This window comes from Bradyrhizobium sp. USDA 4541 (genome assembly GCF_024171085.1).
Lineage (GTDB): Bacteria > Pseudomonadota > Alphaproteobacteria > Rhizobiales > Xanthobacteraceae > Bradyrhizobium > Bradyrhizobium australafricanum.
In genome coordinates this window covers 2,772,322-2,826,755 of sequence record NZ_JALJZF010000001.1, presented here as the reverse complement: position 1 = coordinate 2,826,755, position 54,434 = coordinate 2,772,322, and the positions used below count along the sequence as shown (strand labels likewise).

Genomic DNA, 54,434 nt, shown 5'->3' with positions numbered 1-54,434 from the left:
GGCTCCGCCTGCTCGTTGTTCCTTTATTTAGACCAAACGTTCGGTCTAAGAAAGAGAAAAATTTGCCGCGCCGGATTTTCCCGAGAACGCACGGCAACCAGGGATGAAGACATAGGAGGAACCCGGATGCTCCACCCAGACATCGAAAGTCTCGACTATCCAGCCATCTGCCGCCTCCAGAAGGAGCGGCTGGCGAAGCTCGGCCAGCGCCTCAGCGAGCGGCCCGATTGGGTTGCCCATTTTGCCGCCGCCGGAATGAAGCTGTCGGACCTCGCAGCAGAGGACGGGCTCGCGCACGCGCCATTCCTCGACAAGTCTGCGCTGCACAGCCGCTATCCGTTTCCGTTCCTCGCCGCACCGATGCAATCGGTCAGGCGCTTCATGGCAACGTCCGGAACCACCGGCCTGCCGGTCTTGTTCGGCATGACGGAGCACGACTACGGCGAACTCCTGCCCTATCAGATGGCGAGAATCCTCACCGCAGCGGGGGTGCAGCGAGGTCAGCGCGCCTACCAGGGCTATGGTTATGGCCTTTGGATCGGGGGGCCTGCGCTCGACGTCGGCTTCGCAGCGCTCGACTGCGCGACCTTCCCGATCGGCCCCGGTCGCGGCGAGTTGGTCGTGAAGTGGCTGCGCGACCACAGCTACGACGTTGCCTCCATGTCGCCACTATGGCTGATGTCGCTCGTCACCATCGCCAGGCAGATGGGCATCGATCCCAAGACGGAATGGACGATCAGGCTGGCCATTCTCGGTGGTCAATCGGTGTCCGCCGAGTTTCGCAAGCAGTTGGAGGCGGAGATGCCGGACGGTTTCGTGAGCCAGAACATTTACGGGACCACCGAGGCCGGCGGACCGGTGCTCGCGATTTCCACGCCATACACTCATGACGATGACGAGCTGCAACTCGTCAACGAGGACACGATCATCACCGAAATCCTTGACCCGGTGACGCTGAAGCCCGTTTCTCCCGGCGAAGTCGGCGAGATCGTCATCACGACGCTGTGCCGCGAAGCCTCGCCGGTCGTCCGCTGGCGCACGCGCGACCTGGTGCGACTGTCGCCTTCGCCCTTCGACTGCCGCTCGGGACGCAGGGGCATGCGCAAGATCGGACGCATCATCGGCCGTAGCGACGACATGCTCAAGGTCAAGGGCGTCATCGTGTTTCCCTCTCAGATCGAGGACATCATCGCTGCGACGAAAGGAACGGTGAAAGAGGCCTGGCAGATCTACGTCGACAAGGAGCGCACCACGATCGGCACCATGTGCGTCGCGGTCGAGGCCGAACGCAGCTCGGATCGTCCCACTGAGCAGATCGTCTCGGATGTCAAGCGCGAGATGCGGGCACGTCTTGGCATGAGCGTCGAGGTCGAGTGTCTCCAGGAAGGGACGCTGCCGCGCTATGAGGCCAAGGCGACGCGGGTGCTCATCGTCCCGAGCGCACCTGAAATGAAGGCCCGGTCCTTCAAATATATTCTGAATGTCGAAGACATGCGCCTGGAAGCACCTCGGCGGTTGCCACGGGCGATTTTCGACTTTGTCGACGGTGCCGCGGAGGATGAGGTCTCTCGCCGCCGCAACCGCGCCCAATTCGACGAATGGGGCTTCGTTCAGCGGGTGCTCAACGACGTCGGCGCGATCGACCTCTCCATCAGCCTTTTCGGCAGGCGCTATGCGGCCCCGTTCGGAATCGGGCCGACCGGCCTTGCCGGCCTCGCCTGGCCCAAAGCCGAGAGCCTGCTCGCCAGGGCGGCCGCGGCGGCTGGCATTCCTTTCTGCCTCAGCACCGTCTCGAGCGTGCGTCTCGAGGAGGTTGCTGAAACATCTGGCGCGGGCAACTGGTTCCAGCTCTATATCTTCCGCAACCGCGATCTGTCGCGGAGCCTCCTCGAACGTGCCCGTGCGGCCGGTTATGCGGTGCTCGTAATCACCGTTGACTGCGCCACAGGCGGCAACCGCGAGCGCGACCCGCGCAACGACTTCACACTGCCGCTGCGGCTCACGCGCCGAAATCTCGCAGATACCGCCTTGCATCCCGGATGGCTGATGCGCATGGCCAGGACTGGCGCACCAAAGCCCGCGAACATGGTCGAGGCCGTAGCCGGGTCCGCGACGAGCGCGCAAGGCCTCGTCGCCTTCATGAATGCGCAGCTCGATCCGTCGGTGACCTGGAGAGATGTGCAAGAGTTCATCGCGCTCTGGAACGGCCCGGTGATCGTCAAGGGCGTGCTCAGCGTCCGCGATGCGGTGCATGCCGCTGAACTCGGAGCGGCGGGCGTCGTCTTGTCAAACCACGGCGGGCGGCAGCTCGACGGCGCCGTGTCACCGCTCACCGTCCTCCCCGAGATTCGACACGCGGTTGGCAACAAGGTGACAATCCTATGCGACAGCGGCTTCCGGCGAGGCACCGATATCATCAAGGCACGTGCGCTCGGAGCGGACGCGGTTCTGATGGGACGCAATACACTTTACGGCGCAGGCGCCGCCGGTGCACCCGGCATTGCCCATGTGATTTCGATCCTGAGGACCGAGCTTGAACGTGCCATGACCTTGCTTGGCACCGCTCGCATTGTCGATATCTCGCGCGAGCATGTACGCTATGTTGGCCCAGTGCCGCACGAATCAGCCAGGAATTCGTGCCGCGCCCAGTCGACCACCGACATGGGGGTGATCGACACACCCCGACCGTAATTGAAAAGCCGATCCCTGGCCTCTATAGTTCGACCGTTCGAACGATTTTTCCAGGATAGCTTGTGACAAGACCTCGTTCCCCGGACTACGACAACATCCAGGCATCGATCATCAAGCAGGCCGCCTCGCTGTTTGCGAGCCGCGGCTACGCGGCGACCTCGATCGGTGACATTGCGGCCGCGTGCGACTGCTCGAAATCACGCCTCTACCACTACTTCGAATCGAAAGAGGCGATCCTTGTGTTCATGTTGACTGAGCATGTCGACAAGCTCCTGGCGGGTTGCGACGACATCCTTTCGGGGCGCGAGGAGGAGATTGCCCGCTTCCGCAAGCTGATCAGGTTCTTCCTGCAAGTCTATTCCGTCTCGCGCGACAAACATGTCGTGATGCTCACCTGCATGGAGTTCCTGCCCAACAACGTAAGACGGGACGTCGTCAAGAAGCAGCGCCAGTTGATTTCAGTCGTCACCGACATGCTGGCGAAGATCCGGCCCGACCGCGCCAAGGATGAGGGCAGCGCGCATGTCGACGCAATGCTGTTCTTCGGCATGATCAACTGGACGTACACTTGGTTCCGCCCCGACGGACGGATCGTGCCGACGGATCTCGCGGACCGCTGCGTCAGCATCTTCCTGGATGGTTACAAGCACTCGAAGGTGTTCTGATCGGCTGAGGGCCTGAGGAGGCGCGCTCACATGAGCAAGCTGCGCGGGTCGAACGGGCGGTCCGCAAGCATTGACGGATCGACGTTGAGGCCTTGCGCCAACAGCTTCTTCGCGGTCATGAAGGTGCGGGCGTCGTTGACGGAATCAACAGCGACAAGGCGGCCCTCCCGGTAATACCAGTTCGACACGCCACGATCCGTGTCTCGCGCGACGACCATGGTATAGCCGCGGTTCCAACCGGCGATCTGCAACTTGGCGTCATACTGGTCGGACCAGAACCAGGGCACTGGGGCATAAGGCGCGGCCGCGCCTAGCATGTCATCGGCGACCGCCTCCGCCTGATCGATCGCGTTTTGCACGCTCTCGAGACGGGTCAGTTCACCATGGAGGGGAAAGCGCGCGCAATCGCCCGCCGCCCACACATCCGCAGCCGAGGTACGACCATGCTCGTCCACCAGGATGCCGTCCTTGGTTTCGATCCCTGCGCGCTCGGCTAACTCCGTGTTGGGGAGCACACCGATGCCGACCAGCACCAGATCGGTTTCCAGGCGCTCGCCTGTGGTCAACTCCGCTTCGCACACGGCGCGATCACCTTGGACTCCGACAACCCCACATCCCTCGACGATGCGGACGCCGTGGGTTTTATGAAGCCGGCGAAAATATCCCGACGTCGCCGGGCAGACGGCACGCTCCAGGATCCGAGCGGCACTTTCGATCACGGTGACGCGAAGCCCCGCCTCCGCGGCGACCGCGGCTGTTTCCAACCCGACGAATCCACCACCGATCACCAGCAATTTGCTGCTGGTCCGGAAGTGGCGCCGCATGTGCTCGGCATCACGCAGCGACCGGAGCTCACAGACATTTCCGAAGTTCTGGAGCCATGATGGCAAGCGCCGCGGCGACGCGCCGGTGGTCAATGCGAGCTTCGTCCAGCCGATGGTCTCATCACCCCACGCAAGTGTCTTTCGCGCAAGGTCCAGCGACGACACCGGACGGCCGGCGCAGATGTCGACCCGATTGTTGTCCCAATAGGAGGCCGGGCGGAGCAGCAGCCGCTCCTTCTCCCACTCGCCGCTGAGATACTTTTTCGATAGGGGCGGGCGCTGATAGGGAGCCCAGGGCTCCTCGCCATAAATCGTAATCCTGCCGCGAAACCCCTGCGTGCGAAGCCGGATGGCCAGGGCCGCGCCGGCTTGCCCTGCGCCCACCACCGCGACATGCTCCTCCATCGTCCACGCCCGTATTTATTGATCGAACGTTCAGACTATGTATTAATTCAATGCGTTTTGCAAGCCGATGGGTCGCATGGACAACACGCAGGATGATCTGGGCGTAGTGCGACGTCGTATCGCCGCCGCCATTGAATCGTGGAGCCGGGCGAGCTCGCTGGCCGAAATCCGAAAAAGCTTCGAGGCGCTCTTTGCTGACGGCCACGACACCCGGATTGAGACGTTTAAGATCGGACCGATGACGGCTGCATGGATCGCACCGCGCGAAAGCTCAATGCACCGTGTCGTGCTGTTCTGCCATGGCGGCGGCTTCCAGGTGGGATCGATCCGCTCCCACTTTAGCCTGATGTTGCGTATTGCGCGCGCGAGCGCCGCGCGCGTCCTGGGCTTCAATTACCGTCTCGCACCGGAGCACAGATGTCCGGCGGCGGCCGACGACGCTCTCACGGCCTATCTTTGGCTGCTCAACCAGGGCATGCCGTCGTCACGCATCGTCGTGGCTGGCGATTCCGCCGGCGCCGCGCTCGCCATGGCCGTCGCGCTCGGCGCCCGTGATTGCGGCCTGCCGCTTCCGTCTGGTCTCGCCCTAATCTCGCCATGGCTTGATCTCTCGATGCGCGGCAACAGCTACGCGAGCCGTGCTGCGCTCGACATCTTTTCGAAGCCGGCGCAACTCGCCGCCATGGCCCGCACCTATCTCGGCCGCAACGGCAACGCATCGGACCCGTCGGCCTCGCCCATCGAGGCCGATCTTGCTGGCCTGCCTCCGATCCTGGTCCATGCCAGCGACTACGACATCACGCTCGACGATGCCTTTCTGCTGGCGGCACGGGCACGGCAGAGCGGCGTCGACGTGCAGGTTCGCGTGTGGGACGGCATGTTCCATCACTTCCAGATGTTCGCCGAGCTGCCACAGAGCCGCGAATCGCTGGCTGAACTTGGCCATTTCATCGCCGAACGCACCGGCGGCGGGGGCTGACGCTCAGCCGGCGACGGCGGCTCGCTCGCGACACTTGGCCCGCCAGGAGGCGCCACACCCCATGCCGCCCGAGACGCCCAGCACCTCTCCGGTCACGAACGACGCCGATGGCGAGGCAAAGAAGGACACCGCCGCCGCCACCTCCTCCGGCTCGCCGAGGCGCTTCACCAGGGTCAGGCCTTCCATGTCGCTTCGCAGCTTATCGCCGAACTGCGCGATCGCCTTCTCGACCAATGGGGTACGGATCGGCCCCGGCAGCACCGCGTTCACTGTGATGCCGTATCTCGCATTCTCCCTTGCGATCGATCGGGTAAAACCGATCACGCCAGCCTTGGCGGCCGCATACACCGCGCCCCCCTTTGACCCAAGGCGCCCTGCTTCCGATGCGACGTTGACGACGCGGCCATATCCTGTCCGCTGCATCGCAGGCAGTACGCCAAGCGTGAATGCGAACGTCGTCTCCAGATTGACCGCGAGCAGGCCACGCCAACTCTTGGTCTCCATCCGGGTGAAAAAGGCGTGCTGATCGACGCCAACATTGTTGACCAGCACCTCGAACGGGCCGCTGCTCGCGACGAAGCCCGCAACGGCGATGCTATCCGTCGCGTCGATAACCTCGAAAGCAGCACCGATTTCGGCGGCAAGCGCCTCAGCGTTTTCCGCATCAAGATCGCACAACGTCACCTCGAAGCCGTCGGCGGCGAGGCGACGGCAGATGGCGGCGCCGATTCCGTTCGCACCGCCGGTCACCAGCGCCCGCTGCAACGTTCCCGGCGCCATCTTCGGTCAGTCTCCGGTGAAGACAGGCGCCCGCTTCTCGAGCACGGCCGCCAGCCCCTCGCGCGCATCCGCGGTCGCGGACAGCTCCGCTACCGTGCGCGCTTCCTCAGGCAGGCAGGACTCGACGCTGAGTCCAATCCCGCTCCAGAGCAAGCGCTTCGCAGCCGCCGTCGCCCTGGGCGCGTTACTGGCAAGTTTCAGCGCGAGGTGCCGCGCGTCCCTTACGAGGTCCTCGTCTGGAACGACGCTGTTGATCAGGCCGATCGCAAGCGCCTCCTCTGCCCCAACCACGCGGTTGGTCAGGACGATCTCCGCGGCGCGGCGAAAGCCGACGAGGCGCGGTAGAATGACCGACGCGCCACCATCGGGCGCCATTCCAACCCGGGTGGCGCCTGCCATGAACCTGGCCGACTTCGTCGCCACCACGATATCTGACGCGCAGATGAGGCCGAGGCCGCCGCCACCAGCCGCATAGCCTTGAACTTCGCTGACGACCACGGCGTTCAGGCGGATCAGCGCGCCCACGGCTATCTGCAGATAGGCCGTCACCGTGCGAAGGAAGTCGCCCAGCGCCTCCCCCTTGGACGCGAATTCACGGACATCGCCACCGGAGCAGAAGTTCGGCCCGGCGCCGCGCAGATGCACGACGCGCACGCGCGGATCACCATGGCAGCGCATCACGGCCTCATGAATCGCGCGCATCATGGCGATGTTCATTCCGTTCGACGACTCCGGCCGGTTCAACGTCAGGGTCGCGATATGATCCGCGTAGTCCAGAAGGACCGTCCCGTCCGCGATCCAGCTTTCGTGATCCAAAGCTCTGTTAGGCTGAGATGTCATGTTTACCTCCCCTTGCTGGTCACGGCGCTCAGATGAGGAAGGACAGGGTGAAGATCGGCTTGTGATTGTTCACGAGGCCGACCTTCTTGCGGACCAGCTTGAAGCCGCCGTCGACGATCCGTAGGCGGTATTCGTTGCGTGCCGCCCAAAGGGTTTCGCCGCGCAGATTGTCTTCGAAAATGAAGGCGTTCGCCCGCACATTGATCTCGTCGTCAACCTGGTCGACGAGTTCCACATTCGAGATGATCCGGGCAAGCTCCGATCTCGGCGTCTGGGTGTGGCGCCGTCCCGTCTTCAACTGATCGATGCGCACGCCGATGCGCGAGCGGTTATCGTAGATGATCGACATCTGCCGCTCCGGATCGGTGTCGGATCCGTTGGCCGGCACCCAGTATGTCGCATCGTCAGCCCATAGCGCTTCCCACTCGTCATAGGCATGGGTGTCCTGAAGACGGGCTTCGAGGAACAGGAACTGCTCGACGCGCCGCAGGAGGTCGGCTCGCTCCGCTTCCGGGCGCAATGTCGTCTGGGATGCAAATCGCTCCATTTCAGCCTCGCGAGGTCATCAGTTCGGCGTAGTGACGCCAGATTCCACGCTGCGGCACCTCGTCGGTCGAATGGCCGACCAGATAGCCGTTGTTGTCCCGATGCTCGCGGTGAAGCCCGCGTGTCAGCGTGACCCATTCCGGGTCATTGATCACCGCGCCGCGGTGGTTGCGCTCGTACATCTCGGTGTCGTCGGCCAGCAACAATCCAGCCGGGCCGACCGATCCCATGGTCTGCTGGCGCAGTCGCCGGTTGAGCTCGGGTGCTCCCTTGAACTGCAGTGCCGTGACGTGCTGGATCGTCTCGTCGACGGCGATCGGCTGGAGCACGAACAGCTGGATCTCGGCGATGAAGAGGTTGGGAAAGATCATCAGGTGCGGCGTCCCGTCGATCATGATCTTGCGCGCCCGTTCGGCGCCGTACGCCTGCTCCATCGCATGCACATAGTCGGGAAAGCGCGCCTCATTGGTGCCGAACCATTCGAGAGGCTTGCCGATCCGGCGCCACTCCGGCCGCAGGTCGAATTCGGTATGACCGTTGCCGAAATCACGCGTCAATGCGGTGGATTGCGGGCCGTAGAGCTTGCCGATGCCGCTGTCGGTCACCTGAAATACCGACCCGTGAACGAAAGCCGGATGGTAGCCATCCGTTTCGTTTTCAAGCATGAACTTCCAGTTCGCCTTGGTGCGATGCTGAAGGAAGCCCGCCGTCAACTCGAGCTCACCCTCGGGCGAGTTCTCGAGCAGCTGATCAATCGAGGCCTTCGCTCCGCCAAGATGTTTTTCGAGCGACGGCCCCTCGCTTGCGAAAGATCCGAACACGAAACCCCTGTAGATGCCAACACGGGGCACTTTGCCTAGCGAGAACTTGCTCTTGTCGGCATTCTCATAACCGTCGGCATAAGCGTAACCGATGAGATCGCCAGTGTTGGAGAATGTCCAGGAATGATAGGGGCATGTGAACGTGCCGCGGTTGCCCTCCCGATAAGCACAGAGCTGGTTTCCGCGATGCGGACACTTGTTCAGGAGCAGGCTGATCTTGCCATCACGATCATGGACCATCAGCACCGGCGTCGGACCGATGGATTTGGTCACATAGTCGTTCTTGTTCGGGACTTCGCTCGCGTGGCCGACATATACCCAGGACTTGTGCCAGATCCGCTCCAGCTCCTGCTCGAAGATCCGGGGGTCATGGTACACCACGCTGCGGACCCGGGTCGGCTCAATCAACGTTCGGTAGTCCGGATCACGTGGCTGATCAGTCATGCATTCTACCTTGAGGATGTCAGAATCTTACTTAGAACGATCGTTCGGACTATTAATAACATCGAACAAGGTGCGGCTGTCAAGCGCCAAGATCTGCCGCCGATCGACAAGTCCGTCATGGATGAGATAGCCGTTCCAGATCGGGTGGCAGCAATCCAAAATGTCCCGCGGTTGCTGGCGGAGCGGTGCGGCTCCAGCCCTGATCAGATTCTCAACTTGCGAACGCGGACAGCCCCGTTCTATGCGGCAGCTCTAGCGAGAAACGATATGGCCGATCCGGAATTCGTCACATTTATCATTCGCATTCAGGACGAGTTTCTAAGCGCGCTGCGACGACGCGATCCCGTCGCTGCGGCGGAAACTCGCAAAGTGGATCTCTATACGTTCCAACGCTATATCTACCGACTGCTGTCGCTCACCGAATAGCAGCAATAACCTACGATTCGCTCACGGCGTTTGCAGCTCATGCATCTGATGGCGCAGCATGTTCTTGACGGGGTCGCGCGCAGAACAAGACTCACTGCACCAGATTTCATCTTCCGAGAGTGTGTCCGTTTTATTCCCTATCATATCCAATTCCACGATCGGCGCATAAGCGCCCTGCTTTCTCTCACCAGTGCGCAGCATCTTGTCGGGATGAAGCGCGCAAGGACGATAGAAATTCATAGTCGTGGACCAAGGTTCGCAGCCTCCGCGCAAATCGATCCTGCTCTAATCAAGTTTGCTGAAGCCCTTGCAATTGCCGACGCAAGACGCGATCATCTCTTCGAGAGCGAGCGTCTGATGAAGAATCATCTCGATGCCGCTGGCGACAAGCGCATCAGCAGTGGTATTCGAGATGAAACCCGCAGCGATCTATGCTCGGTTCTCGACCGAGCTTCAAAACGAAAAATCGACTGACGATCAGATTGCCCTGTGTCGTGCTTATGCGGCTCGTCATCAACTCGATGTCGTTGCGACTTTTGAAGACAAGGCACGTTCTGGAGCCTCGGTATTCGGCCGCGACGGCTTGATGCAGCTTATGGACGCTGCGCGTCAGCATCGTTTCAAAGTTGTGATCGTAGAGGCATTGGACCGACTCTCACGCGACATGGAAGATCTGGCCGGCATCCACAAAAGGTTGTCTTTCCAGGGGATCGAGATCCAGGCCGTCCACGATGGCACTGCCGACTCAATCTTGATTGGGATCCGCGGCCTCGTCGGACAGATGCAGCGCGAGGACGGCGCGAAGAAGGTCCGCCGCGGCATGGCCGGCGTGATACGCGATGGCCGACATGCGGGAGGGCGTGCCTACGGATATCGAACGGTACCCGGCAAACCCGGCGAGCTCGAAATCGTCGAAGGTGAAGCTACGATCGTTCGGCGGATTTTTACAGCATACGCAGCGGGACGGGCACCCCGAGAGATCGCGCAGGATCTCAATCGGGAAAATATCCATCCACCGCGAGGTCGGCGATGGAATGCGTCGACGATCAACGGCAATGCCAAGCGCGGGACGGGGCTCATCTTCAATGAGCTCTATGCTGGCCGTATTGTCTGGAACAAGGTCCGGATGGTGAAGGATCCCGATACTGGAAAACGATTGTCTCGCCCAAACCCTCGCGAGGAGTGGCAGAGTATTGATGTGCCCCAACTGCGGATTGTCGAACAATCCGTTTGGGAGCAGGCGCACGCTTTGAAAACTGAGAAGGGTCATTTGGCCAGCCACATGAAGCGACGGGCGCCGCATCTCTTGTCTGGTCTTCTTCGGTGCGGTTGTTGCGGATCTGGCATGTCAGTTCACGACCGCGACAAGACCGGAAAGACCAGGATTCGTTGCTCAGCTGTGCGCGAGAGTGGCAGTTGTTCGAATCGCAGGATCATCTACCTGCGCGATGTCGAAAGACTTGTGCTCAGCGGGATGGTCGAGGAGTTGAAGGACCCACGGCTGATCGAGACTTATGTCCGCAACTACAACAGTGAGCGAGAGCGGCTTGCGGGGAACGCGTCTGCGGAGCGCCTGCGGCTAGAGGCCAAACGTGATCGGATCGAAGGCGAGCGTCAGCGCAACATTGATCTCGTAATCAAGTACGTGATTTCCGAGGAAGATGCCAAGCAACGGATCGCCGAGCTGAAGCAAGAGCGGTTGCGCGTCGAGGCGGAACTGGCTGCCCTCGAGGAGGCCCCTACCCCCATCTCACTGCATCCGGCAACGCTGGACCGCTACATCGAAACCGTCAATGCGCTCGCCGACACGATAGCAAGCCACGCAAGCGCGGAGGACGACCGCGGCCCGTTGGTCTCCGACTTCAGGGCGCTTGTGCACAGCGTCATTGTCCACCCGAAAGGCCCTTGGGAAGGCTTCGAGATCGAGGTCAAGGGAAAGCTGGCGGCATTGGTCGGCGGACGGGTCTTTCCGGAGGCCCACCACAATAGTGGGGGATACATGGTAGCGGGGGAGGGACTCGAACCCCCGACCCCAGGATTATGATTCCCGTGCTCTAACCAGCTGAGCTACCCCGCCATGGGCTCGCCATCGGCGGCTGGTGAGCCGCGGGTGCGAACGCGCGGCATATAAAGAGTGGCATGCGCGCCTGTCAAGCAAACCCGGACGGGGCAGCAACTTATTGCAGGCAGAGGCTATTTCGGCCTCACCGATGGGTCGCCACCGGGGCTGCCGGGCGGCGGAATCACCGGCGTGTTGCCGCCTTGCGGGGTCGGCGCACGCATTTCGGGATCGACCCCGGCCGGCGGGCACAACACCCCGTCGGATTTGGCGAGCTTGTCGCCCAGCGGCTGGCTGCTCTGCCCGGTGGTGGTTCCCTCGGGAGCCGGCGCGCCGGGATGCGACGGCTGCTGCTGCGGCGCGCAATTCGCGGCGGCGCGCTGCGGCGCCGGCGGCGCGGTCTGTGCCGGCGGCGTGGCTGATGTCGGCGGCGCCTGCGCCGCGGCAACAGCGGGTGCCAGCATCAGCACACAGGATAAAGCGAGTGTTCGACTGATCCTCATGACGAGAAAACCGTGACGACGCGCCGATGTTCCCTCGCAAAATCGCCGCAACCTCACGATTTGCGGAAGCGGATCAGCGAGAAATGCCCCATCGGCGGCATCGGCCGGCGCTCCGCAAGGCTGACCCCGCCATGCTTCGCCGCCCAATTGGTCAGCCGTTCCCACGGAAACTCCGGACGCCAGCCGAGCCGCCGCGCCAGCGGCGCGAAGGCGAACTCGAAGACGCGGCGGGGGCCACTCTCGGCGCCGATGTGATTGACCAGGATCAGCTCGCCGCCGGGCTTCAGCACGCGGATGAAATCGTCGAGCGTCGCCTCGGGATCCGGCACCGCGGTGATGACATATTGCGCGACCACCGCGTCGAAGAACGCATCCGGAAATGCGAGATTCTTGGCGTCCATCACCGCCAGCGCCTCGACATTGGTCAGGCCCTGCGTGCGCACGCGCTTGAGCGCCCGCCGCAGCATCGGCTCGGAAATATCGACGCCGCATAGTTTTGTGGTGCGCTTGTATTCCGACAGCGAGAGCCCGGTGCCGACGCCGACGTCGAGCACGCGGCCGCCGATCCGGTCGGCTTCCGCGATCGTCGACTGACGGCCCTGATCGAACACCTTGCCGAACACCAGATCGTAGATCGGTGCCCAGCGGCCATACGCCTTTTCGACCCCTTCGCGGTCGATGTCCCCAGCCATTCCCCTGCCCCGACGTTTCTTCTGTCTATCCGCGAACCGCTTCCGCAAGCGGCGCCAACGCGTCCTGCGTCGCGGCCCGTATTGCGCGGCTTGCGCTTGCACTCCTGATGAAGCCGCCGCCGAGCACACGCGCCTGCCCGGAGGCCGCGTCGTAGAACACGCAGGCCTGGCCGGGCGACACGCCCTCCTCGCCGGCGACGAGCTCGACCTCATAGCCGCCATCGACGGCGCGCAACCACGCCGGCTGCGGCGCGCGCGTCGAACGCACGCGGACATAGATCTCGATGCCCTCGCCGATCACCCGATCCAGCGCGCCGTCGCCGATCCAGTTGACGTCGCGCAGCGCGATGCGATCCATCCGCAGTGCCTCGCGCGGCCCGACCACGACACGGCGCGTCGCCGCATCGAGCTTGACCACATAGAGCGGGCTGCCGGAGGCAATGCCGAGCCCCTTGCGCTGGCCGACGGTGAAATGAACGATGCCCTGGTGCTGGCCGATCACATGACCGTCGAGATCGACGATGTCGCCCGGCGCGATCGCATTCGGCTTCAGCCGTCCGATGATGTCGGTGTAGCGGCCGGTCGGCACAAAGCAGATGTCCTGGCTGTCCTGCTTGTCGGCGACCTCGAGATCGAAGCGCCGCGCCAACTCGCGGGTCTGCGGCTTGGTCATGTCACCGAGCGGGAAGCGCAGGAAGTCGAGCTGCTCGCGCGTGGTCGCGAACAGGAAATAGCTCTGGTCGCGATCGGCATCCGCGGCACAGACCAGCGAGCGCGATCCGTCGGCAAGCCGCCGCGAGGCGACATAGTGGCCGGTGGCGAGCGCCTGCGCCCCGAGCTCGCGCGCGGTCGCGAGCAGGTCGCGAAACTTGACCGAACGGTTGCACTCGATGCACGGCACCGGCGTCTCGCCGAGCGCGTAGCTGTCGGCGAAATTGTCGATCACCGATTGCTTGAAGCGGCTTTCGTAGTCGAGCACGTAATGCGGGATGCCGATCCGCTCGGCGACATTGCGCGCGTCGTGGATGTCGCGGCCGGCGCAGCAGGCGCCCTTGCGATGGGTCGCGGCGCCGTGGTCGTACAGCTGCAGCGTGATCCCGACCACGTCGTAACCCTGCGACTTCAACAGCGCAGCCGTCACTGACGAGTCGACGCCGCCGGACATGGCAACGACGATCCGTGTGTCTTCAGGGCGGCCTTCGAGATCCAGACTGTTGAGCATCTTTGAGCGGTCATTGGTCACTGTCGCGGCGAGCTTATGCGCTCCGCGACGATATTGGAAAAAGCCTTTTGTCCAGAGAGCCTTAGAACACATCCAAGGCCGCTTCGGTCGGTTCGGACGCGTTGGAGGCCACCTTTAATATAGGCCGTATTCCGGTGAGGCAATCCGCGGAAGCCGTGCCGTGCCGCGCCTGGACGGCAAATCTTGCCGCCGGGCAAAAAGGAGACCTGCCGGGAACCCGCTCCAGCCGACCAAGGCAGCCCGTAACCTTCTGAAATAACTCATTATTTATTGCCGCCCCCTTGTTGGCCCACTCCTTGCTGACAAAACGCCGGAAGTCTCATTTGCGAGGGTTGGCAGTGGTCAGCGTCACGTCGGAAGCATTGGCAGGCCGGTCTTTTCAGGGCGCGACGCAGCGGTCGGCGCGGCCCGATCCCGCTTCGCAGGCGGGGAACGACGGCTTTGCCGCGCTGGTCGACAGCAACACTGCGTCCGCAAACGACAGCAGCCGCTACGACTCCCAGCCGGCGCCCTCGCGGCGGTCCGACGATCCGCCCTCGACGACCGACGCACGCCCCCGCGACACCAGCACGGGCCCCGACCGGACGTCGCGGGATTCCGGCAGTTCTCGGGACGACAACAAGGTCGACAGCGACAGCGACGCGCCGTCCAAGACCAAGTCGAAATCGAAATCGGAAGACTCGACATCGAGCTCCGATGCGAAATCGACCAGTGACAAGCCGGACGCGACGCAGGCTACTGCGCAGCAGGATCCCGGTGCGGCAACCGTGAATGCCGTGATTGCTCCTGTTGCCGCGACCCCGGCGACCGCCCCGACACCGGCGGCCACCGCGCCGTCCGACCAGCCGGCCGCACCACTCGCGATCGCGGCAGCGGCCATCGCGGCAAGCTCGGCCATCGCCGGCACCGGTGCGGCGGCCGGCAGCGGCGCGCCTGCCGGCGCCGACACCGCAGCGGCGGCGGTCACCACAGCGAACGCCGACAAGGTCGCGAAGGCAGCCGGCGTCAAGACCGACGCGCAGATCATCACCACCGCCGATGCGACGACGGTTCCGGGCGCCGCGACGGCGACCGGCGATGCGGCACTCGCCGCCACGGTTGCCGCCGGAACGCCCGCCGCGAAGACGACGACGCAGGCCAAGGCGCAGGTCGCCACGACGGACGCGGCCGCGACGGCGCCTGCCGATCAGGACGGCGCAGCCCAGGGCAACGCCAACACCGCGCAGGCCGCTCCGACCAACATCGTCCCCGCGGTCGCGCAATCGGCCGCCGCCGCCGGCAAGGCGAAGGCCGCCGCGGACGGTGCAGCCGATGCCATCAAGTCCGATGCGAAGGGCGACGGCAACGCCGCGCCGACGGTCGGCGGCCAGGCGGCTGTGCAATCCCCGCTCGCGACGCCCGATTCCAGCGCTCAGGCGCCCAATACGTTCCAGACCCAATTGGCGACCACCCAGACGACGCCGTCTGCGACCGCACAATTGACCGTGACCAACGCCGCGCAGAGCGCCGCCGTGCCGCTCAGCGGGCTTGCGGTGCAGATCGCCGCCTCCGCCAAGAGCGGCAAGAGTCGCTTCGAGATCCGGCTCGACCCCGCCGAGCTCGGCCGCATCGATGTCCGCATCGATGTCGATCGCAACGGCCAGGTCACCTCGCATCTCACCGTCGAACGCCCGGAAACGCTGTCGATGCTGCGCCAGGACGCCAACCAGCTGCAGCGCGCGCTCGACAATGCCGGCCTCTCGACCGGCAATGGCGGATTGCAGTTGAGCCTGCGCGACCAGTCGCAGTCGGGCCAGAACAACAATGGCCAGTCCAATCCGAACGCCCATCGTTTGATCGTCACCGAGGAGGACAGCGTTCCCGCCGCAGCGGCGGGCCGCTCCTACGGCCGTGCAACCGGCGCCCTCGGCGGCGTCGATATCAGAGTGTAAGGAGTTCACCATGGCAGTCGATGCAACCATGCCGACGCCCGTCGTCTCAGCACCGGGCACCAGCAACGGAACGAACTCTGGAAGCAGCAGCGGCAGCGGCCTGACGACCTCCTCGCAGGGCATCGCCGACAATTTCCAGACCTTCCTGACGCTGCTGACCACGCAATTGCAGAACCAGAACCCGCTCGACCCGCTCGACACCAACCAGTTCACCCAGCAGCTGGTGCAGTTCGCGGGCGTCGAGCAGCAACTGAAATCCAACGATCAGCTGAAGTCGCTGATCGAGATCGAGAAGAGCGCGCAGTCGACCCAGGCGCTGGTCTATGTCGGCAACACGGTCGCGGTCGACGGCAGCAAGACCCAGTTCGACAAATCCGCGACCTGGAATCTGGTGTCCCCGCAAGCCACCAGCGCCACCATCACGATCACCAGCGCGACCGGCCAGACCGCCTATTCCGGCAATTTCAGCCTGAAGCAGGGCAACGCCAGCTTCGTCTGGGACGGCAAGGGCAATGACGGCACGCAATGGCCGGCCGGCACCTACACGCTGACCGCCACCGGCAAGGATTCCAAGGGCAACCCGATCGCCATCTCGACCGAGGTGCAGGGCGTTGTCGACTCCGTCGACCTGACCGCCTCCCCGCCGCTGCTCTCGATCGGCGGGCAGACCTACACCACCGACAAGATCAAGCGCGTGGTGCGCGGGGCGACTGGCTCGAGCTGAGCACATTGCCACGATCCGTAGCTGCGCGTTGAGCGGCGACCGCGCTCACCACACTGTATCGTCGTCCTGACGAAAGCCGGGAGGATCACCACCGCATTTGATTGTGAACGAGGTCGTGGCCCCAGCGTCGCGCAACAAGTCTCATTTGGGGTAATGGGTCCTGGCTTTCGCCAGGACGACACTGAGTGTGTGGCACGGTTTTTGTGGGTCACACGATCGCATTCTCGCGACATGATTTGCCCGAGCTTTTGCTTCTCGTCTCGCCTCTGTTGTAGAGGGCGCAGGGAAAGCCGGGTGCCGATCGCGACGGTTCCATGCTATAGCCACGTCACTTGGCTGCTTGCTGTGGGGCTCGACAATGCCGATCAATCGCTTGCTGAAGACGGGCGAATACACGCCGGAGCAAATCGAGCTCTTCAACAGGGCGTTCAGCCTAGCGCTGCATTCGATGGGTCTGGTCGATCGCAACGATCCGCTTTGCGAGATCGTGGCCCGCAAGGTCATCGAGATCGGCAAGACCGGCGCCCTCGACGCGAAGGGCGTCGCGGAAGCGGCTGTGGCCAGCATCGGTCTCTGACGACCGACGCGGTCGATGGCCGCTGACGGAACGGCGCTTAAGCGCGGGCCGCCGCCGTTGCAGGCGGCCCGCCATCAGAGCGGCCTCACTCGACTTCCTGCACGACCGTACGGGTGTCGGGATCGACCAGCATCACGCGCTGGCCGGTATAGACATAGCGATATCTGGTGAGCGACGGGCCCCAATCGGCAGGCACCGCTTCAAGCTCGACCTCGCGCGGCACAGGCGAGCCGACGACGATCCTCTCCCGCGTCTCGACGGGACGGATCTTGTGTTCGGTCACATAGCTGTGGATTCGCGTGCGATATTGCGGCTCGATCTGCACGGTGGCGGCATGTCCGGCACCGGTCGTGCCGACAATCGTGCTCTGGGCGAAAGCGCCCGTCGACGCCAATACGGCGGCAACAGAAATCAGAACCAGCTTCTTCATAACGTCCTCCTCACCGCTCCATGCGGCGTTTCGAGAACCGCGACAGAATGGCAATGTTCCTAACGGAGGATCCCGATCAATCGCGTTGCCGGCGCGCTCCTCGCGCCAAGGCGTTCATCCGGGAATGGACGTCTTGTTCGGCTGGTCCAGTGTTGGCGCGTCCGGACTTTCGCTCTCCGCATTCAGCTCGACCTCGGCCGCGTGCCGGAATTCCTCGTCCCTGCCGTCGGGCTTTCTGGCCTTCTCCCAGAGCTGCCGCGCGTAGTCCCGGATCTGCTGTTCGGTGGCCATGTCATTCCTCGGGAATTCCGAGCTCCTTGCGAACCGTCACGGCCGAGTCACCGACCTTCTCGACGGCTTTACGCAGCTGTTCGCGCGACACGCCGAGGGCATGTGTCCAGCATCTCACCTGAAGCAGATCGTGCATGTTGATCTTCGATCGATCGAACTGCTCTTTCCTGGTCAGGCGCTTCGTCACTGAACTTCTCGCGTCAACCGCTCGGCGTGAGCCTCGGCCGTTGCTGGCGATCCAATCTTCCGGACAGTCATTTGTTCCTTTCTTGGATGGCTGGGTCCTCACCCCTCGGAGGAACATTCTCCACGAGCGATACTTCAGTCGTGAGAGGCCGCGGGCGGCAGCACGAACAAAGGTAAGCCATGACAGGCATTGCAGACAGGATCGGCGGACGGGTCAAGCAGCTCAACGCCGAGATCATCAACGATGGCAGGCTAGCCGAGGAAGGCGCGCAGCAGATCAAGAACGCCGAGAACGCGCCGCCCGCGAAGCCGTTCGGCAATTTGGACAAGCTGACCTAGATGCCCAGATACTTCTTCCATCTCGCGGGCGACATCCCCGCACACGACGTCGTCGGTCACGACTGTGCCGACGACAAGGACGCCCAGGATCACGGCAGCTTCATCGCTCACCGGATCGGCACTGAAAAGCCGGAGATGGTTCGCGACGGCAATTTCATTTCGGTTCGCGATGCGGGCGATAGCGAACTCTTCCGCATCCCCCTGGCTTCGACGAGCGTCTGACGGGGAATGATCGTTCTCATCTCGGCTCGGCTGGCTTCCTGCAGATCGACGCTGCCGGCCGATGTCCGGCATTCCTTGGCCGGCCCGCCGCATGGTGCTCTCAAGGACGCGACCAGGACAGGCCACGCCCCGCCGTTCAATAGGAACAAACGACGACGAGCGCGGTTCGGACCTACATCAGGGTTGAAACACAAATTGCACACATGAAACGCCGTAATCGCTTCAAGCAAACCACGACGCTCGCATACCGCCTCATTCAGCTGGAGGAAGCGGCCCGCGCGAGGGCTTCGCATCTGCCTCCCGGCACCGAGCGGGAACGACTTCTCAAGAAGGCCCGCGAGGCCGAGCGCGCCGTCCAGATCGACCAATGGCTCGCCACTCCGGGAGCAGAGCCGCCACCATAGCGCTTCGATTCACATAAGTTGTGTCGATTCACATAAGCTAATGCGCGCACAGCCGCGAGAGGCGTTCGAGGCTCGGGCCCGCCCCCAACCAGACTTGCAGCCGGCCTCAAACCCACCTCGCCCTTCGCTCCGGAGCGCCCCCAGGCAGCATCTCGCGCACATGCCGGTCAGGGGCGGCGGCTCAGTGAGAGCCCTTTCGTGCGAGCCGCATACCGCGTGGCGAATCGCCGAAGCGGGCTCGGAACAGACGGTTGAAATGCGAAACATCCGAGAAACCGACCTCGAGCGCGATATCGGAAATTCGCCGACGGCCGGCATCTGGCTCGGTGAGCAATTTGAGCGCCCGCTGGAGCCGCAATTCATTCAAGCGCTCGGTGAACGACGGGCCTGATGACGCCATCAGGCGCTGCAGATAGCGCGGCGAGATGCCCTGGCCACGCGCAACCGTTTGAACGTTGAGCCCGGGCTCCTCAAAGTGTGCGGCGATGTAGTCGAGCATAGCACGATGCCGCGCAGCGACGACGGCGCTCGCGCTGCTCTCGCCCAACGCAGCACACTCGCCGATCGCGAGCGCGATGAGATCGTGGATATGGGTCACGACTGTATCGCGAAGCTTCGGCGCGCTCAGCGCTTTCGTCTTAAGCACCGATTTCAGATATGAGATGAACAGTCGGAATGCTTCTGTCCGGTGGCAAATCGGCCGCATGACCAGACCTTCGACGTCGGTCACGCGCTGCGCAAGCGCCTCGCGCGGCACGGCCAGGCCGAATTGCAACCCGTCGATATAGGTGACGCTGGCGGGCTCGGAATGCAGAATTGCAATTGCGTCGCCGGCGCGAAAATCGGCGTCCCGGCCGCGCTGCGATAGCTGACATCTGCCCGGAGAGCAGAAGATGACCCCGATGGAGTCATCGCCATCGGCAAGGTTCGCCTGCAAACGCTTGAACCGCATCGACGTGCCCTTCAGCGCCAGCATGCGCAAACCCTGAACCGCTCGCAGCGACGCATCGGCCTGGAATGAAACGTTCGATAGAGGCTCGATATCGGCGTGCACGATGCATCGGCCAAAGTGCTCGCGCCAGAGCGGGATACGAATGCGTTCCGGAAGCTCGCACGTCGAAAATCGATACGATGCGAAATTGGCTGCGTCCATCGGCATGGGGACCTCCAGCCTTCACAAAACGTCGGAATGAAATGTTGCGGCACTCCACAATCGGTATCTGCATTTTGCGATTCACGCACCGGTCTTCGCCCGATCCGTGCGCATGAGTCCAAGAAGCCACGCTACCGGTCTGCTAGTCTTGCTCGCCTGTGATTGATGCTGATGTGAACTGGTTCACTTGGTGATTAGAATATTACGTATATAATGACATCATGAAAATCGCGGCAAATTTCCCTCTTAAGAAGAAGCAGTCGCGATCGCTCTATTTATAATTGCTGCCATCGGATCCGTTTCAAACATTCCGGGCAGCGTGCAAGCGCAAATCAGTGTCGTGCCCTGTACGCGGTTTCCTGGCTAAGACGCCACGCGCAGGTCATTCAGTAGAACGACTGATATCGATTTTGGTTGCGTCGGACTGCCTGCGGCACTGTCGGTTATCGCCGCCGGTTGAAATGGTCGAAATCTGTCACGTGGGAAAGTCAACCTGGTGATCAAGAAGGCATTCGATCATGTCCATCATATTCGACATGCTTTATCGTGAATACTGTCGCGCCCGCCTCGCCGAAATGCGAAAGCAGCATTTGTTGCCGGCCATCGGCGACGTCGCGCAGGCGGCGCCGTCGGAGGATAGCGATCCACCCGGCCCCCGTGATTGCGGATGGCCGGCGGAAGCGCCGCCAACCCTCGGGTAGCCGCAACGCATAATCATACAGGTTGACCGGAGGCTAGTCCGGCACGCGCACGCCTCGGAGCACCCGAGCGTCTCATGGACCTAGGTCCGATGAGGCCGCGCGCGCCCGCCAGACAGATCGACAGATGCACGATCGAACCCGCAGCTCGAAGCGATTGCTCGGCGAGACCCCGCCGGAGTTCAGATCGACCGGCCGCGACCCGCGCATCGATGTCTGTCGCGGAATCGCGTTGTGGTGGATCTTTCTCGATCACATTCCAGACAACGTCGGAAGCTGGCTGACCCTGCGCAACTACGGCTTCTGCGATGCCGCCGAAATCTTCATGTTCATCTCGGGCGTCACCTGCGCCCTGGCCTACGGCAGAGCGCGTCAGCGCGACGGCTGGCGCGGCATGATCGGCCGTTCGCTGCGGCGAGGATGGGATATTTATGCCGCCTTTCTGCTGCTGACGCTCGCCTGCGCGATCGTCGTCTACCTCGCGGGCAGCGATCGCCTCGCCGACGACAGCAATACGCGGGTTCTGTTCGAACGTCCGGGCGCAGCGCTTGCGCACGCCGCGGTGCTGCAATTCCACCCTGTCAATACCGACGTGCTGCCGGTCTTTGTGATCTGTCACGTGTTGTTCGCACCGCTGCTGTGGCTGCTGCTGCGAGCGCCGAACCTGGCGCTTGGTCTTTCGCTGTCGCTTTACGCGCTGGTGCACGTATTCGGCTGGAGCATTCCTGCCTGGCCCGACGGCGTCTGGTTCTTCAACCCGCTGGCCTGGCAGCTTCCGGTCGTGCTGGGCGCATGGTACGTCATCGAGGGAAGGACCATCCAGGGATGGCTGAAGTCGCGCCCTGCGCTTGTTCTGTCTGCGCTCTATCTTGTGTTCGGCCTCGTCGTTGCGCTGGGCCACGGCATCAAGCCGCCGCTGCTACCGCAGGCCCTGACGGATCTGCTGTTTCCGATGGACAAGTCGAATTTGAGCCCGTTGCGGCTGCTGCATTTTCTGGCACTTGCCATCGTGGTGTCATGGCTCGTTCCAGCGGGCTGGCAGGGACTGACGACGCCGATGCTGCGCAGCGCGAGGCGTTGTGGCGAGAACTCGCTGCCGATCTATTGTCTCGGCGTCCTGCTGGCGCTCGCCAGCCAATGCGACCTGTTCGACATCTCGAACCGGCTCTCGATGCAGATCGGACTCAGTCTTGCCGGTGTCCTTGTGATGGTCGCGGTCGCGGCGCTGCTGAACACGCTCGGCACCAAGCGCGCCCGGCCGCCGGATGTCGATGCCGCCGGACATGATCTTGTGCCGCGCGCCGGCGATCGCGGCATCTTCGACGGTCATGGCGCGCATATCCTTTAAATCGCGTGATCGTGCGCGGGAGAAGCGGATGCTCTCCCACGCACGGCTGGCGCCGACGCTCAGCTCGACTGTCGCGCGGCGTCGAGGATCAGCCGCGCGATCGCGTCGGGCTGCGAGATCAGCGCGAGATGGCTGGCCTTCACCTCGATCGTGGTGGCGCCCATCCGCTTGGCCATGAAGCGCTCGAGATCCGGATTGATGGTGCGGTCTTCGGTCGAGACGGCGTAGTAGCTCGGCTTGCTGCGCCAGGCCGCATGGCTGGTCTTGCCGGCCAGCAGTTGCTTTTGGAACGGCTGCTGCACGGCATAGAGCACCTTCGCCTTCGCCTCCGGCAGGTCGCCGGCGAAATCGCGCAGGAACGCTTCTTCGCCGAGCCGACCCTCGTCGCCGTCGAACACGATGCCGGCGCTCGCTGGCGGCGTCGGATAGGTCTTGGCCAGCGCGGTGTAATCCTCGTCCGCATCGGGTGCGCGCGCCGCAACATAGACCAGCGCCGAGACATTCGGATGCACGCCGGCCTCGGTGACGATCATGCCGGAGAAGGAATGACCGACCAGCACGGTCGGACCATCCTGGCGATCGAGCACCCGCTGCGCGGAGGCAACCGCTTCAGGCAGCGTGGTCAACGGATTCTGCACCGACGTGACGTTGAGCCCGGCGGCCTGCAGCCGCGGAATGACCTCGGACCAGCAGGAGCCATCGGCGAACAGGCCGTGCACCAGCACGACGTTGCGCGCCTTGACCGGCGGCGCGGTGGCGGCCATGCCGCGCGTGGACACCAGTGAAGCCGCGGCTCCAGCGAGCAAGGCGGTCGAGAAGGCGCGTCTGTTCATCATCATGTTACTGCTCCGTTGTTGTATGCTGAGTTGAAAATCAGAGAAGCGCGTCCACCTGCGGTGAACGGACAATCTCTCCTACGCGCGCAAAGGCCTCATGGTTACGCTCGATGCTGTCGTGATCGTAAAGATAGTTGACCATGATGCCGAAGTATTCCGCCATCGCGCGGTCGGCCGTGTTGCCGAGCCAATTGATCCGCTCCAGCCGGGCACCGTTGCCGAGATGGAAGCGCGCCACCGGATCGATGCGATTTCCTGACGCCGGCGAGCGCGTGAGATATTGCGCGCACAGCTTCATCAGGACCGGACGCCAGGTCTCGCAGGTCGCCGCGTCGTGCCACCAGCCCTCGCGCTCCAGCTCGCGCAGCATCGCGACCTCGTTGCCGCCGGATTGCGGCTGCTGGCTGAGCCAGCGCCGGAAGCCCGGGATCGGCGACAGCGTGGAGAAGCGCTTCAGCTGCGGGAATTCCGTTTGCAGCTCCTCGACCACCTGCTTGATCAGGAAATTGCCGAACGACACGCCGCGCAGTCCGTCCTGGCAGTTGGAGATCGAATAGAAGATCGCGGTGTCGGCATGCGCGGCCCTGAGGCCTGCGCTGTCTTGATCCGCATCCTGCACCAGCAGCGGTGGCACGGCGGTGGCCAATCCCTGCACCAGCGCGACCTCGACGAAGATCAGCGGCTCGCCGGGCAGCGCGGGGTGGAAGAAGGCAAAGCAGCGGCGGTCGGGCGCAAGGCGGCGGCGCAGATCGTCCCAGCCCTTGATCTCGTGCACCGCCTCATAGGCGATCAGCTTCTCGAGCACGGCGGCCGGCGACTGCCAGTCGATGCGGCGAAGCTCGAGGAAGCCGCGATTGAACCATGAGACGAACAGATGCTTGAGATCGGCATCGAGCAGCTTCAGCTCCGGTTCGGAGCCGAAACGGCCGGCGATCTCGCTGCGCATCGCGATCAGGCTCGCCGTGCCGCCGGGCGCCATGTTCATCCGCCGCAACACCTCCTGGCGCGGCGGATCCGCGGCGTCGGCCACATCGGCCGCGGCCGCCGCGGTGCCGTCGGCAAGATAACGCTTCGCCGCATCCTGCAGCGCCGCCGCGTCGGGCTGAAACGCGCTCGCCAGATAACGTTGAAAGCCGTGCCGGCCGGTGGCATCGAGCGCGCGCATGGTCTGCTGCAATTGGCGCGCGATCAGGGCGCCCGACGCTTCGCCGCGCTCGGACAACAATGCCGCGGCGAGTTGCCTCGCTTTGTCGAGTGAGGCCGGTGGACTGCCTGGGATGTGCTCGGCGTGGGTCATGGGAGCCTCCTTCTAGCGGCGGAATTTGGCAGGCGGCACGTAGAGGCCGCCCGATGCAGTGACGAGGTCGTCGATCGATTTCGCGGCGAGCCAGTCGCGCGTCGCCGTCTCGACGTCGAGGCCGAGATCGGACGGCAGCATCACGATGCCGCGGCGGCGCAGGCCGTCGGTCGTCCCGGCGTCCTGCCGCCGGCCGAACTCGGTGTCGCCGGCGACCGCGCGCAGGGCGGCCTCGCGCTCCTGCGGCGAGCGGCAACGCAACAGGTTGCAAACGCCGCGTTCGGTGATCACGTGGCTGACGTCGTCGCCATGGATCATGACCGGCGGCAGCGCAAAGCCGGCCGAGGCCGCGAGGTCGAACGCGTCGAGGCGCTCGACGAAGCTCGGCGCGCCGTTCGGCTGCCAGGTCTGGACCATCTGCACCACGAGCTTGCGGCCGCGCAGACGCTCGCCTGCTTCCTCGCCGGCACGCAACCAGGCAACGCTGTCGTGGCGTCGGCCGCGCGGATCGGCACCCATGTTCGGCGCGCCGCCGAAGCCCGTGATGCGGTCCTTGGTGGCGGTCGAGCTGTTGCCCTCGGGATCGATCTGCAAGGTGCCGCCGACGAACAGGTCGCAGGCATATTGTCCGGCGACCTGCGCCAGCGCGCGGTTGGAGCGCAGATTGCCGTCGGCGCCGACCGGAAACACTTCGGGACGGCTGGCGACAAATCGCTCCATGCCGAGCTCCGAGCCGAAGCAATAGACGTTGTCGACGAAGCCGGCTTCGATGGCGGGGATCAGCGTCGGATGCGGGTTGAGCACGAAATTCCGCGCGACCTTGCCCTTCAGCCCGCGCTTGGCGGCAAAGGTCGGCAGGATCAGCTCGATCGCCGCGGTGGCATAGCCGATGCCGTGATTGAGCCGTGTCACCTGATAAGGTTCGTACACCGCCGATATCGCCATCATCGCCATCAGGACATTCTCGTCCCTGACCTTGGCGGGATCGCGCGTGAACAGCGGATCGATCGCATACGGCTTCGGACCGGGCACCACGACATCGACCCAGTCGCCGGGGATGTCGACGCGCGGCAGACGATCGACGATCTCGTTGACCTGCGCCACGACGACGCCGCCGCGGAACGCCGCGGCCTCGGCGATGGTCGGCGTATCCTCGGTGTTCGGACCGGTGTACAGATTGCCGTCGCGATCGGCCTTGTCGGCCACGATGAGCGCAACCTGCGGCGTCAGGTCCACCAGCATCCGCGCGTAAAGCTCGAGATAGGTATGGATCGCACCGATCCGCAGCGCCTTGGCGGCAACGAGCTCGGCAAGGCGGCGGCTCTGCGGGCCGGCAAAGGCGAAGTCCAGGCGGTTGGCGATGCCGCGCTCGAACACCGCGAGATGATCGGGAAGCGCCAGCACCGACTGCACCATGTGCAGATCATGCACCCGCGACGGGTCCACCCCGGCGAGGCACGCGGCCAGGAAGTCGGCCTGCTTCTGGTTGTCGCCCTCGAGCGCCACCCGGTCGCCGGATGCGATGACCGCCTCGAGCAGCTCGATCGCGCGGTCGGGCGGGCAGACCTTTCCGTTTGTGCCGCAGACAGTTCGCGCGCGCACGAGGCGCGCCGTGCGATCGGTTCGTGGTGTCGTCTCCGACATGATGGCCTCTCCTTGCTTGATCATCTGAAGGTAGGCGGGCGGAATTGATAATAGAAACGATATTCTATAATATGATTGATTACAGATATGGATTAATCGATGCTCGACCTCGAACTTTTGCGGGCCTTCGTCGCGGTCGCCGATTGCGGCGGCTTCCACCGCGCCGCCGAGCAATTGCATCTGACCCAGTCGACCATCAGCCAGCAGATCAAGCGGCTCGAGCTCGAGACCCGGCGGCCGCTGTTCCGGCGCACGACGCGCAGCGTCGCGCTGACCGACGAAGGCGAGATGCTGCTCGGCGATGCGCGGCGTTTGCTGCAGCTCGAGGAAGCGGCGCGGCAGCGGCTGGTGGCGCCGCGGCTGTCCGGCTCGGTTCGTCTCGGCGTGGTCGAGGAAGTCGCCGGCGGCTCATTGCCGTCGGCGCTGGGCCGCTTCGCCGCGCTGCATCGCGGGGTCAAGCTCGAGGTGCAGATCGGTGTCAGCGCCGAACTGATCGAGCAGCTCGATGCGGGCCGGCTCGATCTGGTGTTCGCCAAGCGGCCGCTCGGAACGTCGAAAGGCCGTCTGGTGTGGCGCGAACCGCTGGTGTGGACCGCGGCGGAAACGTTCGATCTCGTTCCCGGCGTGCCGCTGCCGCTGGCGCTGTACCGCGAACGATCGGTGTCGCGCGACGCCGCGCTCTCCGCGCTGCGCGACGGCGAGCTCGGCTGGGAGATCGTCTATACCAGCCCGAGCCTGACCGGCGTCCGCGCCGCCGCCGTCGCGGGACTTGCCATTACCCCGCTGCCGCTCAGCGCGGTCACCACGGGCCTGCGCGTTCTCGGAATTGGCGACGGCCTGCCGCCGCTTCCCGATCTGGAATTCGCCATCTACGAGAAAAGACGGCCGAACAAGGCCGCGGAGGCGCTCGCCGATGCCTTGCTGACGCTGGCGCGCGGTCCCCTGCGCCCCTCGATTTGAGCGCACCGCACCGCGAATTGCGCCGCGCGCCGGTCTGCCTGCCGGCGGGTAGACCCGAATGTTCCCGGCCGTTCCAACGAGATTCGTATTGAACGCTTGGGCTTAGGCAAATTTTAAACCGGGAGGCGTAGCTTACCCCTTGCGAGTTCAGTGGTTGAGAGTTTGTGAGTACGCCATGACAGAACCCCATCGCCCGAGGGTGAAATACGTCATCGGGCCTGACGGCAGCCCGTTAACGATTGCGGATTTGCCGGCCCCCGGTACCAAACGGTGGGTCATCCGCCGCAAGGCCGAAGTCGTCGCTGCGGTCCGCGGCGGCCTGCTCTCCCTCGAGGAGGCCTGCAGCCGCTACACATTGACCGTCGATGAATTCCTTTCCTGGCAGTTCTCGATCGACCAGCACGGTCTGGCCGGGCTGCGCACCACCCGCATCCAGCAATATCGGCAGTAATTCGGCGCCGATCCTGTGGCATTTGACGAAAACCGGCCTCGCCTTGCGAAGCCGGTTTTTTTCATGTCCGCGATTTTGCCGCGGTCCTTAACCTTCGTTAACCATATGGAAACCATACCCTAGGCAATATTTGCCCAGTCGGACCCGCGCGGGCCGAATCCCTGGGGGCCGTTGGTGCAAAGTCTGGTTGCTTTCCTGAGAGGTCTTGGTGCGGCCCGCCTCGCGGCCATGGTTGCGGTCACCGCGGCTCTGATCGGCTTCTTCGCCTTCGTCATCATGCGCGTCACGACGCCACAGATGACCACCCTCTTCACCGACCTGTCGACCGAGGATTCTTCTGGAATCATCAAGGAGCTGGAGCGCCAGGCGATCCCGTTCGAGCTGCGCAATGACGGCGCTGCGATCATGGTGCCGAAGGACAAGGTGACGCGGCTCAGGATGAAGCTCGCCGAGGGCGGCATGCCCAAGGGCGGCGGCGTCGGCTACGAGATCTTCGACAAGTCGGATGCCCTGGGCACCACGAGCTTCGTCCAGAACATCAATCATCTGCGGGCGCTGGAGGGCGAGCTCGCCCGCACCATCCGCGCCATCGACCGCGTCCAGGCCGCGCGCGTCCATCTGGTACTGCCGGAGAAGCCGCTGTTCTCGCGCGAGACGCCCGAACCATCAGCTTCGATCGTGCTCAGGGTGCGCGGCGCGCTGGAGCCGCAGCAGATCCGGGCGATCCGCCACGTCGTCGCCTCCGCGGTCAATGGGCTGAAGCCGCAGCGGGTCTCGATCGTCGACGAGGCCGGCCAGCTGCTCGCCGACGGCGCCCAGTCCGATGCCGACGCCGCGGTCGGCGACGAGCGCCGCGCCGCCTTCGAGAAGCGGATGCGCAAGCAGGTCGAGGACATCGTCTCCTCGGTGGTCGGCGCTGGCCGCGCCCGCGTCCAGCTCTCCGCCGACTTCGACTACAACAAGATCACCCAGACCTCGGACAAGTTCGACCCCGAAGGACGGGTGCTGCGCTCGACCCAGACCCGCGAGGAAAGTAGCCTCACCGCCGACAATTCCGGCCAGGTCACCGTCGCCAACGAGCTGCCGGGCAGCCAGAACCAGGACAACGCCGCCCGCGCCCGCGACCAGAGCAAGAAGAGCGAAGAGACCAACAATTACGAGATTTCCCGCACCACCAAGACCGAGGTGACCGAGGCCGGCCGCGTCAACCGCATCTCGGTCGCGGTGCTGGTCGACGGCAGCTACTCCAAGAACGAAAAAGGCGAGCTGGTCTATCAGGACCGCACCAAGGAGCAGCTCGACCGCATCGCCGCTTTGGTCCGCTCCGCGATCGGCTTCGACCAGAAGCGCGGCGACCAGGTCGAGGTCGTCAACCTGCGCTTCGCCGAGCCGCCCGCCGCGCAGCCGATCGCCGAGCCGACCGGCCTGCTCGGCATGCTGCAGTTCACCAAGGATGACGTGATGTACGTCATCGAGCTCGGCGTCATGATGATGCTCGGCCTCGTCGTACTGTTCATGGTGGTCCGCCCGCTGGTCAAGCGCATCGTGGCGGCCGACGTCATTCCGGCGCTGACCGGCGCGGGCATGCCCGCGCTGCCGGAAGCCCATGCCGAGAGCGCCGCAACGCCGGGTCAGGCGCTGATCCCGAGCGGCAGCGGCGCAGCGCAATTGATCGACGTCGCCCAGATCCAGGGCCAGGTCCACGCCCAGGCCGTGCACCGGGTCGGCGAGCTCGCCGAACGCAATCCGAACGAAACCGTCTCCATTGTCCGTCAATGGCTGAGCGAGCCGGTAGAGAACTGACATGGCCGCCGTACCCCAGACCACCAACGCCAACGACATCGCCACCGTCCTCTCGACGCTGGCAAACCGGCAAAGCGCCCGGCCCAAGGGCAAGCCGCTGCCTGGCCCCAAGCGCGCGGCAATCCTGATGCTCGCACTCGGCGAGCAGTATGGCGGCAAGATCTGGTCGATGCTCGACGACGAGGAAGTCCGCGAGCTGTCGGTCCACATGTCGACCCTCGGCACCGTCGAGGCCGACGTGGTCGAGGACTTGATGCTGGAATTCGTCTCGCGGATGTCGGCCTCCGGCGCGCTGATGGGCAATTTCGACGCCACCGAACGGCTGCTTCAGCAATACCTACCGGCCGAGCGCGTCTCCGGCATCATGGACGAGATCCGCGGCCCGGCCGGCCGCAACATGTGGGAGAAGCTCTCCAACGTGCAGGAAGAGGTGCTCGCCAACTACCTCAAGAACGAATACCCGCAGACCATCGCCGTGGTGCTGTCGAAGCTGAAGCCGGAGCACGCCGCGCGCGTGCTCGCGATCCTGCCCGAGGACATCGCCCTCGACGTGGTCGGCCGCATGCTGCGGATGGAAGCCGTGCAGAAGGAAGTCATCGAGCGCGTCGAGCAGACGCTGCGCACCGAGTTCATGTCGAACCTGTCGCAGACCCGCCGCCGCGACGCCCATGAGGTGATGGCCGAGATCTTCAACAATTTCGACCGCCAGACCGAGACCCGCTTCATCACCTCGCTGGAAGAGGAAAACCGCGAATCTGCCGAGCGCATCAAGGCGCTGATGTTCACCTTCGACGATTTGATCAAGCTCGATACCGCCTCGGCCCAGACGCTGATGCGCAACATCGACAAGGACAAGCTCGGCGTCGCGCTGAAGAGCGCCAACGAGGAGGTACGCAGCTTCTTCCTCGGCAACATGTCCTCGCGCGCCGGCAAGATGCTGATGGACGACATGGCCGCGATGGGCCCGGTGCGGCTGCGCGACGTCGACGAGGCCCAGGCCCTTCTGGTCAACCTCGCCAAGGATCTCGCCGCCCGCGGCGAGATCACGCTGACCAAGAACCGCGCCGACGACGAGCTGGTGTATTGATGGCCGCGCCCGCAAAATTCCTGTTCGACACGGATTTCTCGGCGCCGGACCGCGCACGCGAACGCGCGCCGACGCCGGCCGAGGTCGCGCAGAAGGTCGCCGACGCCGAGGCGCGGGCCTATCGCGCCGGCTACGAGGCCGCGCTGCGCGAGGCCAAGGTCGAGAGCGACCGCCGCGCCGCGCAGGCGTTGGAGGAGATCGGCACCGCGATCAAGGGCATCGCGGCGCGCTTCGCCGGCATCGAGACGCGGATGGAGACCGAGGCGGTGGACGTCGCGGTGGCGGTCGCCCGCAAGCTTTGTTCCGAGCTGATCGCGCGCGAGCCGCTCGGCGAGATCACCGCGCTGGTCTCCGACTGCTTCTCGCATCTGGTGGCGACGCCGCATCTCGTGGTCCGCATCAACGACGCGCTCTACGAGGCGGCGCATGACAATATCGAGCGGATGGCGGCGCATTCCGGCTTTCAGGGCCGGCTGGTGATCCTGGCCGAGCCGACGATTGCGACCGGCGACTGCCGGATCGAATGGGCCGATGGCGGCGTCGTGCTGGAACGCGCCGCGATCGAAGGCAAGATCAACGAACTCGTCGGGCGCTATCTCGCGTCCCGCGGCCAGGCCGGCTGAAGGCGATTGAGGGCTGAACCATGACCGACACCGACACCCAAGTCCCGCTTCCCGATCTCAACTCCGCCGACGCGCCCACCATCGACGACATCGGCTACAACGAGGACGAACATGCCGCGCGCATCGCGGCCGATCTCGAGGCCGTGTTCGACGTGCCGGTGCAGGTCTCGGCGGTGCTTGGCCGCTCCAAGATGGACGTCGGCGACCTCTTGAAGCTCGGACCGGGCACCGTGCTCGAGCTCGACCGCCGCGTCGGCGAGGCGATCGACATCTACGTCAACAACCGCCTGGTGGCGCGTGGCGAAGTGGTGCTGGTGGAAGACAAGCTCGGCGTGACCATGACCGAAATCATCAAGGCAGAACGCTCTTAACAACTCAGGCGGTCACGCGCGGGACCTGCGCGACCAGACGAACAGGAGATCATCATGCGGCTTCTCATCGTTGGCACCCTGAAGGGCCAGCTCACGACCGCGACCAAGATCGCGATGGACAACGGCGCCTCGGTGACCCACGCCGAGGCCGCCGAACAGGCGATGAACGTGCTGCGCGGCGGCAAGGGCGCCGACCTCCTGCTGGTCGATGTCGGCCTCGACATCCGCGACCTCGTGATGCGGCTCGAAGCCGAGCACATCCACGTGCCGATCGTCGCCTGCGGCATCTCCAACGACGCCCGCGCCGCGGTCGCCGCGATCCATGCCGGCGCCAAGGAATACATCCCGCTGCCGCCGGACCCCGAGTTGATCGCAGCGGTGCTGGCCGCGGTCGCCAATGACGCGCGCGATTTGATCTACCGCGACGAGGCGATGGGCCGGGTAATCAAGCTGGCGCAGCAGATCGCGGGCTCGGATGCCTCCGTCATGATCACCGGCGAGTCCGGCACCGGCAAGGAAGTGCTGGCGCGCTACGTCCATTCCCGCTCGGCCCGCGCCAAGCGGCCGTTCATCTCGATCAACTGCGCCGCGATCCCCGAGCACCTCCTTGAATCCGAGCTGTTCGGCCATGAGAAGGGCGCCTTCACCGGCGCGGTCGCCCGCCGCATCGGCAAGTTCGAGGAAGCGACCGGCGGCACGCTGCTGCTCGACGAAATCTCCGAGATGGACGTGCGGCTGCAGTCCAAGCTGCTGCGCGCGATCCAGGAGCGCGTGATCGACCGCGTCGGCGGCACCAAGCCGGTCCCGGTCGACATCCGCATCATCGCGACCTCGAACCGCAACCTCTCGGAGGCGGTGCGCGAAGGCACCTTCCGCGAGGACCTGCTTTTCCGCCTCAACGTCGTCAACCTGAAGATTCCGCCGCTGCGCGACCGCCCGGCCGACATCCTCGAGCTGGCGCAGCATTTCGCCAGGAAATATGCCGAGGCCAACGGCATGCCGGTCCGTCCGATCTCGACTGATGCGCGCCGCGTCCTGACCGCGAACCGCTGGCAGGGCAACGTCCGCGAGCTCGAGAACACCATCCATCGCGCGGTCCTGATGGCGCAGGGCGACGAGATCGGCGCTGAGGCGATCCTGACCCCCGACGGCGACCGCCTCGACCTCGCCAAGACCGCGCCCGCGGTCGCGCACGCCACGCTGGCCGCCGAGCAGGTCACCCGCGCGCTGGTCGGCCGCACCGTCGCCGATGTCGAGCGCGACCTGATCCTGGAGACGTTGAAGCACTGCCTCGGCAACCGCACCCATGCCGCCAACATCCTCGGCATCTCGATTCGCACGCTGCGCAACAAGCTGAACGAATATGCCGACGGCGGCATCCCGATCACCCCGGCCGGCAATGGCGCGCCCGACTATCAGCGCATGGCGAACGCCGGCTGAGAAACCCTGGTGGCGGCAAGTCCCGCCGCTTGCCTCGCCTCACGAATAGCTGGGCGCGTCGGGCTTGCGGAAGATCCGGATCGGATCGCCGGGCGTGATGTCGCGGCCCGTGAACGTCACATAGGCATAGAGCGCAAGATAGGCGACGGCGATCGCACCGACGATGTAGAACAGCCAGGTTCCCACGCGCTTCATCGAACCGTCACCTCTCCGAAACATCCGCGCCATTTAATGCGCCGATTGGGAAAGCGCCACGGCCGACAAGCCGCGCCGGCCTCGGTGCCGTTCATCCCTTGAATCTTGCGGCAGGTTGCCTTATTCCATCTCCTATTGCATTTACATTCTTAGACAACTGGAGAGTGATATGGCCCTTTATGCGCAGACCAGCGGCACCCTGTCCACAACCTCCGCGACTTTAACGCCGATGCAAGGCCTCAGCCTGACGATTCCGGAGGGCGTCGGCACCACCGCGATCATCACCCTTAACGTTCCGAATCCCTACGCCACGGGCAATGATATTCCGGGCGGCGTGTTCGGAGTCACCGTCAATGGCACGGTCTCGCCGGTCGTCGCAAGCTTCACCTATAACGAGACCCCGTCGAGCTTTGGCCGTATCCCGACCACACTCGTCGTTGGCATTCCGCTGGCCAATGCAGCTCAGACCGTCCAGGCTGTATGGGCTGGCGTCCGCGGCAGCAATGTGATCATCGACAGCCCGGCATCGCTGAGCGCAGTTTTCTAAAGTCCGATCCGGATAAGCACGGCGCGCTAACGCGGCCCTCGCACATGAACATGACGCGACGGCAGGCTGACCTCAGCCAGCCGTGCGGCGTCTTCCTCATGGTCGAGCGCGACATACTCGCCGTGCCAATACGCCAGCGCGGCGGTACGCTCGGACGCGATCACGTCGAGCACGCGGCCGATGACGATCACGTGCGAATGCCGTTCGATGGTCTCCTCGACCTCGCAATCAACCGCGGCAAGCGCGCCGACCAGCAGCGGGACGCCTGACGCCCGCGTCGTCCATTCGGCCCCGGTGAAGCGGTCCGCGCCCTTCAGGCCGCCCTTGCCGGTGAAGCGCTCGGCGATGTCGCGCTGGTCCGCGGCCAGGATATTGACGCCGAATACGCCATGGCGTGCGATCAGCGGCCATGACGAGGCCGCGCGGTTGATGCTGACGATCAAGGACGGCGGCTCGACCGAGAGCGACGACACCGAGGTCACCGTCATTCCCGAGATATCCTTGCCCCGACCGGCCGTGATCACGCTGACGCCGCCGGTGAGGTGACGCATCGCGCCGCGGAATTCGGCGGCCGCAACCGCGGGCTCGATCGAAACATTGCGGACGATGGAATTCATGGCGACCTCACAGACTGTCTTCGCTGCCTTCGAGCAAATGCTTCAGGATCTCGCCCTCCAGCGCGGCGAGTTCGGCCGACCCGCGCCGGCGCGGCCGCGGCAGGTCGATCGCGACATCCTCGGCGATGCGGCCGTCCTCGATGACCAGCACGCGGTCGGCGAGCGCGACCGCCTCGGCGACGTCGTGCGTCACCAGGATCGCGGTAAAGCCCTGATCGCGCCAAACCCGTTCCAGCAATTGCTGCATCGAGATCCGGGTCAGCGCGTCGAGTGCGCCGAGCGGTTCGTCGAATGCCAGCACGCGGGGCTGGCTGACCAGCGCCCGCGCCAGGGCGACGCGCTGCTTCTGCCCGCCCGAGAGCACCGACGGCCACTGCGTGCGCTTGTCGCCGAGTCCGACCTCGACCAGCGCGCGCTCGGCGCGCGCCTGTGCGTCGGCGGAGGTACGCTCGCGCCCCAGCCCGACCTCGACATTGGACAGCACGCGCGCCCAGGGCAGCAGCCGCGGTTCCTGGAACATGACGCGGACATCCTGCGCTCGCGGCTGTTCGCCGAAGGCGATGGTTCCCGCCGTCGGCGCGTCGAGGCCGGCGATCAGACGCAGCAGCGTGCTCTTGCCGCAGCCGCTGCGGCCGACGATCGCGACGAACTGGCCGGCCGGGATGTGCAGGTCAATGCCGCGCAGCACCTCATTGTCGCCGAACGCCTTGCGCAGGCCGCGGATGGTCAGCGACAGGCCGCGGGCCGCGCCTTCCGGCACGCGCCGCAACTGCCGCGCCTTCGCGACGAATTCGGTGCGGTCGACCGGCTCGGCTTCAGCGGTTTCGAAACGAAGCGCTTCTTGCATTCTCATTCTCACTTCTTCTGGAAGGCGGGATGCCACGACAGGGTCAGCCGCTCCAGCGCCCGCGAGGCGCTGTCGGCGAGCTTGCCGAGCAAGGCGTAGATCAGGATCGAGAGCACGACGACGTCGATCAACATGAACTCGCGCGCCTGCATCGCCATGTAGCCGAGGCCCGACGAGGCCGCGATGGTCTCGGCGACGATCAACGTCAGCCACATGATGCCGAGCGCGAAGCGCAGCCCGACGAAGATCGAGGGCAGCGCGCCCGGGAAGATCACCCGGCGGAACAGCTCACCGTCGGTCATACCGTAGATGCGGCCCATCTCGATCAGCTGCGGATCGACGGTGCGGATGCCGTGCAGCGTGTTGAGATAGATCGGGAAGAACACGCCGAGCGCAACCAGGAACAGCTTTGCCGACTCGTCGATGCCGAACCACAGGATGACGAGCGGGATCAGCGCCAAATGCGGAATGTTGCGCACCATCTGCAAGGTGGTGTCGGTGAGTTTTGCCGACAGCTGCGACAGCCCGTTGGCGAGGCCGAACGCAAAGCCGATGCCGCAGCCGATCAAGAAGCCGATCGAGGCGCGCCAGAAGCTGACCCAGATGTTGCGAACCAGTTCGCCGGACAGCAGCAGCTTCCATCCCGCCACCGCGACGTCAGTCGGCGCCGGCAACACCCGCGAGGGCACGTAGCCGGTGACGCAGGCAAGCTGCCACACCAGCACGATCGCCAGCGGCACGATCCAGGGGATCAAGCCGTCGACCTTCGGGAGTTTCGGCGCGCTGGAGCTGTTTCCGTTCCGATGGGATCGGAACGGAGCTCCAGATTTTTGTTTTGACGCGTTTTCTTCACGCGAACCGGCATCCACTTCGCTCGAAAACGCTTTGCGGCGCGGGAGACTGTCGATGAGACTCATGATTGCGATGCCTGCTTCTGCGGACGGTAGTCGTTGCCGATAGTCTCGCCGAACGGCCCGGTGTTGACGCGGATCGGCGTCACGTTGCCGCCCTGCGCCAGCGACAGCAGTGGGAACACCAATTCGGCGAAGCGATAGGCTTCCTCGAGATGCGGGTAGCCCGACATGATGAAGGTATCGACGCCGATCTCCTGATACTCCTTGATCCGCGCGGCGACGGTCTCGGGATCGCCGACCAGCGCGGTGCCGGCCCCGCCGCGCACCAGGCCGACCCCGGCCCACAGGTTCGGGCTGATCTCGAGCTTGTCGCGGCGGCCGCCATGCAGCTGCGCCATGCGTTGCTGGCCGACCGAATCCATCCGCGCAAAGATCTTTTGCGCGGCGGCCACCGTGTCGTCGGTGACGTACTGGATCAGCTCGTCGGCGGCCTTCCAGGCTTCCGCATTGGTCTCGCGCACGATCACATGCAGGCGGATGCCGAACGAGAGCTTGCGGCCGCGCTGCGCCGCCACTGCCTTCACCTTGGCGATCTTCTCGGCGACCTGCGCCGGCGGCTCGCCCCAGGTCAGATATTTGTCAACGGTGTCGACCGCGACGTCGATGCCGGCATCCGAGGAGCCGCCGAAATACAGCGGCGGCCGCGGCGACTGCACCGGATTGAACAGCAGGCGGCCGTCTTCGATCCTTATGTGCTTGCCTTCGACATTGACGGTCTTGCCCGCCAGGAGATCGCTGTAGACGTTGAGGAACTCGCGGGTCACCGCGTAGCGCTCGTCATGATCGAGGAAAATGCCGTCGCCCTTGTTCTCGATCGGATCGCCGCCGGTGACGACGTTGATCAGAAGGCGGCCGTTCGACAGCCGGTCCAGCGTCGCGGTCATCCGTGCGGCGACGCTCGGCGACTGCAGGCCGGGCCTCACCGCCACGAGATAGCGCAGGCGTTCGGTCCAGGGCGCGACGGCCGAGGCCACCACCCAGGAATCCTCGCAGCTCCGCCCGGTCGGCAGCAGCACGCCGTAATAGCCGAGCTGATCCGCGGCCTGCGCGATCTGGCGCAGATAATTGAAGTTCACCTCGCGGCCGCCGATCGACGTGCCGAGATAGCGGCTGTCGCCGTGGGTCGGCAGGAACCAGAGGATGTTGGCGTTGGTTGGGTTGCTCATGTGCCCGGTCTCCATGCGACGTCGGAAATCTTGATTTGTTTCGGGATCAGGCCGAGCGCGAAGAACGTGTCGGCGACCTGCTGCTGATCCGCGACCACTGCATCGGTGACCGGCTTGATGCCGTAGGCCTGCCGCTTCAACGCGACCTCGACCACCGGCACCGACAGGCCGATGCTCGGCGCCAGCTGCTCGGCAACGGCGTGGATATCGCCCTTGGCCCAGTCATCGACCTCGCTCAGCTGCGCCAGCACGAGCTCGACGATCTTCGGATCGGCCTGCAGGAATTTCTTCGAGGCGAAGTAGAACTGATAGTTCGCAACGATGCCGGTGCCGTCGGCGACGGTGCGGGCGCCGGTCGCAGCCTCCGCCGCGGCCTGGAACGGATCCCAGATCACCCAGGCATCGACGGCGCCGCGCTCGAACGCCGCGCGCGCATCGGCCGGCGCCAGGAACACCGGCTCGATCTCGGAATATTTGACGCCGGCCTTCTCCAGCGCCTTCACCAGCAGATAGTGGACGTTGGAGCCCTTGTTCAGCGCGACCTTCTTGCCCTTCAGGTCAGCGACCGACTTGATCGCGCTGTCCTTCGGCACCAGGATCGCCTCGCCCTTCGGCGCCGGCGGCTCATAGGCGACATACTGGATCGGCGCGCCGGCGGCCTGCGCGAAGATCGGCGGCGCCTCGCCGGTGTTGCCGAAATCGATCGCGCCGACATTGAGCGCCTCGAGCAGCGGCGGCCCGGACGGAAACTCGGTCCACACCACCTTGGTGCCGACCGCCTTCAGCTTTTCCTCGAGCGAGCCCTTGCTCTTGAGCAGCACCAGCTTGCCGTATTTCTGGTAACCGATGCGGACCACCTTCTCCTGGCCGTAGGAGGCGCTGACGGTTGCGGCGACGATGCTGAGCGACAGCACCGCGCGAGCGACCCAGCGTCGAAATAAACGCGTCATGGGACTATCCTCTGCATTGAAATGACCAAACGCGCGCCGATCAGGTCTGGGGATTGCGCCAGACGATGTCGCGGATCGCGATCTGCTTCGGGATCAGGCCGAGCTTGAAGAAGCGGTCGGCGACGCCCTGCTGGGTCGCGATGATGTCGTCGGTCACGGGTCCGACCGAGAAGCCCGCCCGCTTCGCCGCGATGGTCTGGATATCGAGCGGCACGCCGGTGACGGCGGCGAGCGATTTGGCGACCTCATCGGGATGCGCCTGCGCCCATGCCGCGCTCGACGTCGTGACATCGACGATCTGCTGCAGGACCGCGCCGCGATTGCGGGCGAAGTCGCGGTTGGCGATGTAGAACGAATTGGTCTTGGTGATGTCGCGCGTCTTGACCAGAATGCGGCCGTTCTGCTTGGTCTCGGCGATCGCGAAATACGGATCCCAGATCGCCCAGGCATCGATGCCGCCATTGGCGAAGGCCGGACCGGCGTCCGGCGGCGTCAGATAGACCGGCGTGATGTCGTCATAGGTGAGCCCGGCCTTCTCCAGCGTCTGGATCACGACATTATGCGCGCTCGATCCCTTGGTGAAGCCGACGCGCTTGCCCTTGAGATCGGCAATTGACGCGATCGCCGAATTCTGCGGCACCAGGATGCCGGAGCCATTGATGATGGGCTGAGCCGCGGCATAGACGATGGCCGCGCCCGCGGCCTGCGCGAAGATCGGCGGGGAATCGCCGACCGCGCCGTAATCGACGCTGCCGACATTCATCGCTTCCATCATCGGCGGGCCCGAGGAGAACTCGACCCATTTCACGCTGATGCCCTGCGGCTTGAAATGATTTTCCAAGGCCTCGCGCTGGCGCGTGATAACGAGCACGCCGTTCTTCTGGTAGCCGATACGAATTTCCTTCGCGTCCGCCTGCGCCTTCGCACCGCGTGACAGCGCGGCGGCGGCGGCTGTGACGAGCGACAGCTGGAGGAACTCACGACGCTTCATTCCAAACTCTCCTGACGATCAAGCGCGCTATCGCGCTGCACGATCATGCGATGTCAGGATGATGGGGCGCGCGAATGAAGCTGTCGAGCACCGCACAAAAATAGCGATGCCCGCACTTCGGTGTAGGCATCGCGCGTGCCGTTTCTTTTAAAGCTCCGAGCGCGTGTAGCGAATTATTTTCTTCACGCGATCGCGAGGCGGCTGCGCATTAATTGATCAGCCCGCAGCTGCTGCCTTCGAGCCGACATTGACAGCGAGTTTACCATAGCGGTCCGTGAACGCCTGGGTGTCGATCTCCTCGAGCTTAATCGAGCCGTCGAGCACGCCCTTCTTCCAGGCATCGTGCTCGGGATCGTGCTGGAACTCCGGCATCACTTCTTTCGCGAACAGCTCGAGCGACTCGCAGATGTGCTCATGGGTGTTCTTGCCGGCCTGGTTGAGCAGGATCACCTGATCGATATGCGAGGCGCGGAAGCGCCGCAGCTTCTTGCGCAAGGTCTCCGGCGAGCCGATCAGGCCGCCGCGCAGCGCGGCCTCCTGCGCCTCCGGATTGTCGCGCTTCCACTTGTTATACTCGTCCCACATGTTGACGGTGCCGGGCGCCGGCCGCTGCCGGTTCTGTGCCTGGCCGTAATAGCGCAGCGCGAACTGGAAGAAGGTCGCGCCGTCAGCGCGCCGGCGCGCCTCCTCGTCGGTCTTCGCGCACATGAAGAACGAGACCAGCGCCATGTTCGGATTGATCTCGTAGTCGGCCAGCTTCTTCAGCCGCTTGGTAATCGCGTTGTAATAGGCGTGCACCCAGGCATGCGCCGCCTCGGCACTGACGAACTGAAAGCCGAGCGCGCCAAATCCGTTCTGCCCGGCGCGTTCGATGGTCGGCAATTGCGAGCATGCCATCCATAGCGGCGGATGCGGCTTCTGCACCGGCTTCGGCACGACATTGCGCAGCGGGATATCGAAATATTGTCCGTGATGCTCGGTGCCGACCTTGCTGAACATCGGAAAGATCGCCTGCACGGCTTCCTCGAACACCTCGCGCTTGGTCTCCATGTCGCGGCCGAACGGCGTCAGCTCGGTGATCGAGGCGCTCTCGCCCATGCCGAACTCACAGCGGCCGTTGCTCAAGAGATCGAGCACCGCGACCCGCTCGGCGACGCGGGCCGGATGATTGGTGGTGAGCTGGAAGATGCCGTGGCCGAGCCGGATGTTTTTGGTGCGCTGGCTCGCGGCGGCAAGAAAGGATTCCGGCGCCGGCGAGTGCGAATATTCCTCGAGGAAGTGGTGCTCCACGACCCAGGCGTAGTCGTAAGCGAGCCGGTCGGCGGTTTCCAATTGCGTCAGCGCGTTCTGGTAGAGCCTGAGCTCGTCGCCGTCGTTCCAGGGGCGCGGCAGTTGCAGCTCGTAAAAGATGCCGAATTTCATGGAGTCACTCCCAAGGTCGCTTCTTCGACCAATTGTCGTGGTCTCGACCGCTTGTTGTTTTGGGGCAGTCTAGTGGCGCTCCGGATCAAGTCTAGCCTCGGGGGCGAAACCCCAATTCCGCGCAGCGGGAGACGGCTTGATCGGAACGCATGAATGTTTAGCTTGTGCTGGCCTGAGTCGCGGCGCTATCGGTCGCGCGCTCACTCTTCCGAAAGCCCATGACCACCTTCACGCCGCATCAGGACACTGCGCTGAAAGCCGTCGCCGACTGGCTGAAGGCCAAGCCCGGCCAGAATGGCACGCCGCCGGTGTTCCGCCTGTTCGGCTATGCCGGAACCGGCAAGACCACGCTCGCCCGCCACATCGCCGAAGGCGTCGACGGCGAGGTGAAGTTCGCGGCCTTCACCGGCAAGGCGGCGCTCGTGATGCGCAACAAGGGCTGCGACAGCGCCTCCACGATCCATTCCCTGATCTACCGCGCCCGCGAGTCCGGCGTCGAGCAGCCGAGCTTCGAGCTCTGGGACGACGCGCCGGCATCAAAGGCGAAGCTGATCGTGATCGACGAGTGCTCGATGGTCGATGCCGAGCTCGGCCGCGATTTGATGTCGTTCGACTGCCCGCTGCTGGTGCTCGGCGATCCCGCGCAATTGCCGCCGATCCAGGGCGGCGGCTTCTTCACCGATGCCGAGCCCGACGCGATGCTGACCGAGGTGCACCGCCAGGCGCAGGACGATCCGATCGTGCGGATGTCGATGGATATCCGCGAGGGCCGCGAGCTCGAGATCGGCCGCCATGGCGAGAGCGAGGTGGTGTCGCGCAAGGAGCTCGATCCGGACCGCGTGATGAGCGCCGACCAGGTGCTGGTCGGCCGCAACAACACCCGCCGCGCCTACAACAAGCGGGTGCGGCAGCGGCAGAACATCGAGGATCCGCTGCCGGTCGCCGGCGACAAGCTGGTCTGCCTGCGCAACAACCGCAAGAAGGGCCTGTTCAACGGCGGCCTGTGGCGGGTCAAGGCGCGCGCGCAGTCCAAATCCAGGATCATCACCATGCGCGTGATGCCGGACGAGGATTTCGGCTACAAGGTCACCAAGGTCTCGGTGCGCGGCGAGTGCTTCGACGGCGGCGTCGAAGGCGTGCCGTGGGAGCAGCGCAAGCCCTATGACGAGTTCGACTACGGCTACGTGCTGACCGTGCACAAGTCGCAGGGCTCGCAATGGGACGACGTCGTGCTGTTCGACGAGAGCTTTGCCTTCCAGGACTCGCGCGCGCGGTGGCTCTACACGGGGATCACGCGGGCGGCGAAGCGGCTGAGCGTGGTGGTGTGACGTGCCGCGCACTTGTAGACCCGTCATCCTGAGAGACCGTGAATGTATGACTCTCGATGACGCAACATACCCGATGTCGTCCCGGCCTAGTGCGCAATTGCGCACGGGAGCCGGGACCCATAACCACCGAAGGTCATTGTTGCACGACGCTGGGGCCACAGCCTTCTAACAATTCAATCCTGTGGTTATGGTCCCGGCTTTCGCCGGGACGACGGGAGGAGAGATTGCGCTATATCCCCAGCATTTCCCTCACGAAACCGTGTGGCCGGCGCCGTAACAAAACGCCTCCTCGCCCGTATTTTGAAGCGTCGGAGCCACCCGGCCTGATTGGCCAATGCCGGCTCCCGCTCTAGACTGGCCCCACTTGCGATCCCACGAGGAACCCATGCCCAAAAGCTCCCTCAGCCGCCTCTCGCTGTGCGCCGCCGCGATCGGCGCGCTGGCCGTCACAGCTTTTGCCGTTGCGCCCTCGCTTGCCGCCGAGGACGCCGTGATCATCCCGGCGCCTGCCGCAAGCGCGCCGGAATCCGGCATCAAGACCGCGGTGCTGGCCGGCGGCTGTTTCTGGGGTGTGCAGGGCGTGTTCCAGCACACCGTCGGCATCGTCAGCGCGGTCTCCGGCTACTCCGGCGGCAGCAAGGCGAACGCCGATTACGAGAAGGTCTCGACCGGCACCACCGGCCACGCCGAGTCCGTCGAAATCAAGTACGACCCGCAGAAGATCTCCTACGGCAAGATCCTGCAGATCTTCTTCTCCGTCGTGCACGACCCGACCCAGCTGAATCGGCAGGGCCCGGATTCCGGCACGCAGTATCGCTCAGCGATCTTCACCACCAGCGACGAGCAGAAGAAGGTGGCGGACGCCTATATCGCCCAGCTCAACGCGGCCAAGGTCTACAAGAAGCCGATCGTCACCAAGGTCGGCGCGCTGGAGGCGTTCTATCCGGCGGAGGGCTACCACCAGGACTATCTGACGCTGCACCCGAACCAGCCCTATATTGCGTATAACGACATCCCGAAGGTCGAGAACCTGAAGAAGATCTTCGCGGAGAACTACGTCGAGAAGCCGACGCTGGTGGGCAGCACCAAGGTCACCAACTGAGCATCTCGCAAAGGAGGTTGAATGTCCGATACCAAGACCGACTGCAAGGTCCGCAAGAGCGAGGCCGAGTGGCGCAAGGAATTGACGCCGATGCAGTACGCCGTGCTGCGCGAGAAAGCGACCGAGCGGCCCTTCACCGGCGAATACGAGCATGATCCCCGCAAGGGCACCTATGTCTGTGCCGGCTGCGGGCAGACGCTGTTCGAATCCGACCAGAAGTTCGATTCCGGCTGCGGCTGGCCGAGCTTCTCCAAGCCCGCGGTCGAGAGCCATGTCGACGAGGAGCGCGACATGAGCCACGGCATGATCCGCACCGAGGTGCTGTGCTCGAAATGCGACGGCCATCTCGGCCACGTCTTCAACGATGGCCCCGGCCCGACCGGCCTGCGCTACTGCATCAACTCGGCGGCGCTGAAGCTCGACGAGAAGAAGTGACGGCGCCCACCACGCCGCGCCCCACGCGACCAACAGGCCGGTCGCGTGGGGCTTTGTTTTGGCTTCGGCGACCTACAACATCCTCGTGATCGGCAAACGGCCTTAACGACTCGCAGGCCGGAATGTGCTTTGCTCGGTATTCGCGGGGGCCGTAGGCGTCTCGCCGTGCGGCTGCCGCCTGTTCTGAGGAGGGCGCCATGTCGCTTGGACTGATCCTCATCATCCTTTTGCTGATTATCCTGCTGGGCGGCTATAGCGGCCGAATTCGCGGCTATGGCTATGGCCTCGGCCACTCCGGAATGGGCCTTTTCGGGGTGATTTTGATCGTGGTCGCGATCCTGGCCTGGCTCGACAAGATTTGAGAGCCATAAGTCATTGAAACAAAATGACTTATCTGGCCGGTGCCGGTGCTATGCGCGGATTCAGCATGTGCCCTGTCAGGGGCTCTTCTGGGGTCGCATTTTTGTCAAAGAGGCCTATATTAGGGGTCGAAATGACATGTACGGCGCGCCGCCGATAATAGGCCGCCGTCCCCCAAAATCCCTTTCGCAACGCCAACTGAAAAGAACACAAGAGGTCGTCGACCATGCGTCCCCTGCGTCCGTTCAACTATAACACATCCGCCGAACTGTTCCCCGCCGCGATCCGCAAGAAGAAGCGGGCGGGTTTCGCCTACCGCCGTTTCGGCACCGCTGCCGAGGCCGTGCAGTTCGCGATGGAGCAGCTGCCGGCGGACTCGCTGAACGGCGCCTATCTCCAGGTCGAGGAAGCCCGTTTCGACCAGAACGGCATCCGCTCGCTCTATGAGAGCGAGGCTTTTCCGCTGCCGCGTCGTCCGCGCCCGGCCGCCAGCCAGACCGACGCTGACGCCGCATAAGCTTTCTGCTCTTCGCTCAACGAAAAGCCCTCGGATCGATCCGGGGGCTTTTGTTTTTGAGGGTCACAATCTCGGCTGCTTGTCGAGCCAGCGCCGCAGCATCCGCACATTGCGGATATTGGCGCGGAACATGACGTCGAAGGCATCGCCCGCCACCGGCACCATGCCGATCACGCCGTCGACGGCGACGTTGGCGAGCATCCGCGCAGTGATGTGCCAGGGCGCGCCCAGCAACCGGGCCTCGCGCACCAGCCATAGCGAGATCGCGGTGGTGATGATATCGCCGACCACCGGGATCAGGCCGATCAGCCCGTCGATGCCGTAGCGCACATTGGTGCCCGGCACGATGAAGGCGACGTCGAGCAACTTTGCGATCGTCTCCAGCCGCTGCAGCCGCTGCTCGCGAGTCAGATTGCCGAACGGGTTGGCGGTGGAGTTGCGGAAGTCGAACTGGAAGCCTTCCTGAAAGGCTCCCTGAAAACCTTGGAACTGCGGATGCAGCGGGCCATCGGCGAGTTCGCGCCCATCCTGGTCGATGACCTTGCCGCGCGCCGCCAAAGGGCGGCCGCGATCGCGCGGCGTGGGGCGTAAAGATGTCGTCCTCGGTCATGGCCATCACATGGTAACGCAGGCAGGCGGTTCAAGTTGCGTCACATTACCACTGTGTCACCTTCAAGGCCTGTTACCTCGACGCTCTGCCGTGCTCGCTTCAGTAGACGCCCTTGTTAATCGTTCTGAGCCGCTGCGCCAGCGTCCTCATCACCTTCAGGGCAAAATGCGGCGTCTGGCTCACGAGGAAGAGAAACTGCTTTTCCAAGACCGGGACGAGTTCGACATCCGTGAGCGCCGTAGCGGTCGCACTCCTTGGCCCATTGTCGATCAACGCCATCTCGCCAAAGATCGTGTCAGGCGCGAGGTCCGCCATGGTCTTGTTGCCGACCTGAATGCGCACATAGCCGCTCTTGATCACGAAGAGCTCGTTGGCCTGCTCCCCCTCGCGAAAAATAATGCCGCCGGCTCGGACCAGGCGCGTTTCGATACTGTTGCCCGTCAGAAGGCTGAAGCTTGCATCTGCCACTCGAAATTCCTTTCCCCGAATCCGAAACGCAGATCCCGTACGTCCCGGTCGTCTGCAGCGACGGCTGAAATAAATGCGCGAACACAGAATAGAGCACGCCCGGGATCGGCATCGCCACTGCCCCGGGCGGCCGCGGGTCACGAGGACGAACGCGGACATGACATTGGGACTACGTTTGCATGACGATGATATGACAGTTGTGTGAAGGTAGCCGGACCTCCGGCGTCTCGCGCGCTGATACGATTACTGCAAGGGGCGATCTATTCCGCGCCGGGCGTTGAGCGCGGCCCTTGTCCGATCGCGACGTGCTCATTTCGCGGTTGGGTCAGAAGTCGCCGAACGCGACTTCTGCTTTTCCCTTGGTACTGAGCACCTGCCCTAATGCTGCGAAGCCGGCTGCGCCGGCGCGTGCAGTTCTTCGGCATATTTGTGCGCCAGCCAGGACGTGATCACGCCCGGGATGAAGCCGACCATTCCGTACAGGATGAACTGCACCGCGCCGCTTTCGGAGCCGTGCGAGGCGTAGGTCAACGCCGCGCCGACGAACGCCACCGCACCAACGAGCAGCATCCGCACCACCGGCGCGATCCGCTTCACATGCATCAGGATGTCGTCGATCGCACCGAACATCAGCGACGGCACGATACCGAACAGATAATTGTATTGCAGCGACTTCACGAACACGACGAGCAGCTTGGTCACCTCGCCGCCACTGGTCTCGGTCCAGTAGCCGGACTGATAGGTGGTCATGAGCAGCAGCAGGAAGCCGCCGATGAACGGCCCGATGGCTGCGAAGATCAGATAGCGTTTCATGGCGTGCCCTTGCCCGACGTCAACCAAGTGTAACGCGGTCGCGCGACGGTTCTAGGGAAAAATCGAAAGTCGCGGCGATGTTCCGGAGCTCTGCACGTCGATGCGCTGCAACAGCCGCTGATCTTGCTGCGATACGGAATCGCCCGGACGAAGCCGGGCGACGACATTGCTGGCGACCGGGGCGAGCTAAGGCCGCTACTCACCCCACGCGGCGAAGGCCTCGTTGAAGGCTCGCTCGCCGGGGGCGCCCTTTTCGATCGCGATGATGGCGCGGCGCTGGTTGGTGTAGACCAGCGGCACGTCGAACCACGAGCGCTCCTTCAAGAGCTGCAGGTTGCGCGAGCGGTCGGCGTCGACATTGGAAAGGCCGACCAGGAAGAAGCCGTCGGTGACCTTGACCGCGAGCCCGGCCAGCGGCGTGCCGCGCGCCTGCTCGTTCGACTTCATCAGGATGCCCGGCACGTTGCCGACGCCGCCATTGGCGAAGTCCTGCGGCAGGATGAAGGTCAATTCCGCGGTATGGCTCGCCGGCAGCGATGAATCGGTGTTGCGGCGGAACGACATCGTCATCTTGAACTTGCGATCGGGAATGTCGATGTCGGCGCGCACGGCGATGTCGGGCTTCTGGTTGCCCGATCCCTTGACCTGCTCGGTGCGCCAGACCACCGAACCGACATACTGCTTGCCCTTCGGATCCGACGGATCCTCGTCATACAGCACCACGCGCTGCGCCACCGGGGCGACCGTCTCGCCCGACGACGAGGGCTGGCCGACGCGGTCGGTGATCTTCTTGCTCGCAGGCGTCGACGCGGCATCCTTCGGCGCCTCGACCGGGGCCGAGGATTTGAGCAGGCTGCTGACGAGGGTCATGGCCTGCTGCCGGAACAGGATGCCGGTGCCGACCAGGATCAGCAGGATGCCGATCACGATCGCGGTCTTGAACGGGAACATCGAGCCGACGCGCGGCGGCTTCTTCGGCTCGCGCTCGCCGTTGCCGGCCCGCGACCGCTGCGGCGGCGGACCTTGCGGCGGCTGCGGGGTGTAGCGCTCGGCCTCCTCGATCGACTCGTCGTAGGAATACGGCGCCTCGGGATCGCCGCCGCGATTCTCAAGGCTCGGCTCGAGCCGATCGAATTCCGGCGAGGGCGACGGCACGTTGGCGTAGGTCTTGCGCGCGTTGCGGCTGGCTTGCGCCGCGGCACGGCCGAGATCGTCAGCATCGGCGGTGATGTCGCGGAAGCCGCGCACGCCCGGCGCGGCCGGCGGCACCGGCGGCGGCGCGCCTTCCGGACCGCGGCGGGGCGGGCCCGGCCGGGCCGGCGGCGCCTGGGTCTCGGGCGGGACCGGCGGGTTTTGCGGCCGCGGCGGGGCCGACGGCGGCGCGTCGGGGCGCAGATTGCGCGGCGGACGGGGTTCAGCCGGGGGCCGCGGGCGCGCGGCAGTGTCGGCGGGACCGGGCTCGGGCGGCCGGGCATTGGCGCGGCTGCCGCGGACAGCGGCAGCGCCACCGGGACGCGAGGCCTCGCGGGCGCGCTGCGCGGCCTCGGACTCGACCTTGCGAACCGCCTCTTCCAGCGACAGCCGTTCGCGGGTGATCTCGGACTCGGAGAGCGGCGGCTGCACGCCGCGGAGCTGCTGGATCAACGCCGTTCGCGCCCGCGCATACAGCGCACGGCGGGCTTCGCCGGGGGCGTTGGGGTCCAATCCGGCGATGGCGCGGGCGATCAGCGGGTAGTAGTCAGCCATTTCCACACAATTGGAGGGATATAGGTAATATCCCGTTAAGCCTCGAACGGATTCTGTACCAGAATAGTATCTTCACGTTCCGGGCTGGTGGACAGCAGGGCGATCGGACACCCCACCAGTTCCTCAACCCGGCGAACGTACTTGATGGCCTGGGCCGGCAGGTCCGCCCAGGACCGCGCATTGGCCGTCGGCTGTTTCCAGCCCTCGATGATCTCATAGATCGGCTCGACCCGGGCCTGCGCGCCCTCACCCGCCGGCAGATGGTCGATCTCCTTGCCGTCGAGCTTGTAGCCGATGCAGACCTTGATGCTGTCGAACCCGTCGAGAATATCGAGCTTGGTCAGCGCCAGCCCGGCAATTCCGCAGGTGCGGACAGTCTGTCGCACCAGCATGGCATCGAACCAGCCGACCCGGCGCTTGCGCCCGGTATTGACGCCGAATTCCTTGCCGCGACGGCCGATTTCCTCGCCGATCTCGTCGTTCAGCTCGGTCGGGAACGGACCCTGGCCGACCCGCGTGGTGTAGGCCTTGCAGATGCCCAGCACATAGCCGACCGCGCCCGGGCCGAGGCCGGTGCCGGTCGCGGCCTGCGCCGCCACCGTGTTGGACGACGTCACATAGGGATAGGTGCCGTGGTCGACATCGAGCAGCGCGCCCTGGGCGCCCTCGAACAGGATGCGCTTGCCCTCGCGGCGCTTGAGGTCCAGCAGCCGCCACACCGTCTCGGCATAGGGCAGCAGCTTCGGCGCCATCGCCGACAGCTCGCTCAGGATGCTCTTGCCGTCGATCTCCGCGAGGTTGAGCCCGCGGCGCAGCGCATTGTGATGCGCCAACAGGCGTTCGATCTTGTGCGGCAGGGTGTCGAGGTCGGCGAGGTCCATCAGACGGATGGCGCGGCGGCCGACCTTGTCCTCATAGGCCGGGCCGATGCCGCGGCGGGTGGTGCCGATCGAGGTGATGGCGTTGGACGATTCGCGCAAGGCGTCGAGCTCGCGATGCAGCGGCAGGATCAGCGTGACGTTCTCGGCGATCCGCAGATTGTCCGGTCCGACCGCCACGCCCTGCCCCTTCAGCTTGGCGACCTCGTCGAGGAAGGCCTGCGGATCGAACACCACGCCATTGCCGATCACCGCGAGCTTGTTCGCCCGCAGCACGCCGGAGGGCAGCAGCGCCAGCTTGTAGGTCTCGCCATTGATCACGAGCGTATGGCCGGCATTGTGGCCGCCCTGGAAGCGCACGACGATGTCGGCCTGTTCCGACAGCCAGTCGACGATCTTGCCCTTCCCTTCGTCACCCCATTGGGCGCCGACGACGACAACATTGGCCATTGCGAAGATGTTCCCTTCAGGTGTTTCAGACCATGATCGCGGCGAAAACGCGTCCGCCCACAGCGACCTGCATTGATATGCCCAGCCTAAATCGCGGCGCCCGGCCGCGCGCACGCAAGGCGCCTACCGGATAAAGGAAGCGGCTCGGCTGCGCAAGCAAGAAGGGGCTCGTTTACGCCTTTTAGACGACCTACAACCCTTTGATATCCCCATTAAATTCCATGCTGCGCCCGGCCGCGCCGGGCTGGCGGGAATTTAATGTTACGGCAACGTGACGCCGGACCTGCTGTGGATTGATCGCAGCTCCTATTACGGCGATCATTCACCTAGATTAACCGGCAGGGTCCATGCCCAATTCCACCCAAGCGACGATGGCGCTGCGCAAGCTCGGCATTGCCTTCAAGCTTCACACCTATGTCTACGATTCCAGCGCCGAGAGCATCGGGCTGCAGGCGGCCGAGGCGCTCGGCGTCGACCCGAATCGCATGCTCAAGACGCTGATGGCGGAGGTCGACGGCAAACCGGTCTGCGCCGTGGTGCCGTCCGACTGCGAGGTCAGCATGAAGAAACTTGCCGCCGCCCTCGGCGGCAAGTCGGCCAGGATGATGCGCCCGGCCGATGCCGAGCGGCTGACCGGCTATCATGTCGGCGGCATCAGCCCGTTCGGCCAGAAGAAGAAGGTGCCGACCGCGATCGACGAGACCGCCCTCACCCACGTCACGGTCTTCGTCAATGGCGGCCAGCGCGGCCTGCAGATCGAGATCGATCCGAACGACGCCGCGCTTGCCGCCGGCGCCACGATGAAGCCGCTGGTGGCGACGCAGGACTGAACCTACGCGAGACCGATCCTGCGCAAGACTGATCCGAAGACCGGTCGCCGCGATCAATGCGAGGATTTGTCCCTCATGAACTCCGCGCCGACGAAGTCGGACAGACCGGATAATTCCTCCGCCGTAATATCGTTGACGTTGAGCCGCAGCTGCATGATCGCGAGGTCGAGCAGATGCGCGGCGAAGCTTGCGCCGGCCGCCCTCACGATGCTGCGCTGCTCGATCAAGACAGCGATGACGTCGCGCAAACTGCGCACTTGCACTTGATCCATGGCCCTTTGCCCGGCGCTGGCCGTTGTTAGCTGAGTTGTCATTGGGATACCGATTGTAGTGTGCTGATGGACGCCGCACCCACGGTTGGGATGTACGGCAGATGCTCGGCTTCGTCGCCGAGATGCGGGATGCGCGGGCGCATCTCGCGGATTTCGATGTCGATGGTCATCGGCGGGGGAATCAGCGTCACCGAGGCTTTCGGCCACGGCGCCGGATTCGGGCTGACGCCGGTGAAGCGATAGGCCGCGGCGATCTCGAGCGCGAGCAGTTGCAGCTCGAGCATCGCAACCCCCATCCCGGCGCAGGCGCGCGGACCGGCGCCGAACGGGATGTAGGCGTCGGTGTTGTAGCGCCGCGTCAGCAGGAAGCGGTCCGGATCCTCGAAATGCCTGCCATCGCGCTGCAGCTGCCAGGGGCAGATCAATAGCGAGGTGCCGACCTTGAGGTCGCGCCCGCCGATCGTCACCGGCTGCATCACCTCGCGCGAGAACCACCAGGCGCTGGGGTAGAGCCGGCAGACCTCCTTGACCAGCGTCGCGCTCAGATTGGCGCGCTTCACCGCGTCGAGCCGCAGCTCGCCGTCGTCGCCGAGGCACTCCGCCGCCTCGTCGGCAATCTCGTCCATCAGGGCGGGATCGGCAGCCATCTGGTAGAACATCCACGCCGCGGTCGAACCCGTGGTGTGATGGCCGGCCAGCAGCAATGTCAGGATCTCGTCCTCGAGATCGCGATCGGTCAGGCCGAGCGCCTCGAGATCGCGCAGCGCGCTGCTCGAGCCGGCCTTGCGGCGCAGGCGCTGCACCACCGTCGACATCGCAAGCTTGGCGCAGATCCGGTTCTTGCGCCGCCGATACCAGGCCACCGGACCGAACGGCAACGCGCGGAACATCTCTTCCGCAAGATCGTCCTCGATCGCGCCCACCGCCTGAACCAGGGCTTCCTCGTCGCCGGACGACATCACCTGGGAGCCGAAGATCGCGACGCAGATCGTCCGCAGCGCCAGCATCGCGGTGACATGGTGCGGATCGAACGATCCGAGCCGCGCCAGGCTGGCGCCGACCGCGCGGATCTCGGCGCACATATGCGGCAGGAATTTCTCGACGCTGCCCTTGGCCATGTGCTTCTGCAGCACCGCTCGGCGCCGCTTGTGCTCCTCGCCGCTCAGCATCAGCGAGCTGCGGCCGAGCACCGGCGTCAGCTTCTTGATCAGCTTGCCCTTTCCGATGTCGGTCTCCGGCGCCTTGAGGATCGGGCGCAGCAGATCGGGATCGTTCACCAGGAACACCGGCGCAGGACCGAGCTGCAACGGCACCAGCCCCAGCGCGGACTCGTTGCCGCGCGTCAGCAGCAGACGCAGCGGATCACGCTGGAATGCTCGAACGTCCGAGAACATGTGAAGCATCGTGGATCTCCAATTGCCGTCCAAGGTCGAGGAATTTGGTCAGGCCGGGATTGGCGGCGAGACCGAGCGGAATTTCTCCGGCTAGCGCCGTCAGCGGGCGGCCCATGCGATCATTGCCGATCACCTGCGGCGGGCCGTAGCGGCGGGTGCGGATGTCCATGCGGGTGAGAAAACGCTCATAGGAGAGGTCGGCCAACGCGACGAGCGCCTTCGCTCCGCGCAGCTCGGCGAAGCGGAACATCAGCGCGTAGTTCACGCGTGCGGCCTGCGACCTCGCAACGTTCGGCAGCACGCCGAAACGGCTGATCTCCCAGGCATCGCGGCTGGTCGGGAAGCGACGCAGCGCAAGCTGCGGGAACACCGACTTCGTGAGATAGGGATAATCGGTGCGGATAGCCCGGAAGCCGCCGACGAGCTCGACGCCGGAGAACAATAGGCAGTGCTCGGTATACCAGCAGTCGAACTGATCGCGTTCGACATCCCCGACCGTGGTCAGAAGCCAGCCGCAATGGTCGACGAACAGGCGCTTGCGCAGCCGCAACATCGCCCCGACATGCGCCGGATCAAGCTCTTCCCTGGTAATGAGGGCGTGGTAGCCGTCCAATGAATGAAGCATTTGTCCCTTCCTCCAAATGCGGGAACATCTGGAACAAAAGGGGTTAACTGTGGTACCCCCTAAAACCGGGGGTTTTCGTCAATGGGCCTGGTAGACGCGATTTCGACCATCGAGGCGTCGGATACCATCGACGAGCTCAGCTCGTCATTGCATCGCGTTGTCCAGAATTACGGCTTCTCGGGCTTTGCCTTTGTCGATGCCGGCCGGCCCGACCTTGATCTGCCCTATCATATCGGCACATTTCCCGATGCCTGGAAGCGGGCGTATGTGCAGAACGAGTTCGTTCATGCCGATCCGGCGCTGGCGCGGTCACGACGCACCAACACGCCGTTCAGCTGGAGCAGCCTGAAGCTGCCGGAGCGCAGCGGACGCAAGCGACCGCCCGAGGTCAAGACGATGGATGCCGCCCGGGAGTTCGGATTCAAGGACGGCTTCGTCGTTCCCTTCCACTATCGCGACCGGCTCGGCGCTGTGCATTCGAGCTCGACGGTGTTCTTCTGGGAAGACGAGCCGCGCGACTTCGACAAGCTGTTCGTCTGCCATCGCCATGAACTGCATCTGTTGATGATCTATTGGGTGCAGCGGGCGATGGACATCGTCAACCGCGACCAGCGCAACGCGCCGACCATCCTCAAGCCCGCGGACGCCGCCGAAACCATCAAGCTCACCGGGCGGGAGAAGGAAGTGATCGCCTGGGCGGCGCGCGGCAAGACCGTGGCCGACACCGCGCAGATCCTCGGCATTTCGCCGGAGACGGTGGAAGGCTTCATCAAGCAGGCGCTGCGCAAGCTCGAGGCATCCAACAAGACCCATGGGGTGGCCAAGAGCATCGCGCTCGGAATCATCGATTTGTGAGCGGCGCCGCGCAGCCATGGCGGCGCTCCCGGGGCTGCCGCCATGCCGACCGCATCGCCCTGCCAGGACGAGACACCGCGATCTGTGGCGCGGTCACACATCCGGTTGGGTTCATCTTCCCGATCGCCCCCTGATTGCATTCGCGCACGGTCTTGATAATAAGGGCCGTGGCCGGATGACGCTGATGCGAGCATCCCAGACCAGGGTGCGCACTCCGGTGCCCGTCCGGCGCGACTGCCCGGCTGGCGTCGAGGCGCGGATCATCCTGCACGTTGCCCGGTACGGCAGGACCCGTTGTCCAGCCGCATGATCCGTAGAAGTCCCATCGCGACGAACCGCCGGTTCATTTGCTACCAACTTTTGTAGCGGAAATGCTGTCCACGGACCTAGCTGGAGATGGTCTGAACGCATCATGAGCACATCACAGGACGACCAGATCGACCAATTGGTGCAGGCGCGCTGGCGCGCCATCGGGCTGTCACAGGCGGATCTCGCCGAGATCCTGTGCGCAGGGGCCTCCCTGCAAAAGAACGGCGTCGACGGCACGGTGAAGATCGATACCGGTCGCCTTGCGACCGTAGCCGAGATGCTCGGAATCGCCGCCGACATCCTCAATCGCCGGCCGGTCACGGCAGTGCCGACGCAAGCCGGCCAGACAGCGGAATCGCTGCAGTCCCTGCTCGAACTGCGCATGCTGCGGGTGTTTCGCGACGTGCAGGACCCCGACACCAAGCGGATCCTGATCGAGCTCGCCGAGCAGATCGTCAAGCGCCAGACCACGCCGCCGGAGACCGGTTAGGACCAAGCGTTCGATTCCCTGCGCGACCGGCCCGGGGGCTGGCCCGGCCAGGCGCCGTCATGCTGCCTTGGTGAAGGGGTCTTCGCGCATGGTCGCGATGCGTCTATCCCCATTGATGGAATGACGAAATCCGTGTCTGTGATCCGAGCCGGGGAGATCCATACCGGCCCGGCGGTGCCAGCCGGGCAGGCCGCGGCGTCGTGAACCCGGGCCCTCTTTATGTCTGCCTCCGATTCCACCACATCAACGCCTGCGGCCGGCTCCTGGATCGCCAACCAGCCCTATCTGCTGCTCTGCATCACCGCGACGTGCTGGGCCGGCAATGCGATCGTCGGCCGCCTCGCCGCCGGCCACATTCCGCCGGTGACGCTGTCGTTCCTGCGCTGGTCGGCGGCATTCCTGATCATCCTGCCGTTTGCCTGGAAGCACCTCGTCCGCGACTGGCCGGTGATCCGCAACAATCTCGGCATCATGGTGCTGATGTCGATCACCGGCATCAGCGCCTTCAACACGCTGCAATACTGGGCGCTCGAGCACACCCAGGCGCTCAATACGCTGCTGCTGCAATCC

General features: G+C 64.4%; 61 protein-coding genes and 1 tRNA gene (2 of these 62 only partly in view). 30 read left to right on the top strand and 32 right to left on the bottom strand.

Translation table 11 applies throughout. The features are described from left to right. Nucleotides 1-2,691 carry the 3' portion of an alpha-hydroxy-acid oxidizing protein gene (locus J2R80_RS13255; RefSeq protein ID WP_253640963.1) on the top strand. It extends 33 nt beyond the left edge of the window, so 2,691 of the gene's 2,724 nt are visible here — the last part of the coding sequence; the start codon falls outside the window, past its left edge; it ends in the stop codon at nt 2,689-2,691. A gap of 62 nt (nt 2,692-2,753) precedes the next feature. After that, nucleotides 2,754-3,356 (top strand): TetR/AcrR family transcriptional regulator, encoded by a 603-nt coding sequence (locus J2R80_RS13250; RefSeq protein WP_253638684.1) that lies wholly within the window; start codon nt 2,754-2,756, stop codon nt 3,354-3,356. 26 nt (nt 3,357-3,382) lie between these two features. Here J2R80_RS13250 and J2R80_RS13245 read toward each other — a convergent pair whose 3' ends face one another. Further along, complete coding sequence (locus J2R80_RS13245) at nt 3,383-4,585, bottom strand: NAD(P)/FAD-dependent oxidoreductase (RefSeq protein WP_253638683.1); 1,203 nt, start codon at nt 4,583-4,585, stop codon at nt 3,383-3,385. A gap of 76 nt (nt 4,586-4,661) precedes the next feature. Between J2R80_RS13245 and J2R80_RS13240 the strand changes: the two genes are divergently transcribed. Further along, nucleotides 4,662-5,564 (top strand): alpha/beta hydrolase, encoded by a 903-nt coding sequence (locus J2R80_RS13240; protein ID WP_253638682.1) that lies wholly within the window; start codon nt 4,662-4,664, stop codon nt 5,562-5,564. Nucleotides 5,565-5,567: 3 nt separating this feature from the next. On the opposite strand, the gene J2R80_RS13235 is transcribed toward J2R80_RS13240, so the two are convergent. From J2R80_RS13235 to J2R80_RS13220, 4 genes are read right to left on the bottom strand one after another with little or no spacing between them, the layout of a single operon-like run. After that, complete coding sequence (locus J2R80_RS13235; RefSeq protein WP_253638681.1) at nt 5,568-6,344, bottom strand: SDR family NAD(P)-dependent oxidoreductase; 777 nt, start codon at nt 6,342-6,344, stop codon at nt 5,568-5,570. A gap of 6 nt (nt 6,345-6,350) precedes the next feature. Then, nucleotides 6,351-7,160: an enoyl-CoA hydratase/isomerase family protein gene (locus tag J2R80_RS13230; RefSeq protein ID WP_253638680.1), complete on the bottom strand. Its 810-nt coding sequence runs from the start codon at nt 7,158-7,160 to the stop codon at nt 6,351-6,353. Nucleotides 7,161-7,212: 52 nt separating this feature from the next. Then, the gene (locus J2R80_RS13225; protein ID WP_141340679.1) at nt 7,213-7,731 is read right to left on the bottom strand and encodes an aromatic-ring-hydroxylating dioxygenase subunit beta; all 519 of its coding nucleotides are present in this window, start codon (nt 7,729-7,731) and stop codon (nt 7,213-7,215) included. A 1-nt stretch (nt 7,732) separates the two neighbouring features. Next, a complete protein-coding gene (locus J2R80_RS13220; protein ID WP_092089160.1) occupies nt 7,733-8,995 on the bottom strand; it encodes a Rieske 2Fe-2S domain-containing protein in 1,263 nt (420 codons plus the stop codon). 117 nt (nt 8,996-9,112) lie between these two features. Here J2R80_RS13220 and J2R80_RS13215 point away from each other — a divergent pair, with 117 nt between their 5' ends. The 3 genes from J2R80_RS13215 to J2R80_RS13205 are packed head-to-tail and all read left to right on the top strand — an operon-like array spanning nt 9,113 to nt 11,465. Next, nucleotides 9,113-9,421, top strand: coding sequence for a hypothetical protein (locus J2R80_RS13215; RefSeq protein WP_253638679.1), 309 nt, complete (start codon nt 9,113-9,115; stop codon nt 9,419-9,421). A gap of 39 nt (nt 9,422-9,460) precedes the next feature. Then, complete coding sequence (locus tag J2R80_RS13210) at nt 9,461-9,895, top strand: hypothetical protein (RefSeq protein ID WP_143029744.1); 435 nt, start codon at nt 9,461-9,463, stop codon at nt 9,893-9,895. After that, nucleotides 9,795-11,465, top strand: coding sequence for a recombinase family protein (locus tag J2R80_RS13205; protein WP_309143805.1), 1,671 nt, complete (start codon nt 9,795-9,797; stop codon nt 11,463-11,465). Before J2R80_RS13210 ends, J2R80_RS13205 begins: the two co-directional genes overlap by 101 nt. On the opposite strand, the gene J2R80_RS13200 is transcribed toward J2R80_RS13205, so the two are convergent. The 4 genes from J2R80_RS13200 to mnmA all read right to left on the bottom strand — a co-directional run bounded on the left by J2R80_RS13200 (nt 11,422) and on the right by mnmA (nt 13,897). Beyond that, nucleotides 11,422-11,498, bottom strand: a tRNA-Met gene (locus tag J2R80_RS13200). The genes J2R80_RS13205 and J2R80_RS13200 overlap by 44 nt on opposite strands. 116 nt (nt 11,499-11,614) lie before the next feature. Beyond that, nucleotides 11,615-11,983 carry a hypothetical protein gene (locus tag J2R80_RS13195; RefSeq protein ID WP_076830031.1) on the bottom strand — a complete coding sequence of 123 codons (369 nt, stop codon included), beginning with the start codon at nt 11,981-11,983 and terminating at the stop codon, nt 11,615-11,617. Between the two features lie 53 nt (nt 11,984-12,036). Beyond that, nucleotides 12,037-12,777 (bottom strand): methyltransferase domain-containing protein, encoded by a 741-nt coding sequence (locus J2R80_RS13190; protein ID WP_253589105.1) that lies wholly within the window; start codon nt 12,775-12,777, stop codon nt 12,037-12,039. Beyond that, nucleotides 12,701-13,897: a tRNA 2-thiouridine(34) synthase MnmA gene (gene mnmA / locus J2R80_RS13185; protein ID WP_076830025.1), complete on the bottom strand. Its 1,197-nt coding sequence runs from the start codon at nt 13,895-13,897 to the stop codon at nt 12,701-12,703. The genes J2R80_RS13190 and mnmA overlap by 77 nt, the downstream gene beginning before the upstream one ends. 359 nt (nt 13,898-14,256) lie before the next feature. On the opposite strand from mnmA, the gene J2R80_RS13180 reads away from it, so the two are divergent. The 3 genes from J2R80_RS13180 to J2R80_RS13170 all read left to right on the top strand — a co-directional run bounded on the left by J2R80_RS13180 (nt 14,257) and on the right by J2R80_RS13170 (nt 17,150). Beyond that, a complete protein-coding gene (locus J2R80_RS13180) occupies nt 14,257-15,849 on the top strand; it encodes a flagellar hook-length control protein FliK (RefSeq protein WP_253589104.1) in 1,593 nt (530 codons plus the stop codon). Nucleotides 15,850-15,859: 10 nt separating this feature from the next. Further along, nucleotides 15,860-16,573 (top strand): flagellar hook assembly protein FlgD, encoded by a 714-nt coding sequence (locus tag J2R80_RS13175; RefSeq protein ID WP_016844363.1) that lies wholly within the window; start codon nt 15,860-15,862, stop codon nt 16,571-16,573. Nucleotides 16,574-16,946: 373 nt separating this feature from the next. Continuing rightward, nucleotides 16,947-17,150, top strand: a complete 204-nt coding sequence (locus J2R80_RS13170) for a hypothetical protein (RefSeq protein ID WP_125459363.1) — start codon at nt 16,947-16,949, stop codon at nt 17,148-17,150. Nucleotides 17,151-17,235: 85 nt separating this feature from the next. On the opposite strand, the gene J2R80_RS13165 is transcribed toward J2R80_RS13170, so the two are convergent. The 3 genes from J2R80_RS13165 to J2R80_RS13155 all read right to left on the bottom strand — a co-directional run bounded on the left by J2R80_RS13165 (nt 17,236) and on the right by J2R80_RS13155 (nt 18,058). Continuing rightward, complete coding sequence (locus J2R80_RS13165; protein WP_028333446.1) at nt 17,236-17,580, bottom strand: DUF1236 domain-containing protein; 345 nt, start codon at nt 17,578-17,580, stop codon at nt 17,236-17,238. A 114-nt stretch (nt 17,581-17,694) separates the two neighbouring features. Beyond that, nucleotides 17,695-17,871 (bottom strand): DUF2934 domain-containing protein, encoded by a 177-nt coding sequence (locus J2R80_RS13160; protein WP_253589103.1) that lies wholly within the window; start codon nt 17,869-17,871, stop codon nt 17,695-17,697. Nucleotide 17,872: 1 nt separating this feature from the next. After that, complete coding sequence (locus J2R80_RS13155; protein ID WP_028333447.1) at nt 17,873-18,058, bottom strand: DUF3606 domain-containing protein; 186 nt, start codon at nt 18,056-18,058, stop codon at nt 17,873-17,875. A gap of 179 nt (nt 18,059-18,237) precedes the next feature. On the opposite strand from J2R80_RS13155, the gene J2R80_RS13150 reads away from it, so the two are divergent. The 3 genes from J2R80_RS13150 (at nt 18,238) to J2R80_RS13140 (ending at nt 19,022) form a co-directional block, all read left to right on the top strand. Further along, nucleotides 18,238-18,396 carry a hypothetical protein gene (locus J2R80_RS13150; protein WP_253589102.1) on the top strand — a complete coding sequence of 53 codons (159 nt, stop codon included), beginning with the start codon at nt 18,238-18,240 and terminating at the stop codon, nt 18,394-18,396. Continuing rightward, complete coding sequence (locus J2R80_RS13145; protein ID WP_028333448.1) at nt 18,397-18,618, top strand: DUF6894 family protein; 222 nt, start codon at nt 18,397-18,399, stop codon at nt 18,616-18,618. A 203-nt stretch (nt 18,619-18,821) separates the two neighbouring features. Next, complete coding sequence (locus J2R80_RS13140) at nt 18,822-19,022, top strand: hypothetical protein (protein ID WP_057017332.1); 201 nt, start codon at nt 18,822-18,824, stop codon at nt 19,020-19,022. A 181-nt stretch (nt 19,023-19,203) separates the two neighbouring features. On the opposite strand, the gene J2R80_RS13135 is transcribed toward J2R80_RS13140, so the two are convergent. Then, complete coding sequence (locus J2R80_RS13135) at nt 19,204-20,181, bottom strand: AraC family transcriptional regulator (protein ID WP_253589101.1); 978 nt, start codon at nt 20,179-20,181, stop codon at nt 19,204-19,206. Nucleotides 20,182-21,000: 819 nt separating this feature from the next. Between J2R80_RS13135 and J2R80_RS13130 the strand changes: the two genes are divergently transcribed. Then, entirely contained in the window at nt 21,001-22,221 is a 1,221-nt protein-coding gene (locus tag J2R80_RS13130) for an OpgC family protein (protein WP_253589100.1), read from the top strand. Nucleotides 22,222-22,280: 59 nt separating this feature from the next. On the opposite strand, the gene J2R80_RS13125 is transcribed toward J2R80_RS13130, so the two are convergent. The 3 genes from J2R80_RS13125 to mdcA are packed head-to-tail and all read right to left on the bottom strand — an operon-like array spanning nt 22,281 to nt 26,022. Next, nucleotides 22,281-23,060, bottom strand: a complete 780-nt coding sequence (locus J2R80_RS13125; protein WP_253589099.1) for an alpha/beta fold hydrolase — start codon at nt 23,058-23,060, stop codon at nt 22,281-22,283. Between the two features lie 34 nt (nt 23,061-23,094). Beyond that, on the bottom strand, nt 23,095-24,354 hold the full coding sequence (locus J2R80_RS13120; protein ID WP_253638678.1) for a malonyl-CoA decarboxylase: 1,260 nt from the start codon (nt 24,352-24,354) through the stop codon (nt 23,095-23,097). A 12-nt stretch (nt 24,355-24,366) separates the two neighbouring features. Continuing rightward, complete coding sequence (gene mdcA, locus J2R80_RS13115; RefSeq protein ID WP_253589097.1) at nt 24,367-26,022, bottom strand: malonate decarboxylase subunit alpha; 1,656 nt, start codon at nt 26,020-26,022, stop codon at nt 24,367-24,369. Between the two features lie 75 nt (nt 26,023-26,097). Here mdcA and J2R80_RS13110 point away from each other — a divergent pair, with 75 nt between their 5' ends. The 7 genes from J2R80_RS13110 (at nt 26,098) to J2R80_RS13080 (ending at nt 32,733) form a co-directional block, all read left to right on the top strand. Further along, nucleotides 26,098-26,958, top strand: coding sequence for a LysR substrate-binding domain-containing protein (locus J2R80_RS13110; RefSeq protein WP_253589096.1), 861 nt, complete (start codon nt 26,098-26,100; stop codon nt 26,956-26,958). Between the two features lie 175 nt (nt 26,959-27,133). Beyond that, nucleotides 27,134-27,409: a DUF1153 domain-containing protein gene (locus tag J2R80_RS13105; RefSeq protein ID WP_002714638.1), complete on the top strand. Its 276-nt coding sequence runs from the start codon at nt 27,134-27,136 to the stop codon at nt 27,407-27,409. A 174-nt stretch (nt 27,410-27,583) separates the two neighbouring features. After that, nucleotides 27,584-29,212 carry a flagellar basal-body MS-ring/collar protein FliF gene (fliF, locus tag J2R80_RS13100; RefSeq protein ID WP_253589095.1) on the top strand — a complete coding sequence of 543 codons (1,629 nt, stop codon included), beginning with the start codon at nt 27,584-27,586 and terminating at the stop codon, nt 29,210-29,212. Nucleotide 29,213: 1 nt separating this feature from the next. Next, the gene (fliG, locus tag J2R80_RS13095; protein WP_018273552.1) at nt 29,214-30,299 is read left to right on the top strand and encodes a flagellar motor switch protein FliG; all 1,086 of its coding nucleotides are present in this window, start codon (nt 29,214-29,216) and stop codon (nt 30,297-30,299) included. Continuing rightward, entirely contained in the window at nt 30,299-30,922 is a 624-nt protein-coding gene (locus J2R80_RS13090; RefSeq protein WP_018273553.1) for a FliH/SctL family protein, read from the top strand. The genes fliG and J2R80_RS13090 overlap by 1 nt, the downstream gene beginning before the upstream one ends. Nucleotides 30,923-30,942: 20 nt before the next feature. Next, on the top strand, nt 30,943-31,293 hold the full coding sequence (gene fliN, locus J2R80_RS13085) for a flagellar motor switch protein FliN (protein WP_028333458.1): 351 nt from the start codon (nt 30,943-30,945) through the stop codon (nt 31,291-31,293). Between the two features lie 54 nt (nt 31,294-31,347). After that, complete coding sequence (locus J2R80_RS13080) at nt 31,348-32,733, top strand: sigma-54-dependent Fis family transcriptional regulator (protein WP_253589094.1); 1,386 nt, start codon at nt 31,348-31,350, stop codon at nt 32,731-32,733. A 39-nt stretch (nt 32,734-32,772) separates the two neighbouring features. Here J2R80_RS13080 and J2R80_RS13075 read toward each other — a convergent pair whose 3' ends face one another. Beyond that, nucleotides 32,773-32,928: a hypothetical protein gene (locus tag J2R80_RS13075; protein ID WP_028333460.1), complete on the bottom strand. Its 156-nt coding sequence runs from the start codon at nt 32,926-32,928 to the stop codon at nt 32,773-32,775. A gap of 169 nt (nt 32,929-33,097) precedes the next feature. Here J2R80_RS13075 and J2R80_RS13070 point away from each other — a divergent pair, with 169 nt between their 5' ends. Continuing rightward, nucleotides 33,098-33,475, top strand: a complete 378-nt coding sequence (locus tag J2R80_RS13070) for a hypothetical protein (protein ID WP_016844337.1) — start codon at nt 33,098-33,100, stop codon at nt 33,473-33,475. A gap of 26 nt (nt 33,476-33,501) precedes the next feature. On the opposite strand, the gene J2R80_RS13065 is transcribed toward J2R80_RS13070, so the two are convergent. From J2R80_RS13065 to J2R80_RS13035, 7 genes are all read right to left on the bottom strand, one after another. Then, nucleotides 33,502-34,092: a flavin reductase family protein gene (locus tag J2R80_RS13065; RefSeq protein WP_229192165.1), complete on the bottom strand. Its 591-nt coding sequence runs from the start codon at nt 34,090-34,092 to the stop codon at nt 33,502-33,504. 7 nt (nt 34,093-34,099) lie between these two features. Next, nucleotides 34,100-34,939, bottom strand: a complete 840-nt coding sequence (locus tag J2R80_RS13060; RefSeq protein ID WP_253640961.1) for an ATP-binding cassette domain-containing protein — start codon at nt 34,937-34,939, stop codon at nt 34,100-34,102. Nucleotides 34,940-34,947: 8 nt separating this feature from the next. Beyond that, nucleotides 34,948-35,694, bottom strand: coding sequence for an ABC transporter permease subunit (locus J2R80_RS13055; RefSeq protein ID WP_253638677.1), 747 nt, complete (start codon nt 35,692-35,694; stop codon nt 34,948-34,950). A gap of 158 nt (nt 35,695-35,852) precedes the next feature. Beyond that, nucleotides 35,853-37,019, bottom strand: a complete 1,167-nt coding sequence (gene ssuD, locus J2R80_RS13050) for an FMNH2-dependent alkanesulfonate monooxygenase (protein WP_253638676.1) — start codon at nt 37,017-37,019, stop codon at nt 35,853-35,855. Then, nucleotides 37,016-37,969, bottom strand: coding sequence for a sulfonate ABC transporter substrate-binding protein (locus J2R80_RS13045; RefSeq protein WP_057017319.1), 954 nt, complete (start codon nt 37,967-37,969; stop codon nt 37,016-37,018). Before J2R80_RS13045 ends, ssuD begins: the two co-directional genes overlap by 4 nt. A gap of 40 nt (nt 37,970-38,009) precedes the next feature. Beyond that, nucleotides 38,010-38,960, bottom strand: a complete 951-nt coding sequence (locus J2R80_RS13040) for a sulfonate ABC transporter substrate-binding protein (protein WP_253638675.1) — start codon at nt 38,958-38,960, stop codon at nt 38,010-38,012. 216 nt (nt 38,961-39,176) lie between these two features. Next, nucleotides 39,177-40,382: an LLM class flavin-dependent oxidoreductase gene (locus tag J2R80_RS13035; protein WP_253638674.1), complete on the bottom strand. Its 1,206-nt coding sequence runs from the start codon at nt 40,380-40,382 to the stop codon at nt 39,177-39,179. A 218-nt stretch (nt 40,383-40,600) separates the two neighbouring features. Here J2R80_RS13035 and J2R80_RS13030 point away from each other — a divergent pair, with 218 nt between their 5' ends. The 5 genes from J2R80_RS13030 to J2R80_RS13010 all read left to right on the top strand — a co-directional run bounded on the left by J2R80_RS13030 (nt 40,601) and on the right by J2R80_RS13010 (nt 44,124). Further along, nucleotides 40,601-41,710: an ATP-dependent RecD-like DNA helicase gene (locus J2R80_RS13030; protein ID WP_253638673.1), complete on the top strand. Its 1,110-nt coding sequence runs from the start codon at nt 40,601-40,603 to the stop codon at nt 41,708-41,710. Nucleotides 41,711-42,095: 385 nt separating this feature from the next. Beyond that, complete coding sequence (gene msrA / locus J2R80_RS13025; RefSeq protein ID WP_168857551.1) at nt 42,096-42,812, top strand: peptide-methionine (S)-S-oxide reductase MsrA; 717 nt, start codon at nt 42,096-42,098, stop codon at nt 42,810-42,812. 21 nt (nt 42,813-42,833) lie between these two features. Next, nucleotides 42,834-43,247 carry a peptide-methionine (R)-S-oxide reductase MsrB gene (gene msrB, locus J2R80_RS13020; RefSeq protein WP_253638672.1) on the top strand — a complete coding sequence of 138 codons (414 nt, stop codon included), beginning with the start codon at nt 42,834-42,836 and terminating at the stop codon, nt 43,245-43,247. 197 nt (nt 43,248-43,444) lie between these two features. Continuing rightward, nucleotides 43,445-43,609, top strand: a complete 165-nt coding sequence (locus tag J2R80_RS13015; protein WP_016844323.1) for a DUF3309 family protein — start codon at nt 43,445-43,447, stop codon at nt 43,607-43,609. Nucleotides 43,610-43,833: 224 nt separating this feature from the next. After that, entirely contained in the window at nt 43,834-44,124 is a 291-nt protein-coding gene (locus tag J2R80_RS13010) for a hypothetical protein (RefSeq protein ID WP_016844322.1), read from the top strand. A gap of 63 nt (nt 44,125-44,187) precedes the next feature. On the opposite strand, the gene J2R80_RS13005 is transcribed toward J2R80_RS13010, so the two are convergent. The 5 genes from J2R80_RS13005 to J2R80_RS12985 all read right to left on the bottom strand — a co-directional run bounded on the left by J2R80_RS13005 (nt 44,188) and on the right by J2R80_RS12985 (nt 49,089). Further along, the gene (locus tag J2R80_RS13005; RefSeq protein WP_253638671.1) at nt 44,188-44,682 is read right to left on the bottom strand and encodes a DUF4112 domain-containing protein; all 495 of its coding nucleotides are present in this window, start codon (nt 44,680-44,682) and stop codon (nt 44,188-44,190) included. Between the two features lie 151 nt (nt 44,683-44,833). Then, nucleotides 44,834-45,202, bottom strand: a complete 369-nt coding sequence (locus J2R80_RS13000; protein ID WP_253638670.1) for a cyclic nucleotide-binding domain-containing protein — start codon at nt 45,200-45,202, stop codon at nt 44,834-44,836. Nucleotides 45,203-45,580: 378 nt separating this feature from the next. After that, nucleotides 45,581-46,015 (bottom strand): DUF5413 family protein, encoded by a 435-nt coding sequence (locus J2R80_RS12995; RefSeq protein WP_038382276.1) that lies wholly within the window; start codon nt 46,013-46,015, stop codon nt 45,581-45,583. A gap of 195 nt (nt 46,016-46,210) precedes the next feature. Then, a complete protein-coding gene (locus J2R80_RS12990) occupies nt 46,211-47,761 on the bottom strand; it encodes a hypothetical protein (protein WP_253638669.1) in 1,551 nt (516 codons plus the stop codon). A gap of 35 nt (nt 47,762-47,796) precedes the next feature. Further along, complete coding sequence (locus tag J2R80_RS12985; RefSeq protein ID WP_076829982.1) at nt 47,797-49,089, bottom strand: adenylosuccinate synthase; 1,293 nt, start codon at nt 49,087-49,089, stop codon at nt 47,797-47,799. 347 nt (nt 49,090-49,436) lie between these two features. Here J2R80_RS12985 and ybaK point away from each other — a divergent pair, with 347 nt between their 5' ends. After that, entirely contained in the window at nt 49,437-49,919 is a 483-nt protein-coding gene (gene ybaK / locus J2R80_RS12980; RefSeq protein ID WP_076829980.1) for a Cys-tRNA(Pro) deacylase, read from the top strand. A gap of 53 nt (nt 49,920-49,972) precedes the next feature. On the opposite strand, the gene J2R80_RS12975 is transcribed toward ybaK, so the two are convergent. Genes J2R80_RS12975 through J2R80_RS12965 form a run of 3 tightly spaced genes read right to left on the bottom strand, consistent with a single transcriptional unit; the run spans nt 49,973 to nt 52,210 of the window. Further along, nucleotides 49,973-50,191 carry a hypothetical protein gene (locus tag J2R80_RS12975; RefSeq protein ID WP_016842680.1) on the bottom strand — a complete coding sequence of 73 codons (219 nt, stop codon included), beginning with the start codon at nt 50,189-50,191 and terminating at the stop codon, nt 49,973-49,975. 38 nt (nt 50,192-50,229) lie between these two features. Then, nucleotides 50,230-51,594: a cytochrome P450 gene (locus J2R80_RS12970; protein WP_253589087.1), complete on the bottom strand. Its 1,365-nt coding sequence runs from the start codon at nt 51,592-51,594 to the stop codon at nt 50,230-50,232. Further along, a complete protein-coding gene (locus J2R80_RS12965) occupies nt 51,554-52,210 on the bottom strand; it encodes an acyl-homoserine-lactone synthase (RefSeq protein WP_168857556.1) in 657 nt (218 codons plus the stop codon). Before J2R80_RS12965 ends, J2R80_RS12970 begins: the two co-directional genes overlap by 41 nt. An 81-nt stretch (nt 52,211-52,291) precedes the next feature. On the opposite strand from J2R80_RS12965, the gene J2R80_RS12960 reads away from it, so the two are divergent. The 3 genes from J2R80_RS12960 to J2R80_RS12950 form a co-directional block, all read left to right on the top strand. Continuing rightward, nucleotides 52,292-53,065 (top strand): LuxR family transcriptional regulator, encoded by a 774-nt coding sequence (locus J2R80_RS12960; RefSeq protein ID WP_016842683.1) that lies wholly within the window; start codon nt 52,292-52,294, stop codon nt 53,063-53,065. Nucleotides 53,066-53,477: 412 nt separating this feature from the next. Beyond that, nucleotides 53,478-53,864, top strand: coding sequence for a hypothetical protein (locus J2R80_RS12955; protein WP_076829965.1), 387 nt, complete (start codon nt 53,478-53,480; stop codon nt 53,862-53,864). A gap of 219 nt (nt 53,865-54,083) precedes the next feature. Next, nucleotides 54,084-54,434, top strand: the beginning of a protein-coding gene (locus J2R80_RS12950) for a DMT family transporter (RefSeq protein ID WP_057015611.1). It continues 579 nt past the right edge of the window; the window shows 351 of its 930 coding nt (coding positions 1-351); the start codon lies at nt 54,084-54,086; its stop codon lies off the right edge, out of view.

What these genes read in the sequence shown, in the direction of transcription:
- J2R80_RS13245 (WP_253638683.1), bottom strand. Translation starts at nt 4,585, where the DNA reads ATGGAGGAGCATGTCGCGGTGGTGGGCGCAGGGCAAGCCGGCGCGGCC.
- J2R80_RS13240 (WP_253638682.1), top strand. Translation starts at nt 4,662, where the DNA reads ATGGACAACACGCAGGATGATCTGGGCGTAGTGCGACGTCGTATCGCC.
- J2R80_RS13235 (WP_253638681.1), bottom strand. Translation starts at nt 6,344, where the DNA reads ATGGCGCCGGGAACGTTGCAGCGGGCGCTGGTGACCGGCGGTGCGAAC.
- J2R80_RS13225 (WP_141340679.1), bottom strand. Translation starts at nt 7,731, where the DNA reads ATGGAGCGATTTGCATCCCAGACGACATTGCGCCCGGAAGCGGAGCGA.
- J2R80_RS13220 (WP_092089160.1), bottom strand. Translation starts at nt 8,995, where the DNA reads ATGACTGATCAGCCACGTGATCCGGACTACCGAACGTTGATTGAGCCG.
- J2R80_RS13215 (WP_253638679.1), top strand. Translation starts at nt 9,113, where the DNA reads ATGGATGAGATAGCCGTTCCAGATCGGGTGGCAGCAATCCAAAATGTC.
- J2R80_RS13210 (WP_143029744.1), top strand. Translation starts at nt 9,461, where the DNA reads ATGCATCTGATGGCGCAGCATGTTCTTGACGGGGTCGCGCGCAGAACA.
- J2R80_RS13205 (WP_309143805.1), top strand. Translation starts at nt 9,795, where the DNA reads ATGCCGCTGGCGACAAGCGCATCAGCAGTGGTATTCGAGATGAAACCC.
- J2R80_RS13195 (WP_076830031.1), bottom strand. Translation starts at nt 11,983, where the DNA reads ATGAGGATCAGTCGAACACTCGCTTTATCCTGTGTGCTGATGCTGGCA.
- mnmA (WP_076830025.1), bottom strand. Translation starts at nt 13,897, where the DNA reads ATGCTCAACAGTCTGGATCTCGAAGGCCGCCCTGAAGACACACGGATC.
- J2R80_RS13175 (WP_016844363.1), top strand. Translation starts at nt 15,860, where the DNA reads ATGGCAGTCGATGCAACCATGCCGACGCCCGTCGTCTCAGCACCGGGC.
- J2R80_RS13165 (WP_028333446.1), bottom strand. Translation starts at nt 17,580, where the DNA reads ATGAAGAAGCTGGTTCTGATTTCTGTTGCCGCCGTATTGGCGTCGACG.
- J2R80_RS13160 (WP_253589103.1), bottom strand. Translation starts at nt 17,871, where the DNA reads ATGGCCACCGAACAGCAGATCCGGGACTACGCGCGGCAGCTCTGGGAG.
- J2R80_RS13150 (WP_253589102.1), top strand. Translation starts at nt 18,238, where the DNA reads ATGACAGGCATTGCAGACAGGATCGGCGGACGGGTCAAGCAGCTCAAC.
- J2R80_RS13145 (WP_028333448.1), top strand. Translation starts at nt 18,397, where the DNA reads ATGCCCAGATACTTCTTCCATCTCGCGGGCGACATCCCCGCACACGAC.
- J2R80_RS13140 (WP_057017332.1), top strand. Translation starts at nt 18,822, where the DNA reads ATGAAACGCCGTAATCGCTTCAAGCAAACCACGACGCTCGCATACCGC.
- J2R80_RS13135 (WP_253589101.1), bottom strand. Translation starts at nt 20,181, where the DNA reads ATGCCGATGGACGCAGCCAATTTCGCATCGTATCGATTTTCGACGTGC.
- J2R80_RS13130 (WP_253589100.1), top strand. Translation starts at nt 21,001, where the DNA reads ATGCACGATCGAACCCGCAGCTCGAAGCGATTGCTCGGCGAGACCCCG.
- J2R80_RS13125 (WP_253589099.1), bottom strand. Translation starts at nt 23,060, where the DNA reads ATGATGATGAACAGACGCGCCTTCTCGACCGCCTTGCTCGCTGGAGCC.
- J2R80_RS13120 (WP_253638678.1), bottom strand. Translation starts at nt 24,354, where the DNA reads ATGACCCACGCCGAGCACATCCCAGGCAGTCCACCGGCCTCACTCGAC.
- mdcA (WP_253589097.1), bottom strand. Translation starts at nt 26,022, where the DNA reads ATGATCAAGCAAGGAGAGGCCATCATGTCGGAGACGACACCACGAACC.
- J2R80_RS13110 (WP_253589096.1), top strand. Translation starts at nt 26,098, where the DNA reads ATGCTCGACCTCGAACTTTTGCGGGCCTTCGTCGCGGTCGCCGATTGC.
- J2R80_RS13105 (WP_002714638.1), top strand. Translation starts at nt 27,134, where the DNA reads ATGACAGAACCCCATCGCCCGAGGGTGAAATACGTCATCGGGCCTGAC.
- fliG (WP_018273552.1), top strand. Translation starts at nt 29,214, where the DNA reads ATGGCCGCCGTACCCCAGACCACCAACGCCAACGACATCGCCACCGTC.
- J2R80_RS13090 (WP_018273553.1), top strand. Translation starts at nt 30,299, where the DNA reads ATGGCCGCGCCCGCAAAATTCCTGTTCGACACGGATTTCTCGGCGCCG.
- fliN (WP_028333458.1), top strand. Translation starts at nt 30,943, where the DNA reads ATGACCGACACCGACACCCAAGTCCCGCTTCCCGATCTCAACTCCGCC.
- J2R80_RS13080 (WP_253589094.1), top strand. Translation starts at nt 31,348, where the DNA reads ATGCGGCTTCTCATCGTTGGCACCCTGAAGGGCCAGCTCACGACCGCG.
- J2R80_RS13075 (WP_028333460.1), bottom strand. Translation starts at nt 32,928, where the DNA reads ATGAAGCGCGTGGGAACCTGGCTGTTCTACATCGTCGGTGCGATCGCC.
- J2R80_RS13070 (WP_016844337.1), top strand. Translation starts at nt 33,098, where the DNA reads ATGGCCCTTTATGCGCAGACCAGCGGCACCCTGTCCACAACCTCCGCG.
- J2R80_RS13065 (WP_229192165.1), bottom strand. Translation starts at nt 34,092, where the DNA reads ATGAATTCCATCGTCCGCAATGTTTCGATCGAGCCCGCGGTTGCGGCC.
- J2R80_RS13060 (WP_253640961.1), bottom strand. Translation starts at nt 34,939, where the DNA reads ATGCAAGAAGCGCTTCGTTTCGAAACCGCTGAAGCCGAGCCGGTCGAC.
- ssuD (WP_253638676.1), bottom strand. Translation starts at nt 37,019, where the DNA reads ATGAGCAACCCAACCAACGCCAACATCCTCTGGTTCCTGCCGACCCAC.
- J2R80_RS13045 (WP_057017319.1), bottom strand. Translation starts at nt 37,969, where the DNA reads ATGACGCGTTTATTTCGACGCTGGGTCGCTCGCGCGGTGCTGTCGCTC.
- J2R80_RS13040 (WP_253638675.1), bottom strand. Translation starts at nt 38,960, where the DNA reads ATGAAGCGTCGTGAGTTCCTCCAGCTGTCGCTCGTCACAGCCGCCGCC.
- J2R80_RS13035 (WP_253638674.1), bottom strand. Translation starts at nt 40,382, where the DNA reads ATGAAATTCGGCATCTTTTACGAGCTGCAACTGCCGCGCCCCTGGAAC.
- J2R80_RS13030 (WP_253638673.1), top strand. Translation starts at nt 40,601, where the DNA reads ATGACCACCTTCACGCCGCATCAGGACACTGCGCTGAAAGCCGTCGCC.
- msrA (WP_168857551.1), top strand. Translation starts at nt 42,096, where the DNA reads ATGCCCAAAAGCTCCCTCAGCCGCCTCTCGCTGTGCGCCGCCGCGATC.
- msrB (WP_253638672.1), top strand. Translation starts at nt 42,834, where the DNA reads ATGTCCGATACCAAGACCGACTGCAAGGTCCGCAAGAGCGAGGCCGAG.
- J2R80_RS13015 (WP_016844323.1), top strand. Translation starts at nt 43,445, where the DNA reads ATGTCGCTTGGACTGATCCTCATCATCCTTTTGCTGATTATCCTGCTG.
- J2R80_RS13010 (WP_016844322.1), top strand. Translation starts at nt 43,834, where the DNA reads ATGCGTCCCCTGCGTCCGTTCAACTATAACACATCCGCCGAACTGTTC.
- J2R80_RS12995 (WP_038382276.1), bottom strand. Translation starts at nt 46,015, where the DNA reads ATGAAACGCTATCTGATCTTCGCAGCCATCGGGCCGTTCATCGGCGGC.
- J2R80_RS12990 (WP_253638669.1), bottom strand. Translation starts at nt 47,761, where the DNA reads ATGGCTGACTACTACCCGCTGATCGCCCGCGCCATCGCCGGATTGGAC.
- J2R80_RS12985 (WP_076829982.1), bottom strand. Translation starts at nt 49,089, where the DNA reads ATGGCCAATGTTGTCGTCGTCGGCGCCCAATGGGGTGACGAAGGGAAG.
- ybaK (WP_076829980.1), top strand. Translation starts at nt 49,437, where the DNA reads ATGCCCAATTCCACCCAAGCGACGATGGCGCTGCGCAAGCTCGGCATT.
- J2R80_RS12975 (WP_016842680.1), bottom strand. Translation starts at nt 50,191, where the DNA reads ATGGATCAAGTGCAAGTGCGCAGTTTGCGCGACGTCATCGCTGTCTTG.
- J2R80_RS12970 (WP_253589087.1), bottom strand. Translation starts at nt 51,594, where the DNA reads ATGCTTCACATGTTCTCGGACGTTCGAGCATTCCAGCGTGATCCGCTG.
- J2R80_RS12965 (WP_168857556.1), bottom strand. Translation starts at nt 52,210, where the DNA reads ATGCTTCATTCATTGGACGGCTACCACGCCCTCATTACCAGGGAAGAG.
- J2R80_RS12960 (WP_016842683.1), top strand. Translation starts at nt 52,292, where the DNA reads ATGGGCCTGGTAGACGCGATTTCGACCATCGAGGCGTCGGATACCATC.
- J2R80_RS12955 (WP_076829965.1), top strand. Translation starts at nt 53,478, where the DNA reads ATGAGCACATCACAGGACGACCAGATCGACCAATTGGTGCAGGCGCGC.